Below are 57671 nucleotides of genomic sequence, written 5' to 3'. Positions count from 1 at the left end.
CTCAGCCAGCAGCGTCGACGCCTCCGAGCCCGACAGCGGACCGAGCGTCAGCGGGTAGGCGTCGTCGACGGCGACCAGGCTCGCCAACCCATTGCGGCTGGTAACCACGGTCAGGCATCCCGGAGCACCGGGCAGCAACGGCCGGACCTGCTCACCGTCGCGCGCGTTGTCCAGGATGACGAGCATCCGCCTGCCGGCCACCAGGCTGCGGAACAACGACACCTGACCGTCCACCGTGGTGGGAACCTCGTTCGACGCGACGCCCAACGCCGACAGAAACCCGTCGAGCACCTCCGCCGGACGCAGCGCCGGTCCGGACGGGTCGAAGCCGCGGAGGTTGACGTACAGCTGCCCGTCCGGGAACCGATCGGTGACCCTGTGGGCCCACACGACGGCCAGCGTGGTCTTGCCGACGCCCGCCATCCCGTCGATCACGGCGAGTGTGGCCGTCTCCACAAGGTCCGTGAGCGCGGCGAGTTCGCCGGAGCGTCCCACGAACGTGCGCACCGTCGGCGGTAGCTGACGCGGCGGCACCAACGCCGGGCGTGCGGGCATCCGCCCGGCCACCCGGCCGGCCACCGCGCGGGTACGCCGGAACGCGTGCTCCACCACCGCGTACCGGCCGCGCCAGTACTCCTCCACGCCCGTGCCCGGAGGCAGGCCCGCCGCGGTGCCGCGCTGTTCGGCGTACTCGCAGAAGCTGCGTACCAGTGAGCGGATGACGTCCCAATCGGGTGGGCGACGCACCCGACCACCGAGGATGGCACCGATCTGGCTCTTGCTGAGCAGCGCGCGGGCACCCAGCGCACGCAGGCCCGGCCCACCCGCCTGCTGCCAGACCGACCGCAGGTCGGCGCAGAACTCGCCGAGCAACTGATCCGGCACGTCCACAGCCGTCACGTCGCGTGTCCGCTGCTGTCCAGTGCGCCGGATGCCACTGGCGCCGCCCAGCAGGCGGCACCTTCCCCGGTGTCCGGAGCTGTCCCGCGCGCGACCCGTCCACCGGGCCACGAGCCGAGCCTGGGGACGCCCACCCCGAACCGAACCTGAGCCTTGGAGGTCTTGTGAAGCAAAGAATGTTGAGGACGGCCGCCGGCGCGATACTCGCGGTCGTCATGGTGCTGCCCGGCGCAGCACGGCCCGCGCACGCGATCCCCCCGGCGGCGATCGCGGCGGTCGTCTCGTTCGCCAGCTCGGCCTACTCGTTGATCCAGGGTGTCTTCCGGCCCGGTGCGTCCGCGGACGACCTCAGCGCCGGGGTGCGGCTGATCATCAACGCGATCGAGACGTCGAAGACGGAGATCCTCGCGCGCATCGACGCGATCGCCACCGCCGAGGCGTCGGCCTGCGCGCGGCAGGCGGTCATCGAGTTCGCCGACATCGAGTCGTTCACGCCGCAAACGATGCAACGATGGGCGCAGGATGCGACCGGGTGCGTCACCCTGATCAGCAGCCTCATCGGTACTGTCAGCACCAAGCCGGAGACGGACGAGCTCGGGATCGCGCTCAACACGGCCGGACCGATCGCGATCGCGGCCCGGGCCCGGGCCGGCTTCAGCATCGACTCGCTCAAGACGATCGTGGCGCAGGGAAACCGGTCCCTCGTCACGCTCCTCGAACCGGCATGTTCGTTGACGCCATTGTGGGGCGACCAGCCACCAGGGTCGCGCGAGGTCGAGGTGAACGTCCGGTGCACCGTGTACCCGGGAGTCGTCTCCGTCGGGCACATCATCGTTGCCGGCCAGCGGAACAAACCGTTGCATGTGCCGTTCAGCGCCTACGAGCACATCTTCACCGCGGCATCGAACCAGACCAGCCGGGCGGTGGCACTCGCCGCCCTGCAGATCATGCCGAGCTGACAGTTTCGTGAACCGTGGGCGGATCCGGTCGATCGACCGGATCCGCCCACGCCGTTCGGTGCGGTACACCACACACATTGTTCGTTCCCCGACGGTCACCGGATGACGTCGCGTACTACACAGCGTCAACCGCCGACCCCACCACCGACATGGTCGGGTACGTGCAGGTCCCACTCTGGCTCAGCAAACAGGAGGTGGCCTCGTTGGCCGAACAGGTACGCGAGATGCTGCTGTCCAAGATGGACAACGCACCAGAATCCGAGCGCCAGCTCTACGTGCTCAGCCCCATTTTCTTCCCGATCGACCAGAACTGAACCCGCCGCCCGCCGGCCCACGCACCCTGATCCAGCCACGGTCTCGGCCTGAACGGAACGACCTCGTCAGCATGCCGGGTGACCGACTCGTGGGCGGGCCAGGCGTGGCATTTCACGACCACAATGAACTTAACCTTCGATGGTGGGAGTGGAGGCTTCCAGCCAGATCTCATCGGACGAACTTCGCCAGCTTGGTGGCGGTGTGGAGCAGGTACTCCAGCGGTCCGCGGCGGAAGAAGCGAGACCAGATCCCGGCGAATAGGATGGCCCCGCCGATGAACATCAGCAGCGGCACCCAGGACTCCTGGAAGGGCACCCCGGCGGACGACGACACGACGAAGTGGCCGACGTAGGCCGTCAGGGACATGGTGCCCACGGCGATGACCGGTGTCGCCAGACGGCGCACCCATGACAGGCGGTCCATCGCCACGATCGCGCACAGGATCACGGTGATCGCGACGCCGAGGCTGCCGATGATGTCGAATGTCGTACCGCTGTGCGGCCCGGCCAGCAACAGCGACGAAGCCGACCCATAGGGTTCGAACGACCCGCTGTCGAACGAACCGCTGCCGAACGAACGGCTGCCGGAGGACCCCGACGCGTCTTCCGCGGAGCTCCGCAACGCGTCCGCGCCGGCCAGCAACCTGGACGTGCCGTAGCCGAGCACGATGAGGGCGGGGCCGAACACGGCCAGCCGCCGCCGCACCGAACCGGCGGCCAGGTCGAGGCGGGCCAGTGCCATGCCGGCGACCACGAACGACATCCAGGTGATCGTCGGGTAGAAGCCGGTGAACAGCAGATCCAGTACGCCGACGCCGCAGAGCCGCTCGAGCGGGTCGTAGGCGTTGATGCTCTGCTGGACCGACTCGGTCAGCAGCGAGGACAGGACAAACGCCAGCTGAGGTGCGACAACCGCGAGCACAGCCGCGATGATCGCGAGCGTCCTGGCCCGCAGCCGCACCAAGGGCAGCGCCAACAGGAAGTAGACCCCGTAGAAGTTGAGAATGATCACATCTCCGAAGACCATCGTCAACCCGGTGCCCACCGCCAGCAGGACCACGGCGCGGATCGCGATCCGGGCCTTCGCCTGGCGTCCCGCCAGGCCGGTCTTCGGCTCCCGGCGGCCGGCGAGCAGCGCCAGCGAGAACCCGGCAAGGGTGGCGAACAGGATCGACGAGCGGCCGTCCGCCAGGTACCGGATCCAGCTGGCCACGCCGGACGTGGCCGACAAAGGCGGGCCGATATGCACGACATACATCCCGAACACGGCCAGCGCGCGGGCCAAGTCCACCCCGACCAGCCTCCCCACCGACGGACCAGGATCAACCGGCACGGCTGGCTCGGGCATGGGGCCGAGCGGTGGCGGGGACGGCTCTTGTGCGGGCTTGGTCTGCGTCATGCCAGAGAATGTCGCTAAGCCAGGGACCGGCCGACTATCCGGCAGGTTTCGGCATAATCCCCGCCGACTGGCGGGACCGCCCCCGCCGACCGGTGGAATCCCCCTTCCTCGGCCGTCGCCGGCGTGTTGGTGACCGTGATGGCGACGATCCGACCGCCCGATGACCCGCTGCCCCATCGCGCGTCGATGCGCGCCGTGGCCCGGCACCCGCTCGGTGATCCGCCGGTCATCGAGACCGTGGCCAAATCCGGCACGCGTCTTTCGATCGACTTCGGATACGCGCGGTGGCTGGCGACGCCGTGAGCCGCGGCGTCCGTCCGCGTGGAGGTAAGCCAGTCAGAACAGCACAGTCAGGCATGCAAAGTCCTGTTCCGACGTCAGAGGGCCGTGACCACGGCGGACGACATTGTCGGCACCCGCAGCGTTCAAGGGTTGACCGAGAGCCTCCAGCGGCCAACCGGCAGCGGCGCGACACCATCTGGTGTCGCGCCGCTTGTGGATTCAGCCGCCTGTGGACTCAGGTGGCGGTGCAGGTGAGCGATGGCACGGCGGCGGCGCCACTCCCCGAGCCGATGAAGCCGAACGCCGTGCTGGCACCGGCTCCGAGCGACCCGTTGTAGGAGACGTTCCGCGCGGTCACGCTGGCGCCGCTCGATGTGACGGTGGCGTTCCAGAACTGGCTGACGCTCTGCCCGCTGCTGAACGTCCAGGTGACCGTCCAGCCGCTGATCGACGCGGAGCCGGCCGTGATCCGCACCTCAGCCTGGAAGCCACCGGACCATTGGCTCGTCAGGGAGTACGCCGCCGTACATCCACCCGGCGGCGGTGGCGTCGTGGGTGGCGGAGTCGTGGGTGGCGGAGTTGTGGGCGGTGGCGTCGTAGGCGGCGGAGTTGTGGGTGGCGGCGTCGTAGGCGGTGGCGTCGTGGGAGGTGGAGTGCTGCCGCCGAAGGTGAACGCGTCGAGGTCGAACAGGTAACCCGAACCGCCGGTGAAGACCAGGAACAGGTTCTGTGTACCGGTCGGTGGTGTGACCGTGCCGGTGACGTTGGTCCAGGTCTCCCAGCCACCGGTCGGAGCGACCGTTGCCGTGCCGACCACCGGTCCGCTGGCCGAGCCGGCACGCATGGAGATCGTCCCACCCGAGCCGGCGGAGGCGACCCGCGCGGTGAACGACGTAGCCCCGCTCAGGTTGTAGGGCGTGAACGAGATCCAGTCGCCGTTCTCGATGAACCCGACCGCGCTGCCGCCGTTGGCCGACGGCTTGGTCACGACGGTGGTGCCCTGCTGGCCGTTGTAGTGCTCGGCCTGACGGGTCCGCGGCTGCATGACCACCTGCGGAGAGGTCACCGGCGTGGTCGAGCCGGCCGGCGTGTACTCGGCGGTCAGCACGCCGAAGATGTTCGCGTTGGTGTCGTGCTCACCGTCCTCAGTGGTCTGTATCGTGCCCGAGCACCCGGTGGTGCTGGTTATGTCATGACCGTGGCTGTCGTGCCCAAGGGTGTACTTGACCCTCACGCGGCTACAGTCGACGGTCGGCGCGTTCGCGTCGGTGACCGTTACGTCGAACGGGACGGCGTCACCAGGGCTGAAGAGCCTCCCGTTCCCCGGCAGGTTGAGGACGATTGTCGGCCGGCCCACCCCGATCACCAAGCTCGCCGTCGAACTGCGACCGGTGCTGTCCCGCACCATGAGCGTCGTCGTGAACTCGCCATTGCTGTTGAAGGTGAACGACGGGTTGGCGGCGGTCGAGTCGGTGGTGCCGTCCGTGGTGAAGTCCCACGCGTACGTGATGGCGTCACCGTCCGGGTCGCTGGAGCCGGCCGAGCTGAACTGCACGGTCAGCGGCGCATTCCCGCTCGTCGGGTTCGCGGACGCGGACGCGATCGGCGACCGGCCACCGGAGTTGTACTCGATCCGGTACACCGCCGAGCTGGCGTCACCGCTCCCCCAACCGGTGCCGTAATCGAGCACGTAGAGCGCGCCGTCCGGGCCGAACTCCATGTCCATCACCTGCGTGCCGGTGTAGGCCGGGAACGCGTCGATCGCGCCCACCCCACCAGAGCTCGTCACGGTGGCCGCCTTGATCCACCGCCGCCCGAACTCCCCGAGGAAGATCTTGCCGTTCATCGACGCGGGGAACTTCGCGTCGGACGCGAGCGAAGCGTTGTAGTTGTACACCACCCCGCCCATCGGCGACAGGCCGCCACTACCGAGCGCCGGCGGATTCTGCTCACCGCCGTACGGCAGCCAGCCCCGTTGCGACGGGGGCAGCTGGGTGATCCCGGTGTTGTTGGGCGAGTTGTTGACAGGTCCGCCGGTGCAGTTGAACGCGGCACCTGATGGACCGGACGGGAAGGTGTAGTCGATATACGGCGTGTTGTAGCTCGAGCAGTACGGCCAGCCGTAGAAACCCGGCTGGGTGATCCGCTCGAACGCGACGTGGTTCGCCGGCCCACGGGTCGGGCTGGAGGTGCCGGCATCCGGCCCGTACTCACCGAGGTACACGACGCCAGTCGCCTTGTCCACGGACATCCGGAACGGGTTGCGGAAGCCCATCGCGTAAATCTCGGGCTTCGTGTTCGCCGTACCCTGCGCGAACATGTTGCCGGCCGGGATCGTGTACCCACCACCGGCACTCGGCCGGATCCGCAACACCTTGCCGCGCAGGTCGTTGCTGTTACCGGCTGTGCGCTGGGCATCGTAGGCCGGGTTGCGGTTCGACCGCTCGTCGATCGGCGTGTAGCCGCTGGAGTCGAACGGGTTGGTGTCGTCCCCTGTGGACAGGTAGAGGTTGCCGGCCGCGTCGAAGTCGATGTCACCACCCACGTGGCAGCACATGCCGCGGCTGGTCGGCACCTCCAGGACCGTCACCTCCGACGACGCGCTCAGCGTGAAGTCGGCGTTCACCGTGAAGCGGGACAGGCGGTTGACGCCGTTGAACGGCGCGAACTGCGCCGCCGTACCGGTCGACGGCGCGTCGCCGGACGGGGTGGACAGCCGCGGCGAGTAGTACACGTACACCCACCGGTTGGTGGCGAAGTTGGGGTCTGCCTTGATGCTCTGCAAACCCTCCTCGTCGTGCGTGTACACCGGGATGGTCAGCGCCACCTTGGTGTTGCCGGCCGCGTCCGTGTACCGGACCGTGCCGTCGCGGGAGGTGTGCAGCACGCCGCGGTTGGGCAGCACGGTCAAACCCATCGGCTCGCCCACCTCGGCCACGCCCTTGGCCAGGTTCACCTGGTTGTACCCAGCCTGCGGCGGCTGGCCGGTCGAGCAGTTGCCGGTCCCCTGCGCCGCGTACCGAATACCACCCAGCAGGTGCGTACGGAAGTTCGCCTCGCTGTAGCTCTCGTTCGTGTGACCCATCCCGGTGTACCAGGAGCGGCCGCCATCGTAGCCTCGGCACCACGCGATCGGGTGGTCCCCACCCATCGAACCACCGGTGTACGTGCTCTCGTCCAAAGTGGCCAGAACGTGGGTCTGCGCGCGCGGGTTGGTGCGGTAGTTGTACCACTCGTCGAACCGATTCCACGCGGTCGGCAGCCCTGCGGTCGATGGGTGGGCCGTGTCCTCGATCCGCACCGTGGCGTTCTGGTTCGCCGGGTGGCTGGCGAAGTATGCGCCGACCAGGTTGCCGTACCACGGCCAGTCGTACTCGGTGTCGGACGCCGCATGGATGCCGGCGTAGCCGCCGCCGGCTCGGACATACTGCTCGAACGCCGCCTGCTGGCTGGCGTTGAGCACGTCCCCGGTGGTGGAGAGCCAGATGACCGCCCGGAAGCGGGCCAGGTTGGTGGCGTTGAACTGGGCGGCGTCCTCCGTGGCCTCCACGGTGAAGTTGTTCGCGGCGCCCAACTGCTGGATCGCGGTAATACCCGCTGGGATCGAGTCGTGCCGGAACCCGGCCGTCTTACTGAAGACCAGAACGCTGAAATCTGCTGCGGCGTGGGCCGGGACCGCGGTGAAGCTCACCGCGGCCAAGACCATGGCAATGCAGAGGGCCAATCTTCGAAACATGATCGGTGGTCTCGCTTCCTTTCGTACGAATCAATGCCAAACCGGCCGGCGAGCCCCGACTGGCAGCCGACGGAAGCCGCCGGGGTTGCCGTTCTGCATCACATCCCCAGGGCCACGACCAGCACCGCCGCGGCCGCGACAGGCCCAGCGATGAAGCGCGGCTCAACATCGTGGTTTGCCCTTCCGAGGGTTAAGGGCTAGACCGCCGGGCAGCCTGCACTGACAGTTCCGGCCTGGACCGATCCTGTATCGATTGGCAGACTAAGAGTGCTAATCATCGATGTGTGGGAACGCTCCCCATCGATGCTTGAAAGATTGCCAGATTGTTTTGGATCCTTCAAGAGGGAACCGCCAAACGCATACGCGGAACGCAGGTTTTCTATAGGCGACGTTTGAAAGCTTTCGCGGATAACACTTTTTTCGCGAGAGCGTTATTCAGAACGCGGTTATCGCCAGGTTCAGTAGATCTCCAGTCCGGTGACGGTGCGTAGGACTTCGGGTCCACGGGAACCGCGGGGTCAGGAGTGTCGGGTCCGGTCCCCGATCCAGGCAGCTTCGAGGATCGCGGTCAGGCTGGCGGTGTCGGTCGGGCCTGGATGGTTCTGGATCAAGCGGGTGATGCCGCTGGCCATCTCCGCGAAGCGCGGGAGGTCGGCGCGTGCCACGCCGATGTCCGCCAAGCTGGCAGGGATGCCGATGTCGGCAAGGAGCCCGTCGAGCCAGGTGAGGAACGTATCTGCGGCCTCGGCTTCCGAGGCGTCGGTCACGTCGAGCCCGCACACCCGGGCGAGGATGGTCAACCGGTCGCCGATGGCGTCCCTGGCCGCGTCCAGCGCGTAGGGCAGCAGCAGCCCGACGCCCAGGCCGTGCGGCGTGTGAGTGGCTGCGCCGATGAGGTACTGGAGGGCGTGCGGGGCCGCGTTGCCCGCGTGGGAAAACGCGAGCCCGGCGAGCATGGACCCATAGGACATGTCCGCGCGCGCGTCAGTGTCGCCTCCGTCCCGGACGGCACGGCGCAAGCTGCGGGAGATCCGCTCCGCGGCCAGGAGCGCGTAGTGATCGGTGATCGGGTTGCGGCCGAGGAAGACCCGCTCCACCGGGTCGCGCGGTCCGTGGGTCCGGGGTCGGGCGGTGTAGCTCTCCACCGCGTGACAAAACGCGTCGATGCCGGAGTGGGCGGTGACGGTCGCAGGGCAGGTGTAGGTGAGCTCGGGGTCGACGATGGCGAAGTCGGGCACGATGTAGACGCTGGAGACCCCCACCTTCAGCTCGCGGTCCGGGTCGGTCAACACCGAGACCGGCGTGAGCTCGGAGCCGGTGCCTGACGTCGTCGGGACCGCGACGAGAGGAATCGTCGGCCCCGGCACCTTCGACTCGCCGTAGAAGTCGTGCGGCGCCCCACCGTGGCGCTGGATGACGCCGACGATTTTGGCGAGGTCGATCACGGTGCCACCCCCGATGGCGAGGATCATGTCGGCGTCCACCTCCGTGGCGGCCGAGGCGGCCAGGGCGACATCGGCGAGTGGCACCTCCGGAGTCGCATCGGCGAACACCTCGACGACCTCGACCTTTTCCCGCACGGCGGCCACGATCTCGGCCACGCGAGGCTGCCCTAGAAGAACCCTGTCGGTCACGACGAGGACTCGCGAGCCACACTCTGCCACCACTCGTGGGATGTTCTGCGCGACCCCTTCGCCCACTATCAGCTGGCGTGGTCCGCGGACGGTCTCAAGCATGTCGGTGCCTCTCTGGAACGTCGGCGGCGATCTGCTGGGCGGATGTCCAGGTAGCCTGCGAGACCGGGACGGCGCCGCGTCTGTGGTGAGGCCCGGGTCCCGCCCCACGGGTGGAGGCCGGTCACGGTAGGTCGATCGCCGCGTAGGTGAGGTCGAGGTACTCGAGGATGCCCTCGTGCGACCCCTCCTTGCCGATCCCGGACTGCTTCACGCCTCCGAACGGAGCTGACGGGTCCGAGATCAGGCCACGGTTGATGCCGAGCATCCCCGTCTGTAGCCCCTCAGTGAACCGGAGCGCCCGCTGGAGGTCGCGGGTGAAGATGTAGCCGACCAGGCCATACTCGGTGTCGTTGGCCTTCGCCATCACCTCGTCGTCGGATGTGAACGAGATGATCGGCGCGACCGGGCCGAAGATCTCCGCCTCCAGCATCCGCGCGTCTTCGGGCACGTCGACGAGGACCGTGGGCGGGTAGAAGTGGCCCGGCCCATCCGGACGCTCGCCGCCCACCAAGACACGGGCGCCGCGATCGACCGCGTCGGCGACGAGCTCCTCGATCGTGGTGGCTGAGGCCTCGTCGATCAACGCCCCGACGTCCACGCCGTCGTCGAGACCATGGCCCACTGAAAGCGCGCCCATCCGCTCGGCGAAGCGCGCCGTGAACTCCTCGCGCACCGGCTCCTCGACGTAGATCCGGTTGGCCGCGATGCAGGACTGCCCGATGTTGCGCATCTTGGCCACCATGGCACCGTCGAGCGCGACGTCCATGTCGGCGTCGGCACACACGATCAAGGCCGCGTTGCCGCCCAGTTCCATGGAGGTGCGCAGCACGTTGTCCGCCGCCTGTCGGAGCAGCACGCGCCCGACCTCGGTCGACCCGGTGAACGAGAGCTTGCGGGTCCGGCGGTCGGCGAGCAGGGCTGAGACCACCTCGCCGGCACGCTTCGTTGTCACCACGTTGACCACGCCCGGGGGAACGCCGACCTCCTCCATGACGCGGGCCAGCAACAGCATGGTGAGTGGCGTCTGACCTGCTGGCTTGGTGATCGTCGTGCAGCCCGCCGCCAGCGCAGGAGCGATCTTGCGGGCGCCCATGGCCAACGGAAAGTTCCAGGGCGTCACGAAGACGCACGGTCCGACCGGCTTCGGCGCCGTGAGGATGCGATATCCACCAGCGGGGGCGGTGTTGTAGCGCCCCTCGACGCGCACCGCCTCCTCGGCGAACCAACGGAAGAACTCGGCGCCGTAGGCGACCTCTCCCCGAGCCTCGGCGAGCGGCTTGCCCATCTCGAGCGTTATCAGCCGGGCGACCTCCTCGGATCGCTCGGTCAGCGCCCGGTACGTCGCGGTCAACAACTCCGACCGTTTTCGCGGCGGGGTGGCCGCCCACTGCGCCATCGCCTTGCTCGCCACGTCCAGAGCGGCGAGCCCGTCAACGACGTCGGCGTCCGCCACCTCGGCGATGGTCTTGCCGGTGGCCGGGTCCTCGACGGCAAAGGTGGCTCCGCTGGCGGCGTCGCGCCAGGCGTCGCCAATCCGGAGCCGCCGGTGCTCGGGCGCTAAGACGTTCATCGGGTCACTCATCGCGTCGCTTACCTCCCGGCCTCGGACAGCGCCAGCCCGGTGTCCGCATCGAACAGGTGCGCACGGTCCAGATCGACCGTGACAAGCAGCCGCTCGCCCGGCGTACCGGTGACGGTGGGTCGTGCCTTGACCTTGAGGATCTTCGTCCCCACTCGGACGTCGACCACCGTTCGGTCACCGAGCGGCTCAAGCCCGTAGAGCTCACCCGACAACGACGCGTTCCCACGCTGCTCGACGGAGAGGTCCTCGGCGCGCACGCCGAGCAGCAGCGGACGACCGTCCTCAACCGTGGTCCAACGGGGCCGCGGCAGCGTCCAGCCTTCCGCCCCGACCAGGCGATCTCCCTCGACGTGGCAGGCGAGCAGGCTGATCCGCGGGCTCCCGACGAAGCCCGCGACCCACTGGTTGGCTGGACGCTCGTACACCTCGGTCGGCGTTCCGACCTGTTGCACCTTCCCCTCCTTGAGGACCGCGACCTGGTCGGCCATGGACAGGGCCTCGACCTGGTCGTTGGTCACGTAGACGAAGGTGCCCCCGAGACTCCGGTGGATGCGGGTGAGCTCGGTGCGCATCTCGACGCGGAGCTTGAGATCGAGGTTCGTCAGCGGCTCGTCCATGAGAAACGCGCGCGGGCGACGGACCAGCGCCCGGGCCAGGGCGACACGCTGCATCTCACCGCCCGACAACTGCGCGGGACGACGCTGGAGCAAACGTTCGATGTGCAGCAGGCTCGACACCTGCTCGACGGCGGCGGCGACCTCGCTCGAAGAACAGCGCCGTGCCCGCAGCGGCGAAGCGATGTTCTCGTACGCCGTGTGTCGCGGGTAGAGGGCGTAGCTCTGGAAGACCATGGCCAGGTCGCGTGCGGCCGGGGTGTCACCGGTCGCGTCTCGCTCGTCCAGATGCACCGACCCGGCGTCAAGCTTCTCCAGGCCGGCGATCGCTCGCAGGGTCGTGGTCTTGCCTGCCCCGGAGGGCCCGAGCACGACGAAGAACGCGCCGTCCGGCACGTCCAGCGTCACCCCGTCCAGGGCCTGGACTTCACCGAAGGACTTGCACAGCCCGTGCACTGACACGGTTCCCATCAGGCCACCAGGTCTTCCGTGTGAACGTCGTAGACCGCCGGGGTCCCGCCGCTGTGCCGCAGCCCGACCGATGCGTCAGTGGCGAAACGGACGGTCGGTGGCATCCGGACCCGTACGTCGCGCTGGCCGCCGTGGTCGACCACGTAGATGACCTCGTCGCCCAGCCCCTCCGCTGAGACCACGCGGGCCGGGACTGAACCTTCCGCCCCTGGTTCTGTGACTTCCAGCGCCTCCGGCCGGACGCCCGCCACCAGGGAACGGTCGCGCGGCAGGCCAGGCGGGGGCGTGAGGACCAGTCCGCCCTTGCTGTGCAGCTTCCCGTCGACCACCTCTACCTCGATCAGGTTCATCGGCGGGGAGCCGATGAACTCGGCGCAGAAAAGGCTCGCCGGACGGTCGTAGACCTCCAGCGGCGTGCCGATCTGCTCGACGCGGCCCTTGTTGAGGATGGCGATTCTGTGACCGAGCGACATCGCCTCGACCTGGTCGTGGGTCACGTAGACCATCGTGGTCCCCAACTGCCCCTGCAGGTGCTTGATCTCCGTGCGCATGTCGGCCCTCAGCTCCGCGTCCAGATTGGTCAGAGGTTCGTCCATGAGGAATGCGCGCGGTCGCCGCACCAGGGCGCGAGCAAGCGCGACGCGCTGCTGCTCCCCGCCGGACAGCCGGCGCGGTCGCCGGTCCATGAGCGGACCAAGCCGCATCAGCCGGGCGGCCTCCTCGACCCGCTTGTGCACCTCCGACTTGGGCAGTCCCTCCGCCCGCAGTGGGAACGCCAGGTTGTCGCGGGTCCGCAGATGCGGGTAGAGAGCGTAGAACTGGAACACCATGGCGATGTCGCGCTCGGCGGGCGGCAGGTCGTTGACCAGCGTATCGCCGATACGGATGTCGCCCGTCGTCTGCCTCTCCAGGCCGGCGATGGCCCGCAGCGTGGTCGTCTTGCCGCAACCCGAAGGGCCGAGCATCACGAACAGTTCGCCATCGCCGATGGACAGATCCACATGATCAACCGCGACCGTACCGTCCGGGTAGCGCTTGTGCAGGGCGGTCACCTCGATGCCCGCCATCAGCGTCGCACCGCCCCGAGCGTCACACCGGCGACGAGGTGCCTGCGCACCAGGTAGGCGAAGACGAGCACCGGTACGGCGAACACCACGGAGGAGGCGGCCACGAGACCCCAGTCCACAGTGGTGCCGCCGATGAGGCCGGCGATAGCGGGTGGGGCCGTCCGCACATCGTCGCTGGAGGTGAGGAAGATGGCGAACACGAACTCGTTCCACGAGAAGATGAGTGCGAAGACCGCCGTCGCGGCGATGCCAGGTACGAGCAGGGGAAGGGTGAATTTCCAGAACGCCTGCAAGCGGGTGTAGCCGTCGAGCATGGCGGCATCCTCGTACTCCGCGGGCACCTCGTCGACGAACCCCTTCATCATCCAGATCGTGAACGGGACGTTGAACGCGGTGTAGATGAGGATCAGACCGAGCTGGGTGTCGATGAGCCCGACCTGGCGGTACATGAGGAAGATCGGGATCACGACCACCACGGGCGGCATGAAGCGGGTGGACAGGATGAAGAACAGTTGGTCCTTCTTGGCCTTCAGCGCGAAGCGTGAGTAGGCCCAGGCCGCCGGGACCCCCAGCACGGTGGCCAGCACTGTGGAGACCCCGGCGACCACGACGGAGTTGAGGAACGAGACGGACAAGCCCGAGCGACCACCGCTGGAGGACACGAACACGTCCTTGAAATGGTCCACAGTGACCTTGAAGTCGAAGAACTTGGCCGGGATGGCGTAGACGTCCCGGTTCTCCTTGATGGATGTCTCGACCATCCACAGCACCGGAAAGAGCATGACGACGGCCAGCACCGTCAGCAGCGCGACCTCCAGCACGGCGCGGCCCCGGCCACCAAAGCGGCGCGCGGGTGGCGTGTGATCCCGGACCGGACCGGCGGACACGGCGTCGTCGACGGAAACCGCCATTAGTCCTCCTTGAGCTTGTTCAAGTAGCGCAGGTAGAGCTGCGTGAGGATGATGACGACAAGGACCATGAGGATCCCGTACGCCGAGGCGGTTCCGGTGTTGAAGCCCAGGAACGCGACCTTGTAGACATGGAACGACAACGTCTCTGTGGACACCCCCGGACCTCCGCTGGTGAGGATGTAGACGAGGTCGAACAGCCGGAATGCCTCGATGGCCCGGAACAGTACGGCGATGAGGAGCAGCGGCCACACCAGCGGAAGAGTGATGGTGCGGAACCGGAACCACTCCGACGCCCGGTCGATCGAGGCGGCCTCGTACAGGTACTTGGGGACCGCGGTAAGGCCCGCGAGTGCGATGAGCATGATGAACGGCGTCCATTGCCAGGTGTCGACCACGACCAGGGAAAGCAATGCCGTTCGCCGCTGGGTGAGCCACTCCACCTGCCCCAGGCCGAGCGAGCCGAGCATGCTGTTGACCACGCCGAATTGCGCGTCGAGCATGAATCGCCAGAACAGCCCGACCACGACCGGCGACAGCATCATCGGCACCAGGAACAGAGTGGTCAGCAGCCCTCGCCCGTGCGTGCGCCGTGAGATCAGGTAGGCGATGGTGAAACCCAGCACGGTCTGCAGGGCGACCGCACCGACCACGTAGATCAACGTTGTCAAGGCTCTCTGGTGGACCTGCGACGAGGTCAGGACGGCGGTGTAGTTTCCGAACCCGATCCAACGGGCGGGTCCACCGCGTGTGGCCGAGTAGTCGGTGAAAGACAGGTACAACGCCCACAGCAACGGGAACACCGACATTGACAGCAACAGCAGCATCGCGGGAGAGATGAAGCCCACGGCGAGCCAGCGGTCGCTCACGCGGCGGGACCGACCCGGTGCGGGCGGCGCCACGGGGTCACTCACAGCCCGCCGCCGCCCTTGCGGCCGCTGGAGTCGAGCACCTTCTGCTGCTCCTTGGCGATGTCGTCGAGCGCGTCCTTCGGACTCTTCGCGCCGTTGAGAGCCGCGTTCACGTTGGTGTTCTCGATGTCGACGAGGCGCGCGTACTCGGGCACGTTCCACATGTCCCGCATCCGCGGAACCGAGTCGGCGTACACCTTGTTGAACGGCTGGGCGTTGAGGAACTCGGGCGACTGCAGGGCGTCCGTGCGCGATGGCACGCCGCCGGCCGCGGCCCACTTCTTCTGGATGTCAGCCTGCTCGAACCACTTCAGGAAATTCAGGGCCTCCGCCTGGTTCGCCTCGGCGGCGTAGGCCGATATGTGCATCCCCATGCCGCCGAGAGGCACCAGGTTCGTCTTCTGGCTCGGCAGGGTGGCAAAACCCAGCTTGTCGAGAATCTGCTCCCGCGAGGTGCCGAGCGTCGACTGCTTCGGGTCGAGCAGGCCGCCGCTCGCGGCGATCCATTGGAACGCGATGCATGCCTTGCCTTGGGCGACCGCCGCGTTCACCTCGTCGATGAACCAGTTGCCGGAGCCCTTGGCGGTCAGCGGCTTCATCTTGTTGACCAGGACGTCCATCGCCTCCTGCCCCGCCTGGTCGTTGAGGACGCCGTCGATCTTGCGATCCTTGGAGTTCCAGAGATTGCCGCCGTAGACGCCGTTGACCGTGTTGTAGGTAACGGCCGCGGCGTCAGAGCCGTTGGCCTGGTGGAAAGCCAGCCCGCTGACGCCAGGGTTGTCGGCCTGGCACTTCTCGGCGACCGAAATCATCTCGTCCCAGGTCTGCGGCGGCTTGTCGCCGATCAGATCCTTGCGGTAGATCATCGTCCAGGTGTCGCCGAGCAGCGGCAGGCCGTACAGGCTGGCGTTTTCGTCGCGCTGCCCGGTCTCCGCCTGGGGGAACTGGCCGTAGGCCGCCAGGAGGTACGGGTTGTAGGCCTTGACGTCGATGTTCTGCTTGACGAAGTCGGTGATGTCGAGGATGTTGCCGTTCGTCACGGCCTCGCCGATGTGTTGCGAGTCCAGGATCGCGATGTCGAAGTCGGTCTTGCGCGCGGCGAACTGGGTGAACATCGCGTCGTGCCAGTTCGCGTTCGGCACGGTGTTGACCTTGATGGTGACGTTCGGCCGCTGCTTTTTGTACTCCGCGTTCGCGAAGGCTTCCAGCGCCTGGGCGGGGGGCCACTCGAACCAGATGAAGCTGAGAGTCAGCGGGTCCTGGGTGAGCGTCGGGATGGTCGCCGGCGCCTTGGGGGCGCTCGCCTCCGCGCCGTCGTCCTCGCCGCCGCCGCACGCCGCCACGGTCGCGGCCACCAGCATGGCCGCCGCTAGCCGCACCTTTCGACCGAAAACGGGCAGTCGTCCTATTCGCTGCGCATACCGCATCTTCAAGCCTGCTTTCTGCGTAGGGACTCGGGGGCCTTGCCGCGTGCTTCGCCGAGTGCTGGGTTGTCTCAGGCGTGTTTGCCGGGCTGTCGCGGGAGGCGTCCCGCGACGTCGAGACGTCCTTCGGTCCTCGCGCGGCCTGGTGGCGAACCGAGCAGGACGTCGAGCATGCTCAGGGGGAGCGTTAGGTGATCGAGGTAGGCGCTGGAGGACTGTTCCGCGATGGTTCAGGACGGCTAGCGTCCGTCACGTTTCCTATACGATTCGATTGGGCGTCAGCATGCAGCAGCGTCGCGATCGATGTCAACAGGTTCGCGAAGACGCTAGAAGGGACCTCACCTCACGATGGACGACGAAGCGACGATCGCGCCGGGCCATGGGGCCATGACGGGCGGGATGCCGCCCGGAAGATCTCGCGGCCGGCTCGCCGACGAGGTGTACGACACGCTGCTCGGACAGCTGATGTCGCTACGGATCGAGCCTGGCTCCCGCGTCACGATCGACGTCCTGGCGCGAGAGCTGGGGGTCTCACAGACGCCGATCCGAGACGCTCTGAACCGTATGGAGGCCGAGGGCCTGGTCGTGCGTGTGCCCCATGCTGGTTACCGCATTCCCCCCCAAATCACCCGTCGCCGATTCGAGGACATGCTCGAGGTCCGCCTGCTCCTCGAGCCCGCGGCGGCGCGCAGATCCGCCGAACGCGCAACCTCGGAGCAGGTGGCCGGTCTGCAACGAATGCTGGAGGAGATGGCGGAGCTGGAGGGGGGCACCGGGCTCGTGGCCTATGGCGCCTTCGGGCTACGCGACGCCGCCTTTCACGATCTCATCGCCTTGAGCGCGGAGAACCAGGTCATTCGCGAAGCGCTCGCTCGCCTGCACGCGCACGTACACCTGTTCCGGCTTCTCCACGACACCCAGGTCACCCACTTGGCCATGGCCGAGCACGAGGAGGTTCTGGCCGCGATCGCCGCACGTGACCCCGACGCCGCCGCCTACGCCATGCGTCGGCACATCCTGCTGTCCGGCGAGCGGTTCCGGCGATTGTTCGACGAGGTCAAGGACGCGGATGGAATGCCGGTGAAGGCTTGACGGGCGGCCTGGGCCGAGGAATGCTAACTCAAAATCGGATCGGATCGGATTGGATCAACATCACCCGGCCCTCAGATGCGAGGAGAAGCAGGTGCCCAGAGCGCTGCTCCTGACCGGCGACGCCGCCGAGGAGCTCGACACGATGTACCCCTACTATCGCGTGCAGGAGGGCGGCTGGGACGTTGACGTCTCGTCACGGACGATGCGTGACGTGCAGTTGGTCATCCACGAGTTCGACCCCAACTCCGACGCCTACGTGGAGAAGAACGGCCGAAAGTTGCCGGTCGACGTGACCTGGGCCGAGGTCGAGGTCGAGCGCTATGACGCCCTCATCATCCCCGGAGGACGTGCCCCCGAGTGGATCCGGGTCGACGCCGACGTCAGGCGCATCACCGAGCACTTCTTCGCGCGCGACCTCCCGATCGCGCTGGTGTGCCACGGCGCGCAGGTGCCCGCGGTGTACGGGCTGCTGAAGGGTCGAAAGACGGCGTGCTTCCCCCCGATCACCGGCGACATGGAGAACGCGGGCGCGACGGTCATCGACGCCCCCGACGTCGTCGACGGCAACCTCGTCTCCTGTAGGGGGTGGCCAGACATGCCGCAGTTCGGCAGGGCGATGATGGAGCTCTTCTCGAAGTCGGTCAACTCCGCATCGGCATGAGCACCCCTGACAGGCCCCGGTGACGGCACTTCGGACCCTCACGGTCGACGGCTCCCCCGTACACGTCCTGGAGAGCGGCACCGGGCCCGCGGTGCTGATGCTGCACGGCTCTGGACCCGGCACGACCGGGTCCGGCGCCTGGGCGGCGACGGCGCAGGCGCTGGGCTCGTCCTGGCACATGGTGGCCCCTGACCAGGCGGGGTTCGGCCGTACACCGATCCCGGAGGGCTCCAGGGGTGGGCTCCGGCTGTGGACGGAGCAGGCCGCGGGCCTGATGGATGCTCTCGGTGTCGAGCACTACGCCGTGGTGGGCCACTCCATGGGCGGTGCCGTGGCGCTGGCGTTGGCGGCGGCGCGTCCCCAAAAGGTCACCCGTGTCGTGGCGGTCTCGACGATGGGCGCCCCCGGAGCGCCGCTGTCCGCTGAGCTCGACGCGGTCTGGGCCGCACCCGCCGGCCCGCTCGGGGCACGAGACATGTTGAGTCGCCTCGTCTACGACCAAGCGCTCGTGACCGAGTCGGCCGTCGATGCTCGTGCGACTGCGATGCGAGCGGGCGCGGCCGCATTCGCGTCATTGTTCCCTCCTCCTAGGGCGCGTTGGGCCGACGAGCTCGCCCTCTCGCCGCAAACGCTGGCAGAAGTCCGCGCTCCCGTGTTGCTCGTCCACGGTGCCGAGGATCGAGTCACCCCGATCGGGACGGCAGCCCTGCCCATGCTCGAACACCTGGCCGATGTCCGTCTGTATGCGCTCGGCCGATGCGGGCACGTGCCGGCGATCGAGCACCCGCACGAATTCAGGCGACTCCTGTCGTGCTTCCTGCGCCGGGGACGAGGTTACTGATCGCTGCGGCGGGGACGCCGACAACCAGCTCGCCCTCGTCCACCCGAACCGGATACACCGTCAGTGGCGGCTGCCCGGTCTGGGAGCAGCCGGTCGCCAGATCGAAGGCGTGCTGGTGCAGGGGGCAGATGACCACCTCGGCGTCGGCGATACCGTCGGCGATCGGCCCGCCGGCGTGTGGGCAGATGGCCGAGACCGCCCGCAGTGAGCCGTCGCGCAGCCGGAAGACCGCCACCGTGTCGGCGCCGACCGCGTACGCGCGAGCCTCGCCCACGGGCAGCTCCGCCACGGCGCCGACGCGGTACTCCACCAGGTTCGCTGTCACGCCTGCCCTCCCTCGCGCACGGGTACCCGGGGAAGTGGCAGTAGCGGGAGGGCGGTGCGGAACTGGCCGGGCGTCGCCGGATCCGCACCTTCCTTCCACGGGTCCTTGTAGGCGGCCACCGCCGCGGTCATCCGCTCCTCAAGGCCGGTCGCCAGTCCCTCGCTGTCGTCGACGAGCAACGCGCGAAGCCGGCCGATGCCCACCCGGGGAACGAAGGAGTAGGTGCGCTCCAGCCAGTTGGCGTTCTCGCGGTAGTACTGGAGGAAGCGACCGGTGAGCGTTATCACCTCGTCCGGACTGTCCACCGTGGCCAGTAGGTCGCCCTTGCGGACGTGGGCGCCGGCCGCGCCACCGACATAGATCTCCCACCGCCCGCCGTCGACCGCCACCACACCGAGGTCCTTGACGTACGCCTCGGCGCAGTTGCGGGGGCAGCCGGTCACCGCGAGCTTCATCTTGCCCGGGCTCTCCAGCCCTTGGAACCGGGACTCGATGGCGATGCCGAGCGCGGTGGAGTCGCCGACGCCGAAGCGGCAGAACTCGCTGCCGACGCAGGTTTTCACCGTGCGCATGCTCTTTCCGTACGCGTACCCGGAGGGCATGTCGAGGTCGGCCCACACCTTCGGCAGGTCCTCCTTGCGGATGCCGAGCAGGTCGATGCGCTGCCCGCCGGTGAGCTTGACCATCGGCACCTGGTACTTGTCGGCGACGTCGGCGATCCGGCGCAGCTGGGCGGGTGTGGTGACACCACCCTTCATCTGCGGCACCACCGAGAAGGTCCCGTCGCGCTGGATGTTGGCGTGCACGCGGTCGTTGATGAACCGGGCGCCACGCTCGTCCTGGTACTCCTCGCCCCACATCATCCGCAGCAGCGAGACCAGACCCATCTTGCTCTTGGCATCCTCTCGGCCACCGGCCAACGCGTCGAAGACCGCGGACACGCTCTTGAGGCCCTTCGCGCGGATCGCGGCCATCAGCGCCGGCTTGTCCATGGGTACGCCGGGGACGTACCAGGTGGCGGAGGGATCCTCCTCGACGGCGCCGCCAGCCGCCCACTCCACGATCTGCGCGACGAGGGACTTGCACGAGCCGCAGCCCTTGCCAGCGCGGGTGGCGTCCATCACACCACCGAGCGTCTTGACACCACTGTGGACGGTGGAGACGAGCGCGCCCTTGCTGACACCGTTGCAGTTGCACACCTGTGCGCCGTCGTCGAGTTCGGCGGCAGACTCCTCGGCCGCCGGCCCGCCGAGGTCGAAGAGGAGCCGCACCCGCTCCTCCGGCAGGGGCAGGCCCCGGTCGAACGCCTGCATCAGAAAGCCCACCTTGCTGACGTCACCGAGCAGCGTCGCGCCGATCAGCCGGTCGTCGCGGATGATGACGCTCTTGTAGACGCCGCGCCGCGGCTCGGCGAAGACCACGAACTCGTCGTCGTCGTGCTCCGGGGTCGTGAGGCCCATCGCGGCCACGTCGACACCGGCCACCTTGAGCTTCGTGGCCGTCCGGGAGCCGTGGTACGCCGCGGTGCGGTCGCGCCCGGTGACCTGGTCGGCGAGTACCTTGGCCTGTTCCCACAGCGGGGCAACGAGGCCGTACGTCTGGCCGCGGTGCTGTACGCACTCGCCGACCGCGTAGATGTGCGGTTCGTCGAGCACCCGCATGTGGTCGTCGACGAGGATCGCCCGCTCGACCGGCAGCCCGCTCAGCGCGGCGACCTCCACGTTGGGGCGGATGCCGGCGGCCACCACGACCATGTCGCAGGGGATGGCGCGACCGTCGGCCAGCCGTACCCCCTCGACCCGGTCCTTGCCCACGACGGCGGCGGTGCGCGCGCCGACTTCGACGGTGATGCCGAGGTGTTCGACGCTGCGCCGCAGGATCGTGCCGGCCTGCGCGTCGAGCTGGGCGTTCATCAGCGTGGCCGCCGAGTGCAGGAGGGTGACCTGGACGCCGTACTGCTGCAGCCCGCGCGCCGCCTCCAAGCCGAGCAGGCCGCCGCCGATGACGACCACACGCTCGTGGTCGCGGGCGTAGCGGATCATCGCGCGGGTGTCGTCGATCGTGCGGAACGTGAACACGCCCTGGTGATAGCCGCGCCGGGGATGGTGCATCCCTTCGATGGGTGGCACGTACGGCCGGCTGCCGGTGGCGATGACGAGCGTGTCGTACGGGGTGATCGAGCCGTCGTCGGCGCGCACGACGCGGGCGAACCGGTCGATCCGCTCCACCCGCACGCCGGCCCGGAGCGCGATGCCGTTCTCCTCGTACCAGGGCAGGCTGTTGAGGAAGATGCCGGCCTCGTCCTCCACACCGGACAGCACATTGGACAGCAGGATGCGGTTGTAGTTGCCGTAGGGCTCCTCGCCAAACATCGTGATGGTGAACCGATCCCGGCCACCCCGCTCCAGGATCTCCTCTACGGCACGGGCGCCGGCCATGCCGTTGCCGATGACCACCAGTCGCTCCACTCAGACCTCCACGAGCCCGAGGTCGACCACGACCGCGCCGCTGACGCCGTCCGGCGCGGCCAGGTGCAACTCGACGACGGTGCCGCTGTCGAGGTCCTCGACGACCCGCAGTGGCACGTGCACGTCGCTCTTCGCGCCGATGGGGAAGTACCGCATCGGGGCGCCGTCGCGCATCAGCACGGCGTAGATCAGCTCGCCGGTGGTGTTGCCGCCGCGGAAGTAGACCGGTTGGGTGACCACGCCGTCAGGCACGGTGTACGACAGGGTCGCGTCGATCGGGAAGGGTGACTCGATCCCCTTGCCTTGGAAGGGGAAGACCCCCTGCAGAAACCTCGATGTGGACTGCATGTCAACTGTCCCTTCTGGACGGAGATAGGTGTGTGGGCGGTGGCGTGGCCGGCGAACGGTCGTCGGGCCCGCCGATCCGGCGCATCGCGACGGCGCAGCACTTGAACGCGGGCATCTTCGAGTGGCGGTCGAGCGTCGGGTCGGTCAACGCGTTCGCGCTGGCCGGTCCGCCCCAGTGGAAGGGCACGAAGACCGTGTCCGGCCGGATCGTGTCGGTCAGGTGGGCGCGGAAGACGGCCGTGCCGCGGCGGGTGCGCAGCTCGACCAGGTCCGCGGCGCCGATGCCGAGCCGGCGGGCCAGGTCGGGGTGGATCTCCGCCCTCGGGTCGTCCGCGGTCAGCCGCAGCGAGCGGGACCGGCGGGTCTGGTTGCCGCTCTGGTACTGCTGCATGATGCGGCCGGTGGTGAGCACGTACGGGTACTCCTGGTCCGGCGATTCGGCCGGCTCGTGGTGGTCCACCCGGACGAAGCGAGCCCGACCGTCAGCGGTGGCGAACCGGTCGGTGAAGAGCCGCGGCGTGCCCGGATGGTCGGCTGCCGGGCAGGGCCAGAAGACGCCCCGCTCCGCCTCGATCCGCTCGTACGAGATGCCCGCGTAGTCGGCGATGCCGCCGGCGCTGGCCCGGCGCAGCTCGTCGAAGACGGTGCGCGGGTCGGCGGAGAACCGGCCGGGGGCTTCCAGCCGTTCGGCGAGCGCGGCCAGCAGCGCCAGGTCGTCGAGCACCCCGTCCGGCGGTGCCAGCGCCCGGCGGCGCCGGATCACCCGCCCCTCCAGGTTGGTCATCGTGCCGTCCTCCTCGGCCCACTGCGCGGTGGGCAGCACGACGTCGGCCAGCGCCGCCGTGTCGGACAGGAACATGTCGGAGACGGCCAGGAAGTCCAAAGCGGACAGTCGTGCGACTACCCGGTCGCGATCCGGAGCTGAGACGGCGATGTTGGAGGCGAGCACCAGCAGCGCGCGCACCCCACCAGGGGTGCCGAGCCGGTCGAGCATCTCCACGGCCGAGACGCCCGGGCCGGGCAGGTCTGCCGGATCCACCCCCCAGACGGCCGCGACGTGCGCCCGGGCGGCCGTGTCGTCGATGCGCCGGTAGCCGGGCAGCTGGTCGGCCTTCTGGCCGTGCTCCCGCCCGCCTTGCCCGTTGCCCTGGCCGGTGATCGTCCCGTAGCCGGAGTGCGGCCGTCCCGGCAGCCCCAGCGCGAGGGCCAGGTTGATGTACGCCTGGGCGGTGTCGGTGCCGTTGCTGTGCTGCTCAGCACCGCGCGCGGTGAGAATCATCGCGGACGTCGCCGTCCCCAACAGCTGGACGGTACGGCGCAGCTGCGCTTCTCCCACCCCGGTGACCCGCTCCACCCGGTCGGGCCACCACGCGGCCACCGCCGCGCCCACCGTGTCGAAGCCGCTGGTGCGGCCGTCCACATAGGTCTTGTCCACATAGCCTTCGCGGATCGCGATGTGCAGCAGCCCGTTGGCCAGCGCGAGGTCGGTGCCGGGCGTCGGCTGCAGGTGCACAGTGCCGCCCCGCGCGGTCGCGGTACGGCGCGGGTCCACCACGATGTGCGCCGCTCCACGGGCCCGCCCGGCGTCGAAGTACTGCATCGCCGGCGGCAGCGTGTCGGCCGGGTTGCTGCCCACCAGCAACACCACGTCGGCCTCGGCGATGTCGGCCAGCGGGAAGGGAAGTCCCCGGTCGATGCCGAAAGCCCGGTTGGCCGCCGTCGCCGCCGAGGACATGCAGAACCGGCCGTTGTAGTCAATATGTGGCGTCCGCAGCGCCACCCGCGCGAACTTGCCCAGCTGGTACGCCTTCTCGTTGGTCAGCCCGCCGCCGCCGAAGCAGCCCACCGCCGCCGCCCCGTACTCCCGCTGCGCCCGCCGGATCGCGGCGACGACGCGGTCGAGCGCCTCATCCCAACTCGCCGGTCGCAGCGGGCCGGACCGATCGTCGCGGACCAGGGGCGTGGTCAGGCGGTCCGGGTGGTCCAGCAGCTCCGGCGCGCTCCAACCCTTGGCGCACAGGCCACCCCGGTTGGTCGGAAACTCGGTCGGCTCGATGACCGGAGCGCGCGACGGCTCGACCCGCATCCGCACGCCACACTGCAGCGAGCAGTACGGGCAATGGGTCTCGATCGTCGCGCCCACATCGTGACGATCGCGACCGCACGTTACCCCCGTGTGCCGCCGTCGTTACACCACAGTCGCCAAGTGCTACCAAAGGGTCGGTTCATAGGGAAGCGTGCCTGTCTCCTGATGACGGGCCAGACCGGAGAGGCCACGCCCGCCTCGGCCATGGCGAGGCCGCAGGCCAGTGTGCCTGCGGCCCCGCTCGGGTGTAGGGGTCAGGACGGGTCGCCGTACTGCAGGCCGCGTCCGTTCGTGCCGATGTAGACGCGGCCGTAGGTGTCGGGGTCGCCGGTGATGACGCCGGAGCCGCTGATGCTGCCCCATTGGTGGGCGTCGTCGTTGACGCGGAGCCAGGTGGCGCCCTTGTCGGTGGAGCGGAAGACGCCGGTGGCGTCTTTTACGGTGCCGATCAGGTACAGGGCTTGATAGGAGGCGCCTGGTGCGGCTTTGCCGAAGCCGAGGGCGGAGGCGGTCTGCACGGTGGTGAGTGTGGTGAAGGTGCGGCCGCCGTCGGTGGAGTGCAGCAGTCCCCTGGCGCTGCCGGCGATCCACAGGTCCCCGGCGATGCCGGGAACGGCGGTGAGCCGGCCGGTCGGCAGGTTGGTGGCGCGGGCGGTGAAGCTCGCGCCGCCGTCGGTACTGGCGTAGAGGGTGCCGCCGGCCAGTGAGTAGAAGGTGTTGGCCGTGGAGCGGTCGGCGACGACCACGGCGTCGGTGCCCAGCCCGCTGACCTTTGACCAGCTTGCTCCCTTGTCGGTGGAGCGATGCGGGGCCTGACCGGTTTGGGTCCAGACGATGGTGGAGCCGTCCGCCGCGAGCGCGACCTGGCCGGTGTCGGCGCTGGCCACGGGTTCTGCTGTGAAGCCGTGCCAGCTGGTGCCGCCGTCGGTGGAGTAGGCGCCGTCCTGCGCGCCGCCACGGCCGACGCGGACCATCGTCGCGGGGTTGGACTGGGCGAAGTCGATGCTGGTGCTGTTGCCCATCACCGGGTTCCGCAGATGTTGGGCGGGCAGGTCGGTCAGGGAGTCGTGCCGGAAACCGCCCTGGTCGCCCATGGCGGTGATGACGTGGGCGCCGCCGGGAGGGGCGATCACGTCCAGCAGCGCGGTCTCCTCCAGCCCGCGGGCGCCGACGGTCCAGTGGCTGGTGCCGCCGGTGTCGGTGGCGGCGGCGTCTTTGCTGCGCCAGATGCCGTTGCCGGTTCCGTACAACACGTGGCCGGAGTCGAAAGGATCGATGGCCAGGACGGTCATCCAGTGCCCGGTTCCGGTGCCGACGTAGGGAGCGATGGCGGCGTCCCGCACCGATTTCGCGGCCAGCGCCTTCCAGGTCGTGCCTCCGTCGGTGGTCCGGTAGATCTCGTCCTCGGGCCACCAGCGGTCGAGGGTGGTGACCATCACCGTGGACGGCTTCCGCGGGTCGACGGCCAGACCGGAGAACCCGTAGCTGCCCTGGGACGGGGAGATGTTCTTCCACGCCCCGCCGGCCGGCGTGTACTTCCACACCGAACCCGCCGTCACGCCGTTGGGTCCGACGACGTTGGTGTACGTCAGGTACAGCGAGCCGTCACCGGAGAGCACGCCGTGCTGCGGCATCTGGCCGCTGGGCTGCCCGGAGACGGCCTGCCAGGTGCTGCCGCCGTCGGTGGAGCGGTACAGGGAGGTGGACGTGTCGGCGACGCCGACATAAACCGTCTTGCTCCCGGCCGGACCGTACGTGACGAAGGAGATGCCCGCGCCGCTGCTGGCCCCGTCCTTGACAGGGAACGAGGAGACCTGGCTCCATGTCGCGCCGTAGTCGGTGCTGCGCCACAGGCCGTTCTTGCGGGTGCCCAGCAGCAGGGTGCCGTGGGTCGCGGGGTTGATCGCCAGCCGTTCACCCGCCCCGCGGCCGTCCTCGTTGGCGCCCAGCTTGAAGGGCAGATTGGTGCGCTGGAAGGTGCGGCCCCGGTCGGTGGAGCGCAGGATCGCGCCGTTGCCGGCCCACTCGTTGGTGTAGGTGCCCGCCCCGAGGTAGAGCCGGTTGGGCTCGACGGGGTCGGTGGCCACCGAATCGATGCCCAACAGGTTCCAGTCCTTCTCGCCGGCCCAGTCGGTCAGCGGGATCCACTGCTCGGCCGCGACGTCCCAGCGGTAGGCGCCGCCCATGTCGGTGCGCGCGTACAGCAGGCTCTTCTCCCCCGGGTTGAACACCAGCCCGGTGACGTAACCGCCGCCCACCACCTGGGCGTTGTTCCACACATACGGTCCGGTCGGGGTCTTGGGCTCCGTCGTGCCGGTCCCGGCCGTCGGGGCGGCGGTCGTCGGGGTGGCGGCCGTCGGTGTCTGGGCCGTTGGTGTCTGGGCCAGTTTCACCAGCTTCCACCGCTGGTTGGTGCCGCCGTGGCTGGGCCACTGGATGACTGCCACGCCGTCGGCCGTGGAGTCTCCGTACACGTCCAGGACCTGGCCGCTCCTGCGGGAGGTGAAGGTGACGGCGTCGGAACCGCGCGCATCGTCGATCCGCCACTGCTGGGAGGTGGAGGAGTTGTCGGTCTGCTGCTCGGCGGCGGCCGCCTGGGCGGTCGAGTCGCCCGCTATACCCAGCACCTTGCCGCTGTTGCGGCTCACCAACTCGAAGTAGCCGTCCCCCGTGGATCGCAGCTTCCACTGCTGGTTGGCGGTGTTCTGGTCGGTCCACTGCTGGATACGGGCACCGTCGGCGGTGGAGAAGGCGTTGACGTCCAGCGCCTTGCCGCTGCGCACGGAAATCAACCGGTAGTAGGCACCGCCGTCGATCGTCGCGGCCTGCGAGTCGTCCTTAACGAACAGGACATACGGCACGACGAGGGCGGGTAGGCCGAGCAGCAGACCGGTAGCGATCCAACGACGGCGGTGACGCCCGCGGCGCCCGCCGGCCGTGGGCTTCGTCTTGGCACGGTGTTCCCGGTGCATCCCGTTCATTCACCAGCCTCCGCTGTGGCGAACTGTTCCCCTGAGTACATCTGTATCGACCTTTCACGCCACTACCTCGGCATCTCGATGCCCTCTGATGTAGGAGATGCACCCGGGCAGGCAACATCGCAGAAACTCCACAAAATGATGTTGAGGATCTTCCCGTGGTGTTCGGTTGGTCGAGGGCCGAGCGTGAGCGACGACCCTGTCGACCTACGGGTCAGTCCTCCCAGGACGACCGCGTCGTGCGGGCCGGCACGTCGGTTCGAGCCGTCGACGGAGCCACCGACGTCGAGGCCGAAAGTGGGGACCTCGATGGGCAGGGGCGTTGGTCATGTAGTTCTCCAGGGGAGAACCGTTCGCGGTTTCCGCGATCAGGGCTGCTGGAAGTTGCGAGTGGTCCATATCCGCTGGGCCAGGTAGTCCTTGACCCGGTTGATGTACCCCTCGGCGGCGTCGGTGTGCCAGCGCCCGGAGAAGTGCACGCCCATGCAGCCCCACGCATCCCCCGCCTTGTACTGGGATCCGCGCTCGACCGTGTTGAGCCAGGTCATCTTGCCCTCGAAGCAGCTGCGCCAGACGGCGTACCCGTAATCGAGGTTCATGGCCGTGGACTTCTCGACGCCCGGGAACGCCGACGTGTTGTAGGGGTAGCGGACCTGCATCATCCCGAAGCTTTCCGGGCACTTGCCCGGGGTGCCGTCCACCCCGAGACCGTGGTCGGCCGGACAGCGCGAGGCGTCGGTGCCCCAGTCGCCCTTGTTGCTCATATGCCACCAGCTCTCGATAGCGGCCTGCGCCTTGACCATGTCCTCGTCGACACCCCACTTGCAGGCCGTCCAGCGCAGGATCTGTTCGGTGGTGCCGGTGAACCTGCCGTCGACGCGGGTCAGCGGGGCGCTGGCGCCCGGCACGGTGTGCCCCATGGTCTTGTTGGCCGTGGCGTTGGCCGCCTTGTTCTCGCGGATAGCTTTGGCTCGCACCACGGTGGCGCACTGTGCACCCGATGGCAGCTTGGCGCCGGGCGGCAGCAACCGGAACCGGCCGGAAGGCAACGCCGTCGGCGACGCGGTGGGTTTCGGGCTGGCCGGCGAGGAGGATGGCGACGTGGCCGCGCTCGGGCTGGCGGTCGGTCGCGCCGACCCCGGAACCGCAGACGCCGTCGGCACGGTGAACGACGTCGATGCCGTGGCCGCCGGCGGCGCCTCGAACGCCCCGGCCCCGTACGCCGCGGCCGTGCCACCGCCGAGCACCACCGTGGCGGCCACCGCAGCCACCGCCGGCTTCGCGGACAGCGCCGATCCGAGCTTGGCCAACCAACCAGACAAATGGCCGCTACCGGCATGAGTCAACGCCTCGGTGGCAGCCTGCAACGCGGGCAGGCTGAACACTACCGGCAGCGGGACCAGGGACAACCCGACCAGCAGCCGGTCGGCCGGCACGAGATCGGTCCAACCATCGGCACAGCTGTCGCACTCGCGGGTATGACGGGCGAACCGCTTGCGCCACAACGTCGAGGGCAGGCCGTCCCATCCGCGAGCCAGATGGGCAAGCTGTCCGCACCGCGGCGATGCGCGCAGCGCCCGCACGATCGCGCGGGCCGCGTCCAACTGCTGCCTCATCCGCTGTACCCGCACGGTCGCCTGGTGTGGTGTCAGTTCCAGTGCGACCGCCAGCTCCGTGCGGGTCAGCTCACCGACGGCCTCCAGCCACCACAGGGACAGCAGGTGACGGTCGTCGTCGTCGAGCCACCGGGTCGCCTCGGCGACCTCCCGGCGCTGGCCCTGCAGGCCGAGCTTGGCGATGGTCAGGTCCACGAAGTCGGCCCCGGGGTCGGTGACGTCCACGTCCAGATTGGCGCGCGGCACCGAACGGCTGTTGGTCCGCCAACGCCCGCGCATCTGCTGGATCGCGATCGTCACCAGCCATGGCCGGAACCGTTGCGGGTCGCGCAGGCTGGGCAGCCCGCGCACCGCCTGCAGCATGGTCTCCTGCACGACATCGTCGACATCCGGGTGCCCGCTCATCGCGCGGCCGACGATGTTGTAAACCAACGGCAGACATCCCGCTACAAGGTCATCTAAGACCCGCTGGTCCCCGGCGATTGCCGCGTCCACGATCGCCGGATCGAACCTGACCTCTTGGTACATCTGTATCAACCTTTCGCGCCGGCGCCGTCGGCATCTCGTTGCTCCCTGACATAGGAGATGCATCCGGGCGGGCAGCATCGCAGAAATTCCGCTGGAAGGTCAGCGGATCATGCGGGTGGTCTACGCGGAGCCAGACCGTAGCAGGTAATCCCATGTCTCGAAAACCCCTGCGACCTGGGCGAGAGCCGACCAGCAGCCGTCGTCAAGGAAACGCCTTGTGAAAGGCATGTTTCCCGGCCGCGTCTAGACGCGGGCTGCTGGACCGACCATAAAGACATCCCATGACGCGACGGCGGACCGCAACGGCGTCGCGTGGCCGGGGCGCGTTATTCAGGCGCTGCGGTAGGCAGCGGCCGAGCGGGTACGGGCGTGGAGACCACGATGGAGGTGGTGGTCTGTCCGAGGAGGAGGAACCGGTCGAGGATTTCTTCGAGTTCGCCGATGGACGGTGCGTGAATCTTGAGGAGGAAGCAGTCCTCTCCGGTGATCCGATAGCACTCGACGACCTGCGCCGTTTCGCGTGCGGCCCGAGCGATCGCGGGAAGCTGGCCGGGGCCTGGCCGGATGCGTAGCAGAGCGGCTACCGGCATGTTGAGCGCGGCGGGGTCGATGTCCATCCGATACCCGACGATCACGCCTGTGGTCTCCAGCCGCTGTACCCGTTCCGTGACCGCCGGCGCGGACATGCCGACGCGGCGGGCCAGCTCCGACATCGACATGCGCGGATTGGCCTGCAACTCGGACAACACACGCATGTTGACGGCGTCCAGGAGCCTCGCCCGGCCGTCCAAGGAATTTGCACCTTCTGGCCTTGACTCTCTAGGCAAATCACGCCTCCAGCCTTCAGTTTGCCCTTCACGGTCCGCTCCCCGCTTTGGAAGATACTCGGGTGAAAGAACCGGCGGCGGCAGGCGGGCGAAGCTCGTCGGCGAGCCCGTCCGGCTTTCCGGCCGGGCTGGCGGCGCCGGCGTTCATCGCGGTCAGTGCCGTCTTCCACTACCTCGGCCCGGCGTGCGCCGTGCTGCTGTTCGCCCGGCTGGATGTGTTCGGGGTTACCTGGCTCAGGATCACCAGCGCAGCCCTGGTGTTCGCGGTGTGGCGCCGCCCATGGCGCCTGCTGCGACGGTTGACCGCCACGCAACACCGGGTCCTACTGGCGCTGGGCGTGGTGCTGGCGGCGATGAACACGACGTTCTACCTGGCGATCGCCCGGCTACCACTGGCCACGGTCGGCTCGATCGAGTTCCTCGGTGTCATCGTCCTGGCCGCCGCCGGGCTCAGAAGCGCGCGTAACACACTCGCGCTTGGGCTCGCGGTGGCCGGCGTGTTTACGCTCACCGACATCCGGCTGGCGGGCGCGCCACTCGGGTTCGGGTTCGCCTTCGCGAACTGCGCGCTGTTCATGCTCTACGTGACCCTCGGCCACCGGGTCGCCAACACCGGACCGCGCGACGGCTCCCGGTGGGACGGCGTCGACCAGCTCGGTGTTGCCATGCTGATAGCGGCGATCGTGACCACGCCGCTATGCCTGTCCGGCGCGGCGCCCGCCTTCGACCACCCCGACTGGCTGCTGGCCGGTGTCGCGGTAGGCGTCTGCTCCTCGGTCATCCCGTACGTGACCGACCAACTCGCCATGGCCCGGCTGCGCCGCGCGACATTCGCGTTGATGCTGAGCATCCTGCCGGCCTCCGCCACGGTCATCGGCCTGCTCCTACTCGCCCAACCGCCGACGGTCCATGACCTGCTCGGCGTGGCTCTGGTTACCGCCGCGGTCGCGATCCACCAACAGCCGTCCATCAACACCGATCGAGAGGAAACACAATGCGGTACGTCCGGCTCGGCTCGTCCGGTCTGAAGGTGTCACGCATAGGCCTGGGCATGATGAGCTTCGGCAATCCAGCCGCCGAGCCGTGGTTTCTGTCCGAAGACGCCGCCGAACCGATCGTCCGGCACGCCGTCGACGCCGGCGTGACCTTCTTCGACACCGCCGACATGTACTCCGGCGGCGTGAGCGAACAGGTCACCGGGCGGTTGCTCGACAAACTGTTCGCCCGGCGCAGCGACTACGTGCTCGCGACCAAACTCTTCTTCCCGATGGGGCCGGGTCCCAACGACCGCGGCCTGTCCCGCAAACACATCATGGACTCCGTCGACGCCTCGCTACGGCGGCTGGGCACCGACTACATCGACCTTTACCAGATCCACCGGTGGGATCCCGAGACACCGATCGAGGAGACCATGGCGGCACTGCACGACGTCGTCCGGGCGGGAAAGGTGCGCTACCTCGGCGCGTCACTGATGTATACCTGGCAGTTCGCGAAGGCCCAGTACACCGCACAAGCGGGCGGCTGGACCCGATTCGCCTCGATGCAGACCCACTACAACCTCGCCTACCGCGAGGAGGAGAGGGAGATGATCCCCTTCTGCGCCGACCAGGGCGTCGGCGTCCTGCCGTACAGCCCCCTGGCCCGAGGGCTGCTCGCCGGCGGTCCACGCGACACACCTCGCGCGATCGCCGAACGGGCCGACGGATCGCAGCGCGTCGACGACAACGACACCGACATCATCGACGCGTTGCGCACGGTCGCCGCCAGACACACCAGGCCGCCCGCCCAGATCGCGCTGGCCTGGCTGCTGGGCAAGACACCGGTGAGCGCGCCCATCATCGGCGTGACCAGACCCCACCACCTCGACGACGCCCTCGCCGCCGTCGACCTGACCCTCAGCAACGAGGACACAGCTACGCTGGAAGCCTCGTATCGCCCTCGCGCACCGTACGGCCACTCACAGCCCACCACGACGACGCGGCGAGATCCTCGCTCTGACAGAACTCGATCATGAAGCGACGGGAGAGCCACCCTCATTATGTGGCCTGCCGCCGAGCGAGTTCCCTTGTGGACAGTCCCGCCGCGAGGAAGAGCGCGGCGAGCACGACCCACCCGACCCGGCCGTGCTCGATGGCGGTGGCGGTGACGACCAGCGGCGCGAGCATCGACCCAAGGGCTGCGCCGGTCTGGCTGACCCCCTGGTATGCGCCGGCGTTGTCCGGGTCGGCGAGCTCGAAGGCCAGCGTCCAGCTGCCGGCCTCGGAGACGACCTCGGCGAGGCTGTGCGCCACGGTCGCGAGCGCCAGCACCACCACGACCATCGCGACGCCGCCGTAGGTGGCCGCCGCGTACAACCCGCAGGCGACGGCCAGCAACGCACCGGCTCCGGCCACGGACCGCCCGGCCGCCGGGAGGTCGCGGGCGCCACGCGCCGCCCAGACCTGGAGCAGAGACACGATCACGGTGTTGAGGGCCAGCAGAACCGCGACGGTGACCGCCGGCGCCGTCGTCCATCCGGCGATCCACAAGGGTACGCCCACCGTCAGCATGCCGAACTGCATGGTCATCACCGCGTTCAGCGCGGTGGCGGCGAGATAGGTGCGGTCGCTCAGCGGGGAGCGGCGTCGATGCGTCACCCGCGGCGGGCCGGACGGGCCGGGCGTGGTGACCCGGCGCACGGACAGCGCCGAGACGAACAGCAGCGCCGCCGTCGACGCCATCGCCAGCAGGTACGCCGGCCTCGTGCCGATCGCCAGAACCACCGCCGCCAGGGCCGTACCGGCGCCGATGAAGCAGTTCATGACCACGCGGAGGCGGGCGCGCACCTCGACCCGTTCCGGTCCGGTGAAGCTCTGGGCGATCATCGTGTTCAGCGCCGTACGCTGCATGGCCTGCTGGCCCACCGCCGCGCACGCGACACCGACGAAGGTGGTCGGTGAGCTCACGACGAGGTACGCGAGCAGCGCCAGCCCTTGCCCGGCGGTGCTGAACAGCAGGACCCGCCGGGCGCCGACCAGGCCGGCCAGGTAGCCCGCGCCCAGCGACGCGGCGACCGCCGCGGCGCCGGCGATCGTGAGCCCGAAACCGACAGTGGTCGGGGTGAGCCCGGCGACCCGGGTGAAGAACAGCACGCTGACGCTGAAGAACACACCCCTGGACAGGGCGGATGACATGGTCGACCAGGTCAGCGCCCGGGCAACCGGGTCGTCCGGCAGCAGCGTGCGCCGCACGGTGGAACGGCTCGCGACAATAAGCACGCCCACAGTTCTCGCAGGAGACCGCGCCAGGCCACCAACGATGTAGCGTTACTCTTCATGGTCCGGTACGAGCTGGTCGGCATGGACCTGGCCGACGTGCGGTTCGCGGTATCCCCGCTCAACGAACTCGTGCTGTCACTGCGCGCCTGGCGCGACCCCGGCCGCTTTCCGCTGCACCTGCGCTGGCTGCACGCCCTGGACGAGACGCGCGCCGACCTCGACGAGGCCACGCTCTCCGCGCTGACCAACGACCGGCTGTGGACCCCCGACTTCCTCAACCCACGCCCGTACTCGCCGCTGACCCGCATCGACGACGAGCTGGCCCGGCTGGCCCGGACCGAGCCGGCGACCGTGCGCGGCGACCTGCGCGCCGTACACGGCGCCGGCCCGCTCCCCCGGCCACTGCGCGGATCCGCACCCCGGGTGCTCACCCGCGTCGTCGACGCGCTCACCGGCTACTGGCAGCGCTGCTTCGAGCCGCACTGGCCACGGATGCGGGCGCTACTCGAAGGCGACGTCACGTACCGCGGACGGCAAATCGCCCAGCGCGGGCTCGCGGCGATGTTCGCCGACCTGTCACCCACGGTGCGGCTGGTCGACAACGTGGTCGAGGTGCGCCTGCGCTCCAAACTGGACTACGCCCGCCCGACCACCGGCGGGCTGACCCTCGTGCCCACCCTGTGGACCACCAACGCGTCGACGCCCATCTCGGCCGCCGAGCCACCGATGATCCTGTACGCCGCCCGCGGCCTCGCCACCCTGTGGGAACCCCAGCCGCTGCCCGCGCCCGACGCCCTCGCCGCGATCATCGGCGCCACGCGCGCCGGCCTACTCGTCCACCTCGAGACACCCGCCTCCTCCACCGAACTGGCCGCACGCCTCGGCGTCACCACCACGGCCGTCAACCAACACCTGCGCGCCCTACGCGACGGCGGACTCCTGGTCAGCGCCCGACACGGCCGCTCGGTGCTCTACCGCCGCTCCGCCCTCGCCGACCAACTGGTGGCCCCCAGACCAGGCCAACCGAGACGAGGTCGGTGATCGCGCCCTCGTCTGCTGGGCGGCAAGACGCCGGCCGTACCCGCGGTGCGACGATGGCCGAATGCGGGTCGTGTCGCTGGTGCCGTCGCTGACCGAGGCGGTAGCCGCCAGTGTGCCGGAGGTGCTGGTCGGGGCGACCGACTACTGCACGCATCCGGCCGGACTGGACGTGGCACGGGTGGGCGGGAGCAAGTACCCCGATCTCGATCGGGTGCGGGCGCTGCGGCCCGATCTGGTGCTGCTGAACATGGAGGAGAACCGGGTCGAGGACGCGGACGCGCTGCGGGCGGCGGGGATCGGTGTGCACGTCACCTTTCCGCGGACCGTCGAGGAGGCGATGACCGAGCTGGCGCACATGCTGGCCGTGCTTGGCGCGGCCGGCGAACCGGGCTGGCTGACCGAGGCCCGGCGTGCGTGGGCCGCCGTCAGGCCCGGCCCGCCGCGCCGGGCGGTGGTGCCGGTGTGGCGCAAGCCGTGGGTGGTGGTCGGCGGCGGCACGTTCGCGACCGACATGCTGCGGCGGCTCGGCGTGACCAACCTGTACGCCGACCACCCCGACCGATACCCGCGGCCCACCCTCCATGAAATCCGCGACCGGCGGCCGGAGCTGGTGGTGCTGCCCGACGAGCCCTACCTTTTCACCGCGGACGACGGCCCGGAATCGTTCCCGGGCATACCCTGCGCGCTTGTCTCTGGACGGCACCTCACCTGGTACGGCCCTTCGCTGGCCGAGGCCCCCGCGCTGCTGACCGCCCAGCTGAAGGTCTAAGCACCTGGCCGGAAGTTTCGTCCGTAACTCGCCGGAGTTGATCTAAGTCCACATAGGAAGACCTCGTCGGGGTTGGATCGAGTTACCACACAACAACCCAGCCCGACGAGGTCTTCGCCAGTATGCGCCCCGCGCACGTATACAGCCCCACGAGGCTCGCCACCGGGCGGTCGGTGGCTATGTCCACGGCGACCAGGAAGTCGTCCCTCGTCATGCCTTTGTCTCCGAGCGCCCCGGTGTGATGGCAAGGGCGGCGACAGCGGTGACGGCGGCAACGATCGCGCCGGTGGTGAAGCCGCGGGTGAAGCCCTCGGCGCTGGTGCCGGCGATGCTGACGGCGGCCATGCTCGACACGACGGCTGCGCCCAGTGAGGCGCCGAACTCGTGGAAGGTGCTGACGATTCCGGAGGCCAGGCCGGCCTCGTGCGCCGCCACCTGCCCGAGCGCGGTGGCGGACGCCACCACGAACAGCGCCCCGGTACCGGCCGCACCGACGGTCATACCGATGACCATGGCAGCGGCTCCGTCCCAGAGTGCCGGAACGGCCAGGCCGGCGCCGGCGATGACGAGCCCGATCACTGCCAGCGTCCGCGGTCCGGTGCGTCCGATGAGGCGCCCAGCGGTGTTGGCGCCGAGCATGGTGGACAGCGCGATCGGAAGGAAGAGCAGCCCGGTGGTCAGCGCACCGTAGCCGTGATGCTCCTGTAGCGCGAACGTGCCGAGGAAGAACATCATGATCATGAGTGCGGTGGCGACCAGGATCAGCAGGGTGCCGGCCGCCACGGGCCTGCGGGTCAGCAGTCGTACATTCATCAGCGGGCTCACGGCGAGGCGCTGACGCGCCACGAAGGCGACGTAGAGCAGGGCCGATACCAGCAGCAGCCCGGCGGTGGTCCCGGTGACCCATCCGTGATCACCGGCCCGGATCAGCGCGTAGATCAGGGTCGCGGTCGCGGTGGTCACCAGCGCGGCGCCGGGAACGTCGAGGCGTGCTCCGGTCGTGGTTGCCGGTTGCGCCGGCAGGTATGAGCGGAGCGCCAACAGCAGGGCAAGACCGACCGGGACGTTGATGTAGAAGATCCATGCCCAGCCAGGTCCGGCGGTCAGGAGCCCGCCGAGCAGGACGCCGAGGGCGGCGCCGCTGCCGCCCAGCGCTGACCAGATGCCGAGCGCACGGTTGCGTTCGTCGCCGTCGAAGATCGTGACGATCAGCGACAGCGCCGCCGGGGACAACATCGCGGCAGCCGTCCCCTGGACCACCCGACCGGCGAGCAACATGGATCCGGAGGTGCTCAAGCCAGCGGTCAGCGACGCCGCTGCGAACAGCAGCAGGCCGGCCAGGACGAGCCGGCGGGCACCGAACAGGTCGGCGGCGCGGCCACCGAGCAGCAGCAGTCCGCCGAACGCGAGGGTGTATCCGCTGACCACCCAGGTGAGGGTTTCCCGTCGCAGGTCGAGGTCTGCGCCCATGTGTGGCAAGGCGATCGCGACGACGGTGACGTCGAGGATGAGCATGAGTTGCGCGACGCCGACCAGCCCCAGGATTCGCCAGCGTCGTGGATCGGGGGTGTTGGTCGAGGTGGATGCGGTCATGGACTCGGACACGATGGTCGCCTCCTGAGTTAAGTCGTACAGGGTGAGTACAAGTTATGCTCGGGTACTGTAACTCGTACAGGACCTGCTTGACTTAAGGACGTCGCATGGCTCACACCGCAGCGAAGCCGGCCCGCAGGGCGGACGCGCGGCACAACGCAGAAAAGATCGTGCAGGCGGCCGTCGCCTGCCTCGGCCGGAACGCCGAGGCGAGCATGAACGACATCGCGCGCGAGGCGGGCGTCGGCAGGATGACCCTGTACGGGCACTTCCCATCCCGCGAAGCCCTCGTCGAAGCCGCGTTGATCCGGCTCCTGGCCCAGGGCGACGAGGTTCTGGAAGCCGTCGACCTGAGCGGCGATCCGCGCGACGTGCTGCGGGCCCTCATGGAGTCCGGCTGGCTGTTGATCGCCCAGGCGGCCTCGGTCCTGCAGGCGGCGCAGGCGGCCCTGCCACCCAACCGGGTGCAGGAGTTGCACGCCAAACCGGAGCAGCGCGTTCATGACCTGATCCGGCGCGGCCAGGTCGACGGCGTCTTCCGCGCCGACATTCCGGCCGACCTCATGGCCAGCGTCCTGCACCACATCCTGCACGGCGTAGCAGGCGACGTCGCGACCGGACGCCTCGACCCGACCGACGCGCCGCGCTTCGTCGCCCAGATGGCCTTGGCCGTTTGCGCGATACCGCCGACCCACGCCGGGCTGCCGGCCGCCCAGTGAGCTGGTCGACGCCACTGCTCGGCTTCGCGGCCGGCGCGCTCATCTCCACCGCCACCACCCCGGTCGGTGTATCGGGGGCGGTGTTCCTGCTGCCGGTGCAGCTATCCGTGCTGGCCGTTCCCAGCCCGGCGGTCACCCCCACCAACCTGTTGTTCAACGTCGTCGCCGGACCCGGCGCGCTGCTGCGCTACCGCCGCCACGGCACCCTCGCTGGACCGCTGACCAGGCTGCTGCTGGCCGGCACCCTGCCTGGCGTCGTGGCCGGCGCCGCCATCCGGGTGTTCGCCGTACCCGGGCCACGAGCGTTCCGTCTCATCGTCGCCGCACTCCTTCTCCCGCTGGGCGTCTGGCTGTGCTTGCGGGCGTTACGGCCAGCACGGCGCGCCAGGCAGGTCGGCAACCGCGACTGGCCGTCGTCGTTCGGAGGTCCGGCCGGGCCGTCCCCGCGTGCCGTCACCGGCCTTGCCCTGCTCGTCGGCGTCATCGGCGGCATCTATGGCATTGGTGGCGGGTCGATCCTCGGCCCCATCCTGGTCGGCCTTGGCATGTCGGTCGCCCGCGTCGCCCCGGCCGCGCTGGCCTCGACGTTCGTCACCTCCATCGCCGGCGCCCTCACCTACTGGCTTCTCGCGCTTGCCGTGCCGGGCTCCGTCGCACCGACCTGGACGGTCGGCCTCGCCTGCGGACTCGGCGGACTGCTCGGCGGGTACGCCGGTGCCCGCCTCCAGCCGCACCTGCCCGAGCGGGGCCTGCGGCTGCTTCTCGGCGCGCTTGCCAGCGCCCTGGCCGTGTTCTACCTGCACCAGGCCACTGCCTAGCCAAGAAGATCATCCGCGTGCATCTAGTATGGTTGTATAGTCGAACTATCCGGTTGTATGGTCGAACCATGCAGAGCGGTGAACTGGACGCGGCGCAGGAAGCCCTGATGCGGTTCGTGCGCAACTTCGGCCTCCATCAACCCGACCGCACCCCGTGTGGGCAGCCGCTGCCGGTCTCCGAGGCACATGCCATGGTGGAGATTGCCCGGGATGGGCAGATCCGTCAGGTAGAACTGGCCCGTCGGTTGCGGTTGGAGAAGAGCACCGTCAGCCGCCTGGTCACCAACCTGGTCAGCCGGGGCTGGGTACACCGGGAGGCCGCCGACGGAGATGGCCGCGGCGTCCTGCTGGTGCTCACCGAAGCCGGCACCACCGCGGCAGCCCGGCAGGCCGAAGCCCGCCGCGACCGGCTCACCCACCTCCTTGACCGCATCCCAGCCGACCAACGCGGCGCCGTGGTAAGCGCGCTGCAGACCCTTGCGGAGGCCGCAGTTGAACCGTCCTGACCGCCCTTATACCGGTCGAGTCCTCCTTCTGCTGGCCGCCGCTGCCGCCGCCCTCAGCAGCTGCACCAACGACGCCTCGACGGCGACTCCGCCGAGCTCCAGCCGACAGGCCGAAGTCGCCGAACGGGGCGCGTCCGTCATGCCGTTCGACCTAGACCGCACCACCCACCAGTTCACCAAGACCGACACCGGCGGCGTGCAGACCGTCGTCGCCGACAACCCACAGGACACTGCTCAGATCACCCTCATCCGGCAACACCTGACCGCTGAGGTCGACCGCTTCCGGAAAGGCGACTTCACCGACCCCGCCCGCATCCACGGCAACCAGATGCCCGGCCTGGAAGCGCTCCGTACACACGGGGGCCGAATCACCATCGACTACGAAAACACCCCCGAGGGCGCACGCGTCACCTACACCACCACCGACCCCGAACTCCGCAACGCCCTGCACCACTGGTTCGACGCCCAAGTCAGCGACCACGGCTCGCACGCCACGCGCTAAACACCGGCCCACGATGGCGATCAGCGGACTTGGCGCTACCGCTCTCCGACCACGGGCCGGGCACCTACGAGGCCACGTTCGTCGCGTCGGACGCCGGGATCTACACCGCCCGAGTTCGGGCTGAGGGCGTCAGAACCTACGGCTCGTACTTCACCCGAGAGCCATCCGCACGGCCGGGCCATGCACTATCAAGGGCAGGTGTCCCTGGAGATCGTCTCATGACTCCCGGGACACCCGTGTCAAGGATCAGCCGAGCGTGGCGAGCAGTTCCCGGCACGCCTGCTCGCAACGCCGGCACGCCTCCGCGCATACCCGGCAGTGATCGTGCATCGAGGCGTGGCGCGCGCACTCGTCGCCGCACGACTTGCACGCCGTCGCACACGCCTCCAGCACTACGCGGGTAAGGGCCGCATCGTAGCCGGTGTGCCTCGACAGCACTCGCCCTGTGGCGTCGCAGACGTCCGCACAGTCGAGGTTCTCCCGCACGCACTTGACCAGCTCCGCCACATTGCTTTCGCTCAGGCAAGCGTCCGCACAGGCCGTGCACGCCTGCGAACACGTGAAGCACTCTTCGATACAGCGGGCGAGCGCCTGCTTGTCCACGCGCCCGAGGTCCGCCGGGTAGGTCTCCAACATCGCGGTTGCCTGTGTCATCACGACCTCCTCGCACCAATAAGAGTTCAACCGTCGGCAAACCCCGCTGGTTGGGTGCTACGCACACGCCGAGACACGACGATTGACGCATACCCCTGGGGGGTATAGGCTCGGGAGTTAAGGAGGCGATTGAGATGGATCACGGCCACCGTGAGCACGCTACGGCCCCGGCCGTCAACCCACAGCACGACCACGAGGGGCAGCACGACCACCCGCAGGCCGCGGCCCACGGCGGGCACGACAAGCACGCCGGCCATGACCCCGAGATGTTCCGGCGCAAGTTCTGGCTGAGCCTGGTTCTGACCGTGCCGGTCGTGATCACGAGCCACATGGTGATGGACTGGTTCGGGTACACGTTGGACTTCCCCGGCATCGACTGGGTAGGCCCGGTCCTGGGCTCCGTGGTGTTCTTTTACGGCGGCTGGCCGTTCCTGGTCGGCGGCGTCCGCGAGGTGCGCGACCGCGCGCCCGGCATGATGCTGCTGATCTCGATGGCGATCACCGTCGCCTACGTCGCGTCCCTGGCCACCGCGCTGGACCTGTTCGACCTGGACTTCTGGTGGGAGCTGGCGGCGCTGGTCACCATCATGCTGCTGGGCCACTGGCAGGAGATGAAGGCCATCGGCCAGGCACAGGGCGCCCTCGCGGCACTCGCCGCGTTGCTACCCGACGACGCCGAACGCGTCACCGACGGCGGAGTCGAGCGCGTACAGGTCACCGACCTCGGCGTCGGCGACACCGTCCTGGTCCGCCCCGGCGGGCGCGTCCCGGCCGACGGACGCATCGTGGACGGCAGCGCCGAACTCGACGAATCCATGATCACCGGCGAGTCGCGGCCGGTGCCGCGCGGCACCGGTGACAAGGTCGTCGCCGGTACGGTCGCCACCGACTCGGCGATCCGGGTACGCATCGAAGCCATCGGTGAGGACACCGCGCTTGCCGGCATCCAACGCCTGGTCGCGCAGGCTCAGGCGTCCGGCAGTCGGGCGCAGGTGCTCGCCGATCGGTTCGCGGCGCTGCTGTTCTACGTCGCGCTCGGGGCCGCGTTGGTGACGTTCGGCGCCTGGTGGGCGGCCGGCAACCTCGACGACTCCGTCGTCCGCACCGTCACCGTGCTGGTGATCGCCTGCCCGCACGCCCTCGGCCTCGCCATTCCACTGGTGATCGCGATCTCCACCGCGGTCTCGGCGAAAGCCGGCATCCTGGTCAAGGACCGCCTCGCTCTGGAGCGGATGCGCACCGTCGACGCGGTGCTGTTCGACAAGACCGGCACCCTGACAAAGGGAAAGCACACCGTAACCGGGATCGCCGCTGCCAACGGCGGCAACGACGAGGACGTGCTTTCGCTGGCGGCCGGGGTCGAGGCCGACAGCGAGCATCCTCTGGCCCGCGCGATCGTCGCGGCGGCGGACAAGCCGGCCCAGGCGAAGGATTTCCGGTCGCTGACCGGTCGCGGGGTGCAGGCCACGATCAACGGCAGCGAGTACGCCGTCGGCGGTCCAACCCTGCTGCGCGAGCTCGGGGTGGAGCCGCCGGCTGAACTGCGGACGGCGGCCGACGACTGGGCCAAGCGCGGCGCGGCCGTGCTGCACCTGATCCGTCTCGACGGCGATCGTCCGGCGGTGCTCGGCGCCTTCGCGCTGGAAGACGAAGTACGCCCGGAGGCCCGCCAGGCGATCGAAGAGCTGCGCCGCAACGGGGTACGCACCATCGCCATGATCACCGGCGACTCCCGAGCGGTGGCCGACGCGGTCGCCGCCGACCTGGGCATCGACGAGGTGTTCGCCGAGGTACTGCCCGCCGACAAGGACCAGAAGGTGGCCGAACTACAGTCTCGTGGGCTGCGGGTGGCGATGGTCGGCGACGGCGTCAACGACGCCCCCGCACTGGCCCGCGCCGACGTCGGCATCGCCATCGGGGCCGGCACGGACGTGGCCATCGAATCCGCCGGCGTGGTGCTCGCCTCGTCGGACCCCCGCGCGGTCACCGGCGTGATCCGGCTGTCCAAAGCGGCATACCGCAAAATGATCCAGAACCTGGGCTGGGCGGCCGGCTACAACGTGATCGCGATCCCGCTCGCGGCGGGCGTGCTGGCGTGGGCCGGGTTCACCCTCAGCCCCGCCATCGGCGCGGTACTGATGTCGGCCTCCACCATCGTGGTCGCCCTCAACGCTCAGCTGCTGCGGAGGGTCAACCTGGCCGCGCCACCGCAGTAAGACTCTGGCGCACTCAAGGTATTACGGCTTCGACCGACCAAAAGACAGCAGATGCACGGGCGCCCTGAGCCAGCATGGCTCAGGGCGTCTGGAGCACGCAGGCTCAGGATGCCGCCGGGACCACAGTGGACGATGCGTCGGAACTCTCCACGGTCGGGACGGCCGGTCCCTGAAATGAAGTCCAACCCACCTCACGGGCACCGGCCGCCAGTTGCTCCGGCGTCAGCTCGCCACCGTTCGAGCGCGCCGAATGCACATGGCAGTCACCCCGATACCAGCCACGCCCCCGACCGACGACCCGCCTCGCCCTGCCGTCATCCGTATCCACCCCGGCAGCGTATCCACCAGCGCGGACGACGGCTCACAAGATCCAAACAAGACAGACCCAAGAAGCCGGGCGGCGGGCGCTGGCCCGCCGCCCGGTCAGGACCGCGCTACAGGCGGTCGACGACGCCTTGCAGCTTGGCGACCTCGTCCGTCTGGGTCTTCTCGATGGTGGCCGCGAGCGACTTCGCCTCGATGTTGGCGCCGTTCTTCTGCTCGTCCTTGGCCATCTGGATCGCGCCGTCGTGGTGGGCGATCATCATCTGCGCGAACATCCGGTCGAACTCGGTGCCCTTGGCCGCCTCGAGCTTGGCCATGTCGTCGTCCAACATCATGCCCGGCATCGAACTCATGCCCGGCATGTCGTGCCCACCGTCGGGCGCCGCGGTCGACTGACCCCATGCGGTCAGCCAGCCGGTCATGGTCTTGATCTCCGGATCCTGCGCGGCCTTGACCTGCGTGGCCAACTGCTTGACCTCCGGGTCGGCGGCACGCGTCTCGGCGAGCGTCGCCATCTCCACTGCCTGCTGGTGGTGCGGGATCATCATCTGGGCGAACTGCACGTCGGCGTCGTTGAACGTCCCGTTCGACGTTGCGGCGGCGGTCGGCGAGCTGGCGCCGCCGTGGTTCATGCCGCCCGGGTCATCTCCGTCGCCACCGCACCCGGCGGCGAGCGCGATGGTTGCGAGCGACGCGGCACTGGTCAGCAGGAGCCGGCGCAGCGTGATAACGCGTGTCATGTGTGTGTGGTGCCTTCCTGGTCGGTTCACGGCGGAAAGGACGTGCGACAGGGGCCGGTGACGGCCACAGGGGGCGTCACCGGTTGTCGTCCTATACGCGAAGCACCGACAGGTGGGCGATGACGAGTCCGACCGGCGAGGTGCGCGGCGGCCCTCGACCGCTCGATCGGAGCGCCGCGACCGCGAGGCGCGGCGCGCGGCTGGTCCGGCGGGCACGCCGGGCGAGGGCGGCGATCAGCGCGGCGAGCGCGAGCCCGGCCAGGATCGCCATGCAGACCGATGACGGGTCGAGGCCGACGTCGGCGCCGCGAAGCGCCATCTGGCCAGCGGTGAGGGCCGCCATAGCGGCATGACTCGCGAGGCGGAGCGGCGGCGCCTGCACGGCTTCGCCGTGCGTCTGGCGGGTTGTGTCGGCGGGCGCGTGACCGCCGTGGCCACCGCTCGGGTGGCCGAGCGTGTGCATGCCGGCGATGCCGACAGCGAGCATGACGACCAGCAGCAGCCGCTGCACCGCACGCTGTGTCGCCATGTCACTCACCGCCTCTCGCCGAAAGACCGGCGCCTACGACCTCACTCTACTATGGGCGATAGGAGACGCGCGTTCACTGATGAACCCGGCGGAGCCGGGTGGTCACCACAGCGGCGGCCCGGCGGCAAGCACCGGCACGACGGGGGCGCTGAGAAGGATCGCGAGTGGCAGTACCGGCAGCGCCATCAACGCCGCCGCGGCGGCCAGCTGGGTATACCGCGGCAGCGGTGGTGGTGGGTCCATCAGCCGGCGCATGCGCTGCAGGGCATCTCCGCCGTCGGCGGCGAGGGCGCCGGGCGCGGCTGCTGGTGTGGCAAGGGCGACCAGCGCCCGAGCGAGGGCCAGGCGGGAATGATGCCGGCAGGCGTCGTCGTCGGCGCAGATCTCCACCAGGCGACGGACCTGTCGGTCTGCCTGTGCGAACACGGTGACCTTCGGGAAGGCGTCGTGCAGCAGACCCGAGAAGGTCAAGATGAGATGATGCCGGCCACGTGCGTGGGCGCGCTCATGGGCGAGTACCGCCGCCAACCCGTCTTGATCGAGCCGCGACAGCGCGCCGGTGGTGACCACGATCTGTTCGCCTCGGCCCGGGACCAGGTAGACGGCCGGGTCCGGGTGCTCGATCACGGTGGCGTCCATGTCAGGGCGGTGCTTGCCCGCCAACCGGATCTGGCGGCTATGGCGGCGGCGCAGCCCGACGACCCGCACCAGCCGCGCGCCAGCCCACGTCATCCGTGCCAACGCGGCGACGAGCACGGTGAGGCCGATCCAACTCATCAGCTGCGCAGCTCGACCATGCGCGCCGCTGAGTGCGTCGAGGCAGAGTCGCCAGACCATGCACACCGCATCGTTGGCCTCGTGCCACGGCATCGTCATGGCCAGCGCGGCGCCGAAGGCGCTCAGCACGAGCGTCGCCGCGGCCGCTTCCCAGGCCAGTACGCCCAGCCGAGGCGCCCGCACCGCCCAGGTGGCGCGGGCCAGGACCGCCGGCACTACGGCGGCCACCGCAGCCGATAGGCCGAGCAGTAACAGCAGCGTCATCGACCGCTGATCCTGCGCTCGAACTCGCTCAACGCGGCACGCAACGCGACCGCCTCCTCCAGCGACATCTTCCCTACGAAGGCCAGCAGAGCCTGCTGCCGGTCGCCGCTGACATCCAGCGCCTCGCGCATGAGCATCGCCCCGTACTGCTCACGGCTCGCTACCGGCTCGTACCGATGCGCCCGGCCAGCGGGCTCCCGCCGCAGCCACCCCTTCTTGAACAGGTTATCCGTGACCGTCAGCACGGTCGTGTAGGCGAGCTGCCGCTGCTTGGCCAGGTCTGTGTGCACCTCGCGGACCGTCGCGGGCTCGCCATGCTCCCACAGCCAATCCATGACGCTCGACTCGAGCTCGCCGAACCCGCGCACCGCGCCCTCCCTGGCCACCCTCGCTCCTATCGGTGATCGTACTCACGGTGGGCCAGCCCGGGTAACCGTGCTTGCAACAACGGGCCGTAGTACGAGCAGCCGCGTCCACCTACTATCGTGCTTAGGTGTGGAAGCGATCGCGCTTCTGTCAAGGAGGTCGCATGGACGTCCAGCCCCTCGCGACTCGCCCGCGGGCCGGGGACGGGCCGCTATCGCGGCCAAGCGGTATGCGCCGCTACAGCCCGCTTGCGGCCGTGTTCAGGGCGGCGGGCGGAGCGCCGCGGTGACGGTGGCCGCCACGGTGTGACCGGCCTCGCGGGGGTCGAGCCGGCCGGCGTTGACCTCCTCGGCGGCGGCGTGCAGCAACGCGTAGTACGTGGTGATGAGCCAGTCGGCGGGAAGGTCGGTGCGGATGTCGCCGTCGGCCCGGCCACGCGCCAGCAACGCCCGGACCCGGTCCAATGCCTGGTCGTGGTGGGCGCGCATGCGTTCGGTGCCGAGGTGGCGCATCCCGGCGGCCATGAGCTGCCGGTGCTGGTTGAGGATCTGCCACGACGAGGTCGCCAGTCGCGCGAGGGCCTGCGGCGCCGGACCGCTTTCCAGATCGACCGCGTCCAGCGCGCGGCTGGTGTGCGCGATGGCATGCGCCACGGTTGCGTCGACCAACGCCTCCCTGGTCGGGAAGTGCCCGTACAGCGTGACCCTCCCGACCCCCGCAGCGCGAGCGATCTCGGCCACGTTGACCTCGGGGCTGGTGCTCAGGCTCGCGAGGGCCGCGTCGAGGATGGCGGCGATGCTGCGGCGGGCGTCCGCCCGCCGCCGCGTGGCGGCCGGTCCTGCCGCCACCGCCTGGTGTCGCTCTGGTGCCATGACCGTCAGGGTACGGCGCGTCAGTGGGCGAAGACCGGACCCTCGGCCGCTGGTGGCCTGCCAGCGGGCAGCAACGCCGCGAGCGCGACCCCGGCGGCGCCGGAGGCGGCGGCGCAGGCCCAGAACGCGTCGGTGAACCCGCCGATCGCCCCGGAGGCGCCACCGTCGATGCTGGCACCGGCGATGGCGGAGACCACCGCCACGCCCAGGGCCGCGCCCAACTCGTGCGCGGTGTTGATCGCACCGGACGCCATGCCCGCGTGATGCGCGTCGACCCGACTCAACGCCGTCGTCGTGGCGGTGACGAACCCGGCACCCAAGCCGACAGCTACCAGCACGAAGCCGGGCAGCACCCCGCCCCACGCCCCGACACGCCCGTCCACCTGCGACAGTAGGACGTACCCGACCGCGGCTACGCCGAAGCCGGCGACGGCTACTGGCCGCGCCCCGACGCGGCCGACGAACCGCCCAGCGAGGTGGGCGCCGATCCCGGTGGCCACCGCGACCGGCAGGAACAGCAGCCCGGTCTCCAGCGCGGTCAAGCCGAGCAGATGCTGCAGCAGCAGGGAGCTGAGGAAGAACCCGGAGATCAGCAGCCCAGAGGCGGTCAACATCGTGACGATCCCGGCCGCCATGGGACGCTGGGCGAGCAGGTCCAGGCGCACCAGCGGCGCCCGCATCCGCCGCTCGGCGACCACAAACAGCACGTACAAGGCCGCGGCGGCCGCGAGCGCGAGCAGCCAGCCGTCCTCGCCCGCGCGGACCAACCCGTAGATGAGGGCCGCGGTGGCGGCGGTGACCAGTACTGCTCCGGGGATGTCCATTCGGCCCGCCTGCCTTGGCGTGGCTGGCACGACGACCGGCACGAGTACGGCCACGACGACTCCGACGGGCACGTTGACGTAGAACACCCACTGCCATCCTGGACCGGAGGTCAGCAGCCCGCCGACGAGGACGCCCGCAGCCGCACCGGCACCGCCCAGCGCCGCCCACACGCCGAGCGCCCGGTGGCGCTCCGCGCCGTGAAAAGTCGTCGTAATGATCGACAGCGCGGCCGGAGACAACAGCGCCGCGCCAACGCCCTGGCCCGCCCGCGCGCCAACGAGGACCGAGGCGTCGCCGGCCAAACCCGCCCCCAGCGAGGCGATTGTGAAGACCAACAATCCGGCGAGGAACATCCGCCGTCGGCCCAGCAGGTCGGCCAGCCGGCCGCCGAACAGCATCAGTCCCCCGAAACACAGCGTGTACGCGGTCACGACCCAGGTCAGCGCGGACCGGTCCAAGCGCAGATCGGCAGCCAAGTCGGGCAGCGCCACGTTCACCACCGTGACGTCCAGGATCACCATGAACTGGGCCAGGCACAGCAGCGCCAGGGCCCGCCAGCGGCGGGCATCCGGTGGCGACATCACGGGTACGGCACGCGTATCAGCCATCATCGTTCCCCCTAATTCGAACATCTCTGTTCGAGTTAAGCTAGCATAACTCGAACAGTCGTGTTCACGTTCTTGGAGGAAGTCATGACCGAGCGCACCGCGATCGTGATCGGCGGCGGCATCGGTGGTCTTAGCGCCGCCCGCGCGCTGCAACGCGGCGGCTGGACGGTGGCCGTCTACGACCAGGCACCAGCTTTCCGGCCCGTCGGCGCCGGCATCGGCATCGCGCCCAACGCGGTCAAGGCGCTGCGCTGGCTCGGTCTGGCCGCGCCGGTACGCGAAAGTGGCATCCGGCAAGCCGGTCTGGAGATCAGGCTCAGCTCAGGACAGCAGGTCGCGCACCTGCCGGCCACCGACATCGAGGGCCGGTTCGGCGACCCGTTCATCACCATGCACCGCGCCGAACTGCATCGGATCCTGCTCGACTCCGTCGACGGCGTCCGGCTGAGCACCCACCACACAGCGGTCGACATCACGACCGACGCCCACGCCGCCACGGTCACCTTCGACACCCCCACCGGGCCACGCACCGCCAGCGCGGACCTGGTGGTCGCCGCCGACGGCATACACAGCCGCCTGCGCGGCGCCCTGTTCCCCGACTACCCCGGCCCCACGTACGCCGGCTACACGGTGTGGCGCGGAATCGTCCCAGCCGAGGCCGCGGCCACTATCGGCGTCGAGCCGACACTCGTCGAATCCTGGGGACGAGCCGCGCGGTTCGGCGTCGCGGTCATCAACGACGGACAGGTGTACTGGTTCGCCTGCGAAAGCATGGCCGAACACGCCGCGCCGAACCACGACCTCGACGAGCTGACCACCCGTTTCGGCCAATGGCACACCCCGATACCGCAACTGCTGGCCGCCACACCGCCCGACACGCTGCTCCGGCACGACGTCTACTACCTCCAGACACCGCTGCCCAGCTTCACCCACGGCCGGGTCGCGCTGCTCGGCGACGCCGCCCACGCCGTCACCCCCGACATCGGCCAAGGCGCCTGCCTCGCCATCGAAGACGCCGTGGTACTGGCCACCGCCCTTGCCAGCAGCGGTATCGGGAAGGCGCTGCACACCTACGACACCACACGCCGACCCCGCACCCAAGGATTCGCGCGGACCTCCGGCAAGCTCGCACGGGTCCTACAAACCAGCAACCCCGCGGCGGTCCGCCTGCGCGACCTGATGACCCGCGCGCTACCCACACCGCTGTTCGCCCGGTTCGCCGCCAGCGCCTTCTCCTGGACCCCTCCCCCACCGGCATGACGACGTCGGCGCCTCGATACTCGCGGGCCTGTTGCGGCGCACCGAGCAACGCGTAGGCCCACGCCTCGTTCGCGTGCGGGACAGCAACCGATACCCGGCAGCCACCATCCTGCGCGCCAGCGCCCGCGCGGTGAACTCCGCCTCGCGGCGGATCTCACGAAGACGGGCACCTAGCGCCTCCTGGGCCCCTGCCGGGCCGCGCTAGAGACCTTTTTGGGTCAAGTTCAGGATCCGGTTTTGAGCTACCGCGATGCCCGTCGCGGTCCATGCCCGTTGCTCCCGCGGCCTCACCCTCCGCGACTACACAACCAGTTCAACGGCCCGGCACAGCCGCCGACTGTGGATCGTGGCGATGATCGAAGCCGATCATGAGTAATGTCCGGCGGCGGGGGCCGTGTAGCCGGCTGACTGTAACGAGAAGAGATCTGCGTACAAACCGCCTGCGGCCACGAGCTGGCCGTGGGTGCCGGACTCTACGAGGGCGCCCTTTTCCAGGACGTAGATGCGGTCGGCGTGCACGACGTTGGCCAGCCGGTGGGTGATCAGGATGGTGGTCTGCCGGCCCTGGCGGCCGCGGATGGCTTGGAAGAGTGTGTCTTCTGCGCGTGGGTCGAGGGCAGAGGACGGCTCGTCCATGATGAGCAGTTCAGCGTCGCTGTAGAAGCCTCGAGCGGCGGTGATCCGCTGCCATTGGCCGCCGGACAGGTCTTGACCGTCTTTGAATGTGCGGTCGAGCAGCGTGTCGTACCCCTGAGGCAGTTCGTGGATCATGTCGTGGGCAGCGGCCAGGCTGGCGGCGGCCTCGATCCGCCCGCGGTCGGGTTCGGCGTCGATCTCGCCGGTGGCGATGTTGGTGGCCGCGGTGAACGGCCACTTGTGGTGTTCCTGCAGCACCACGGCGATCTTCCGGTGCAGTGCGTCGCGATCCCACTCCCGCAGTGGACGGCCGTTCCACCAGATGCTGCCGCCTGTGGGGGTACGCAACCCGGCGATGATCGCCGCAAGGGTGGACTTGCCGGAGCCGTTTTCGCCGACAAGCGCCACCGTTTCGCCGGCGCGGATGGTCAGGGTGACGTCGTGCACCGCGGGGGTGTCCCGATCCGGGTAACTCAGGCTGACCTCGCGAACTGACAGTTCCCGGAGCTCGTCGGGGCGCGCCGTGCCGGCTTGGTCGGCTGGGGGGAGGTAGGTGTCGGCGCGGTGCAGGAAGTTGACGTACTCGTTGAAGAACTGGCCGTTGGCGAAGACCCGGTCGACCTGGAAGGTCACCAGCGTGAGCGAGCGCTGCGCGGCCTGCACCGCGACCACGCAGGTCGCCGCCGCGGCAAGAGGGATCTGTCCTTTCAACAGCAGCGCCCCGAGCAGCGCGTACACCCCAGCGAGGGCGGCCCCGCTGACCAGCGCGCCGAGGCTGGTGGTCGTGGTGACCCGCCGGGCGAGGCGCAGCTCGATCTTGGTGTGCGCGTCCATCACCCGGTCGTACTGGTCCAGCAGGAAGCCGCGCAGCCGGTAGGAGCGCAACTCCGGCGCCGAGATCCGCTCGGCCATCAGGCGCTGAAGCACCCACAGCCGGCGGCGGCGCGCCGACCCGGCGAGGTAGGTCTTGAACTTCTCGTGCCCGGCCCGCAGCGCCGCGTACGCGTTGGGCACCGTGGCCACCAGCAGCGCGACCAACAGCAGCGGATGGATCACCACCACGGCGACGGTGACCGCGAGCAGGCTCACCACCCCGGCCAGCAGGTTGAACACCTCCTGCACGAGCACGATCGCCGATTCGGTACCTCGGGAGGCGCGCTCCATGTCATCGGCGAAGGCGTCCTCGTCGAACGCCTCCAGCCGCACCGCCGACGTGGTCTCGAACAGGCGGCGCTCGACGTCCCGGTTCACCTGCGGGGTCAGGCCGTTCAACGCGTAGCCGGTGACGATGCCCAACCCGCCGCGCACAGCGGTTGCCGCGGCCAGCAGGGCCAGCGCTGGCAACGCCGCGCGTACCCGATCAGGTGTCGGGCCACCGGCGAACAACTCGACCAGCACCCGCTGGGTGGCCAGCAACCCGAACGTCGCCATCGCCCCCGCCACCAGCGTCGAGACCGCAACGGTCGCAGTACGCGCACGGTCGGCACGCCAACCGATCCGGACCGCCTCAACCACCAGGCGAGGCAGCTGCGCGAACACCCCCAACAAGCCGGCGTCGACGCGGACCCGCATGCCGTGCTCCCACCACATCGGCCGCAGCTCGGGCAACGCCGGCTGTGACGCGGCGCCGTCCGCCCGCTGCGGGATGCTGCCGTGTTGACGGGTTTCCTCGGTAGCGCTGCTCACCCGATCGGTCCCTTCTACCCGGCGGCATTGTCATCATGGTCGGTGACACGGATTCGGCGGTCCAGCCCGGCAAGCACCGAACACCCGACAGCCGACTATGCCCATGCCGCATGCGTCGGCGCACGGGACGTCAGCCGTTCGGGTATCGCCGGACGTTCACCGACCGGGCGGGTCCACGATGGACCCCAGCCGTCACCTGCGGCGACATCCAGCTGGATTTGCCGCAACAGGCTGATCACTCCCACTGGTATCGCCGCCACAGAAGCAAAGAAAGACGCGAGCTACCGCGACGTTCGCCGCGCTCCATGCGCACGGCGAACGCCGCGGTCCCTTCGGCGGGTCGTGACCCTCCACAAAGGAGCTACGACCGTCAGGTGCGGTGGCCGAGCTGTGCCCACAGTCGACGCTCCTCGGGCGTCGGCGGCACGTGCCGGGCCAGCCGCTCCGGTGACGCGGGCGGCGGCTCGTCGACGCGCCGCGGAGGCAGTTCGTGGCAGACGCCGAGGTGGGCCGCGCCGACATACGAGCAGCCGACGAAGAACGCCCGCGCGATCATCCGTAACCACCGCATCCCCATACCGTGCCGTCCGGTTCTCGCGTGGCGCTTGAGCGCCGCTGAAGTCACCGGGAGCCGCTCGACCGGCTTTCGAGGCACCGGCGGGATCATCGCTGGCGTCGTGGCACGTACTCGCGGGAGGTCCTCATGGCGCCAGAGCACACCGCGCTGATCACCGGAGCCAACCGGGGGCTCGGCCGCGCCGTCGCGGCGGAGCTGCTCGGCCGGGGCGTGCGCGTGGTGGTCACGGCCCGCTGCGGCGACGACGCCGCCCGCACCGCCGGCGAGCTGGGCGGCGGTACGCGGGCGCACGCCCTGGACGTCACGGATCCGGAGAGCGTGCGGGCGGCGCTGGAGTCCGTCGGACCGGTGGACATCCTGGTCTCCAACGCCGGCGTCCTGCTCGACGCGGGAAGCGACCCGCTCTCGGTGCCGCTCGACCTCGTCGAGGCGACGTTCGCGGTGAACCTGATCGGCTCCTGGCGGGTCGCTCAGGCGTTCCTGCCGGGCATGATGCGCCAGGGTTGGGGCCGGGTCGTCTTCGTCTCCAGCGCCACCGGATCGTTCCGGGTCGGCCTGTACGCCGGCACGCCGGGGTACTCGGCGTCGAAGACCGCGCTGAACGGCCTCACCACGATGCTGGCGGCGCAGGCCCGCGGCACCGGCGTGCTGGTGAACGCGGTCAACCCCGGTCTGACCAGGACCCGGATGATGCCCTCGGCGCCGCGCTCCGCCGAGGAGTCCGCCGTGGACGTGGCGGACGCCGCGACGCTGCCCGACAACGGCCCGACCGGGGCGTTCCTGCGCGGCGACCGCACGCTGGACTGGTGACCCCGCCGTTCTGGTGACACGGCTGTTCTGGTGAGACGGCTGTGGGCCCCACCGTTTCGGCGGGGCCCACAGGGCGCGTTCAGGCGATGGCACCGTCGACGTGGATCGTCGCGCCGGTGACGTAGCGGGACAGGTCGCTGGCCAGCCACAGGACCGCCCCGGCGACGTCGTCGGGCGTACCGAGCCGGCCCAACGCCGTCTTGCCGATGTACCGCTGGCGCATCTCGGCGGCCCGCTCCGGCGGCATCGCGTCCCAGGCCTCGGTTTCGATCATGCCGAGGGCGAGCACGTTGAAGCGGATGCCTCGACCGCCGATCTCGCGGGCCAGCGACCGGTTCAGCCCGATCAGCCCGGCCTTGGTCGCCGTGTAGTGCGCGCGCAGCGGGATGCCGACGTCCACCGAGGCGGAGCCGATGCTCACCACCGAGCCGCCATCGCACAGCAGGTCCAACGCGCGCTGGATGACCAGGAACGCGCCCGTGAGGTTGGTGTCCAGCACCCGCCGCCACTCGTCGTACGCCAGTTCGGCTGCCGGGACGTGACTGATCGCGGCCGCGTTGTTGACCACCAGGTCGAGCCGGCCGAACCGGGTCCGTACCTCCTCGAAGAGGCCGTCGACCTGGGCCGGGTCGGCGAGGTCGGCCCGCATCACGTGGTGGTTGCCGCCGATCTCCTTCAGCTCCCGCTCCAGGGAGGCGACGAAGTCGCTCTCCTGCCGGTAGCAGGTCATCACCTCGACACCCGCCTCGGCCAGCCGCCGGACGATCCCCCGTCCGACGCCTCGGACTCCCCCGGTCACCAGCGCCTTCTTGCCGACCAGACCCAGATCCATCGCCGCTCCTCCTCGGGCTCGCGGAACGCGCTCAGCCTCAGCCGGCGGGCTCGAGGACCACTCGACCGGTCCTGAACGGTGCACCGGCCGATAGTCCTACTATGATTAACCGCCCACCGGGAACGGCACCGACGCGGAAAGGCGGTCCCGCACGATGGCGACTGCGCCGCCACGTCCACCACGTCGATCGCCACTGGCGATGGCCGTACTGCTGCTGCTCACCCAGGAGCCTTTGCACCCGTACGGGCTGCGCCAGCGCATCCGGGACTGGGACAAGGACCGCGTCATCAACGTCAGCCAGCAAAACGCGATCTACCAGACGATCGACCGGCTGGAGCGCAGCGGCCTGATCCGGCTGCGGGGCACCACCCGCCAAGCCAACCGGCCGGACCGCACGGTCTACGAGGCCACCGACGAGGGCGCCGCCACCGCACGCCGCTGGCTGGCCGAGATGCTCGCCGCGCCCACGCCCGAGTACCCGGAGTTTCCGGCCGCCCTCGCCTTCCTGACCTCGCTGCCGCGCGAGGACGGGCTGGCGGCGCTGCGTGCCCGGGTGACGGCTCTGGACGCGAACCTCGACCGGCTCGCGGCCGAGGTGGCCGATAAGGTGGCACAGGTCCCGGGCGGGGTCGACCGCGTCTACCTCCTGGAGGTCGAGCACCAGCGCACCATGTGGCAGGCGGAGCGGGCGTGGGTCAGGGGCGTCGTGCGTGACCTCGAAGCCGGCCGGCTCGCGATCGACGCCTGAGCACGCCTCGACACCACGCTAGGACGGCTCGAACTCCACCTGGATCGCGCGGGTCGGGCAACCTCGTGCCGCGCGCCAGACGGCCTCGTGGTGCTCCACCGGCGGACGCGGGTCGAGCAGCGTCACGTGCCCGTCGTCGTCCTGGTCGAACACCGCCGGCGCGCGGTAGACGCAGAGACTGCTCACCACGCATCTGCCGGCGTCGGCGGTGACCCGGATGCCGGTGCTCACCAGTCCACCGGCACCGCGGAGAAGGCCGCGAGGAAGCCACCCGCCGGGCGGGCCAGCTCTTCCTTGGGCACGGCGAGCCGCAGCTTCGGGTACCGGCGCAGCAGGCCCTCAGTGGACACCTGTAGCTCCATCCGGGCCAGGGCGGCCCCGGCGCAGTAGTGGATGCCCGACCCGAACGTCATGTGATGGTTCTCGGTGCGCCGGATGTCCAGCTCGAACGGGTTCTCGAACACCGTGTCGTCCATGTTGGACTCCACGGACAGCATGACCGTCGAGCCGGCCGGCACCACCGCCCCGTCAGACAGCTCGATGTCGGCCAGCGCGTAGCGCAGCGACCCGAGCGAGGCGCCCATGAGCTGGAACCGCAGCAACTCCTCGACCGCGCCGGGAACCAGCGAGAAGTCCTGGCGGAGCTCCTCGACGATGTGCGGCTGGTTGAGCAGCACGGCCATGCTCGTGCCGATCTGCGAGGCGGTCGTGACATAGCCGGCGATGAGCAGCGTACGAACCCAGTGCTGGAGCTGGTAGTCCGACAGCGCGTTCGGGTCGGTGGTGTTGACCCTGATCAGCTCGCTGATCAGATCATCGCCCGGCGCGGCACGGTGTGCCTCGATCAGCTCGTCCAGGTAGCTCCACAACCCGGCGCGGCACCGCTCGACATCCTCGGCGGACATCTTCGTCACCGACATGAAACCGTCCACGAGCGCGCGGAACCGGTCGTTGTCGCCGGGGGGCACGCCGAGCATGTGGCAGATGATCCGGATCGGCAGCGGGAACGCGAACGCCTCCATCAGGTCCGCCGGGCGTGGCCCCGCGTCCATCGCGTCCATCAGCTCACCGGCCACCTGCCACACCAGCGGGCGCAGCGCCTCCAGGCGGCGGGCGCTGAAGGCGCGGGTCACGATCGCGCGCTCGTCGAGGTACCGCGGCGGGTCGCTGTCGATCTCAGGGTCGCCGAACAGGTCGTTGTTCGGCGAGATCCGGGACGTCGGGTACCGGGCGGTGTTGCGGCTGAGCCTGCGGTCGGAGAACAGTGCCCGCACGTCGCGGTAGCGGGTGACCAGCAGGGCCGTATCACCGCTGGGCAGCTGCACCTCGACCAGCGACCGGTCGCGCAGGTCGCGCCACCGGTCTGGGACGGCCAGCGGCGGGTCCCACGCGAATGGATAGCTGACGGGTGTGGACGAGCTCGACATCGCACCTCTCCCAGGGTCGGCCGGCGCAGGTCGGCCCCATCGTGCGGACCACCGCTGGGGATGGGCTCGAGGCCGGGTGGATCGCCCGGCCCCGTACTCATACCGATGTCGAGACTCATGCCGTTGTCGAGGCCGTCTCCACCGCGCCGCCGCACGCTAGCGGGCGATCCATCGCGACGGGAGGCGGACATGACCCATTCCGTGGACACGGCCGAGGGAATCCTGCGGCTGGGCCACCGCTTCCGCGAGGCGAAGCTGCTGCTGGCCGCCGTGCGGCTGGACGTGTTCTCGGCGCTGCACGAGGCGCCGGCCAGCTACGACGAGGTGGGCCGGCGGGTGGGCCTGTCCGGGCGCGGGCTGCCCGACTTCCTGCGCGCCCTGGCGGTGCTGGGCCTGGTCGAGGAGGACGGCGGCCGGTACCGCAACGCTCCGGGCGCCACCCGGCACCTGGTGCGCGGCGCACCGGAGTACATCGGAGGATTTCTCGCCGGTGCGGACGCGAGCCTCTATCCGGCGTACGGTCGGCTGGCCGAAGCCCTGCGCACCGGGCGGCCGCAGGCCGACGGTGACTTCACCGCGATGCTGGACGACCCGGCGGCGCTGGCGGCCTTCGCGCGGATGATGGACGGGCTCACCGAGACGCTCGGGCCGGAGCTGGTGCGGGGGTACGACTGGTCCGGCCACCGCCGGGTACTCGATGTGGGCGGCTGCCGGGGCAACCTGGTCGCCCGGCTCGTCGAGGCACACCCGCACCTGACCGGTCAGGTGTTCGACCTTCCCCAGTTGGAGCCGCTGTTCGCCGCCTACACCGGCGCGCGAGGGCTGGCCGAGCGGGTGAGCTTCCAGGCTGGCGACTTCTTCGCCGACCCGCTGCCGGCCGCCGACGCCATCGTCTACGGCCACATCCTGCACGACTGGAGTCCGGCACAACGCGCCCACCTCGTCGCTCTGGCGTACGCGGCGCTGGAACCGGGCGGCACCCTGCTCATCTACGACAGGATGCTGAACGCCGCCCGCGACAGCACGACCAACCTCGTCGCCAGCCTCACCATGCTGCTGATGACCGACGAGGGCGGTGAGTACACGGTGACGGAGGTCGAACACCTCGCCCGCGCCGCGGGTTTCGCCAAGGTGAGCTTCCAACCTCTCGGCGAGTACGAGACTCTAGCGGTCTGCCACAAACGCTGACCGGCGCGCCGCGAGCCGCCGCAGCGCGCCGACCACCTCGGCCGGTGCCGGCTGCGCGCGCATCTCCGCCTGGAGCCGCCGGGCCGCGGCGCGGTGCGGGCCGTCGGTGACCAGCCGGCCGACCTCGGCGACCACCCGCTCGGGTGTGGCCTCGTCCCGGGTCAGCACCTCGCCGGCGCCGGCGGCCAGCAGCCGGCCGGCGTGACCGGCGTGGTCGGGCAGCTGCGGCACGAGCAGCGACGGCAGGCCCGCCCGCAGCGTGGTGAGCAGCGTGCCGGCTCCGCCGTGGGCGACCACCGCGTCGCAGTGGGGCACCACCTGACGCAGTGGCGCGTCCACCACGATCCGCACCCCGTCCGGTACGTCGCCGACCAGCCCCCGCTGCGCGGCGGCAACGGCCGCCACCACCTGGATGCCAGCGCCGGCCAGCGCGGCCGCGATCCCGCCGACCAGGAAGTGCTCGGGCGCCAGCCGGGCCATCGTGTGGCCCCAGGTGACGCACACCCGCGGCCGGTCGGCGGCCGGCAACGGGGCAGCGCTCGCGCCGGGGCCGTTGAAGGGGTCGTACCGCATCGGAAGCCGCTCATAGTCCCCCGGCACCTGAAGGCTCGCCGGCGTCGGGTCTATCGTGGACACGCCGAAGGCGTCCGGCGGCGCGACACCCAGCCGGGCGGCCAGCGGCGCGACCAGCTCGGGCAGCAGCGGCCGGGCCCGCAGCAGCAGGTCGGTGCCGTAGAGGTGGCGCACAGCGGGCACACCGACCGCCGCGGCCGCGATCGGACCGGCCAGCGCGGTCGGCTCGAAGACCAGCACGTCGGGCCGCCAGCGCGCCGCCAGCTCCGCCAGCTCGTCCACCATGGACTCGGCGTTGGCGAGCAGCATCTGCAGCGCGCGCGGACCGCGCCCCGCACGGGGCTGCGCACCGGCGCTGGAAAGGACGTAGCCGCGCACCATCCCCACCGCGTCGACGTCGGTGCCCACCACCGCGGCCGGCAGGCCGCAGTGTCCAATCTCGACGCGCAGCGCCGGCTGACTCGCGACCAGGACCTCGTGC

General features: G+C 69.6%; 52 protein-coding genes (2 of these 52 cut by a window edge). 19 read left to right on the top strand and 33 right to left on the bottom strand.

From position 1 onward, the window contains the following. Positions 1 to 900, bottom strand: the 5' portion of a protein-coding gene (locus QMG73_RS19340; RefSeq protein ID WP_281897576.1) for an ATP-binding protein. Its footprint begins 1491 nt before the window's first position; the window shows 900 of its 2391 coding nt (coding positions 1–900); it begins with the start codon at positions 898 to 900; the stop codon falls past the left edge of the window. 176 nt (positions 901 to 1076) lie between these two features. Here QMG73_RS19340 and QMG73_RS19335 point away from each other — a divergent pair, with 176 nt between their 5' ends. Beyond that, entirely contained in the window at positions 1077 to 1859 is a 783-nt protein-coding gene (locus QMG73_RS19335; protein WP_281897574.1) for a hypothetical protein, read from the top strand. Positions 1860 to 1936: 77 nt separating this feature from the next. Then, positions 1937 to 2173: a hypothetical protein gene (locus tag QMG73_RS19330; RefSeq protein WP_281897572.1), complete on the top strand. Its 237-nt coding sequence runs from the start codon at positions 1937 to 1939 to the stop codon at positions 2171 to 2173. Positions 2174 to 2342: 169 nt separating this feature from the next. On the opposite strand, the gene QMG73_RS19325 is transcribed toward QMG73_RS19330, so the two are convergent. Next, positions 2343 to 3572 (bottom strand): DUF418 domain-containing protein, encoded by a 1230-nt coding sequence (locus tag QMG73_RS19325; RefSeq protein ID WP_281897570.1) that lies wholly within the window; start codon positions 3570 to 3572, stop codon positions 2343 to 2345. Between the two features lie 129 nt (positions 3573 to 3701). Here QMG73_RS19325 and QMG73_RS19320 point away from each other — a divergent pair, with 129 nt between their 5' ends. After that, positions 3702 to 3875 (top strand): hypothetical protein, encoded by a 174-nt coding sequence (locus tag QMG73_RS19320; RefSeq protein WP_281897567.1) that lies wholly within the window; start codon positions 3702 to 3704, stop codon positions 3873 to 3875. A 214-nt stretch (positions 3876 to 4089) separates the two neighbouring features. Here QMG73_RS19320 and QMG73_RS19315 read toward each other — a convergent pair whose 3' ends face one another. The 8 genes from QMG73_RS19315 to QMG73_RS19280 all read right to left on the bottom strand — a co-directional run bounded on the left by QMG73_RS19315 (position 4090) and on the right by QMG73_RS19280 (position 16258). Next, positions 4090 to 7545 (bottom strand): ThuA domain-containing protein, encoded by a 3456-nt coding sequence (locus QMG73_RS19315; protein ID WP_309299497.1) that lies wholly within the window; start codon positions 7543 to 7545, stop codon positions 4090 to 4092. Between the two features lie 563 nt (positions 7546 to 8108). After that, positions 8109 to 9326 carry an iron-containing alcohol dehydrogenase gene (locus QMG73_RS19310; RefSeq protein WP_281897563.1) on the bottom strand — a complete coding sequence of 406 codons (1218 nt, stop codon included), beginning with the start codon at positions 9324 to 9326 and terminating at the stop codon, positions 8109 to 8111. 121 nt (positions 9327 to 9447) lie between these two features. Next, entirely contained in the window at positions 9448 to 10908 is a 1461-nt protein-coding gene (locus QMG73_RS19305; protein ID WP_281897561.1) for an NAD-dependent succinate-semialdehyde dehydrogenase, read from the bottom strand. Positions 10909 to 10916: 8 nt separating this feature from the next. Further along, complete coding sequence (locus QMG73_RS19300) at positions 10917 to 11993, bottom strand: ABC transporter ATP-binding protein (RefSeq protein WP_281897559.1); 1077 nt, start codon at positions 11991 to 11993, stop codon at positions 10917 to 10919. Then, positions 11993 to 13060, bottom strand: a complete 1068-nt coding sequence (locus QMG73_RS19295) for an ABC transporter ATP-binding protein (RefSeq protein WP_281897557.1) — start codon at positions 13058 to 13060, stop codon at positions 11993 to 11995. The genes QMG73_RS19300 and QMG73_RS19295 overlap by 1 nt, the downstream gene beginning before the upstream one ends. Then, the gene (locus tag QMG73_RS19290; protein WP_281897555.1) at positions 13060 to 13971 is read right to left on the bottom strand and encodes a carbohydrate ABC transporter permease; all 912 of its coding nucleotides are present in this window, start codon (positions 13969 to 13971) and stop codon (positions 13060 to 13062) included. Before QMG73_RS19290 ends, QMG73_RS19295 begins: the two co-directional genes overlap by 1 nt. Beyond that, positions 13971 to 14837, bottom strand: a complete 867-nt coding sequence (locus tag QMG73_RS19285) for a carbohydrate ABC transporter permease (RefSeq protein WP_281897553.1) — start codon at positions 14835 to 14837, stop codon at positions 13971 to 13973. Before QMG73_RS19285 ends, QMG73_RS19290 begins: the two co-directional genes overlap by 1 nt. A gap of 41 nt (positions 14838 to 14878) precedes the next feature. Beyond that, on the bottom strand, positions 14879 to 16258 hold the full coding sequence (locus QMG73_RS19280; RefSeq protein ID WP_281897552.1) for an ABC transporter substrate-binding protein: 1380 nt from the start codon (positions 16256 to 16258) through the stop codon (positions 14879 to 14881). Between the two features lie 393 nt (positions 16259 to 16651). On the opposite strand from QMG73_RS19280, the gene QMG73_RS19275 reads away from it, so the two are divergent. The 3 genes from QMG73_RS19275 (at position 16652) to QMG73_RS19265 (ending at position 18897) form a co-directional block, all read left to right on the top strand. After that, positions 16652 to 17395 (top strand): GntR family transcriptional regulator, encoded by a 744-nt coding sequence (locus tag QMG73_RS19275; RefSeq protein ID WP_281897550.1) that lies wholly within the window; start codon positions 16652 to 16654, stop codon positions 17393 to 17395. Positions 17396 to 17486: 91 nt separating this feature from the next. Next, complete coding sequence (locus QMG73_RS19270; protein ID WP_281897547.1) at positions 17487 to 18056, top strand: DJ-1/PfpI family protein; 570 nt, start codon at positions 17487 to 17489, stop codon at positions 18054 to 18056. 19 nt (positions 18057 to 18075) lie between these two features. Beyond that, positions 18076 to 18897, top strand: a complete 822-nt coding sequence (locus tag QMG73_RS19265; RefSeq protein WP_281897545.1) for an alpha/beta fold hydrolase — start codon at positions 18076 to 18078, stop codon at positions 18895 to 18897. On the opposite strand, the gene QMG73_RS19260 is transcribed toward QMG73_RS19265, so the two are convergent. The 7 genes from QMG73_RS19260 to QMG73_RS19230 form a co-directional block, all read right to left on the bottom strand. After that, positions 18851 to 19222 (bottom strand): Rieske (2Fe-2S) protein, encoded by a 372-nt coding sequence (locus QMG73_RS19260; protein ID WP_281897543.1) that lies wholly within the window; start codon positions 19220 to 19222, stop codon positions 18851 to 18853. The genes QMG73_RS19265 and QMG73_RS19260 overlap by 47 nt on opposite strands. Continuing rightward, a complete protein-coding gene (gene nirB, locus QMG73_RS19255) occupies positions 19219 to 21690 on the bottom strand; it encodes a nitrite reductase large subunit NirB (protein ID WP_281897541.1) in 2472 nt (823 codons plus the stop codon). The genes QMG73_RS19260 and nirB overlap by 4 nt, the downstream gene beginning before the upstream one ends. Then, a complete protein-coding gene (locus QMG73_RS19250) occupies positions 21691 to 22038 on the bottom strand; it encodes a molybdopterin oxidoreductase (RefSeq protein WP_281897540.1) in 348 nt (115 codons plus the stop codon). It abuts the gene before it with no gap. Position 22039: 1 nt separating this feature from the next. Then, positions 22040 to 24181 (bottom strand): molybdopterin oxidoreductase family protein, encoded by a 2142-nt coding sequence (locus QMG73_RS19245; RefSeq protein ID WP_281897536.1) that lies wholly within the window; start codon positions 24179 to 24181, stop codon positions 22040 to 22042. A gap of 197 nt (positions 24182 to 24378) precedes the next feature. Next, the gene (locus tag QMG73_RS19240; protein ID WP_281897534.1) at positions 24379 to 27105 is read right to left on the bottom strand and encodes an RICIN domain-containing protein; all 2727 of its coding nucleotides are present in this window, start codon (positions 27103 to 27105) and stop codon (positions 24379 to 24381) included. Positions 27106 to 27470: 365 nt separating this feature from the next. Then, positions 27471 to 29246, bottom strand: coding sequence for an RNA polymerase sigma factor (locus QMG73_RS19235; RefSeq protein WP_281897533.1), 1776 nt, complete (start codon positions 29244 to 29246; stop codon positions 27471 to 27473). A gap of 326 nt (positions 29247 to 29572) precedes the next feature. Continuing rightward, positions 29573 to 30037: an Lrp/AsnC family transcriptional regulator gene (locus QMG73_RS19230; protein ID WP_281897531.1), complete on the bottom strand. Its 465-nt coding sequence runs from the start codon at positions 30035 to 30037 to the stop codon at positions 29573 to 29575. A gap of 98 nt (positions 30038 to 30135) precedes the next feature. Between QMG73_RS19230 and QMG73_RS19225 the strand changes: the two genes are divergently transcribed. Further along, complete coding sequence (locus QMG73_RS19225) at positions 30136 to 31101, top strand: EamA family transporter (RefSeq protein WP_407676824.1); 966 nt, start codon at positions 30136 to 30138, stop codon at positions 31099 to 31101. After that, the gene (locus QMG73_RS19220; protein WP_281897529.1) at positions 31068 to 32087 is read left to right on the top strand and encodes an aldo/keto reductase; all 1020 of its coding nucleotides are present in this window, start codon (positions 31068 to 31070) and stop codon (positions 32085 to 32087) included. The genes QMG73_RS19225 and QMG73_RS19220 overlap by 34 nt, the downstream gene beginning before the upstream one ends. Positions 32088 to 32109: 22 nt before the next feature. Here the strand turns inward: QMG73_RS19220 and QMG73_RS19215 are convergent, their stop codons facing one another. Continuing rightward, positions 32110 to 33330 (bottom strand): MFS transporter, encoded by a 1221-nt coding sequence (locus QMG73_RS19215; RefSeq protein WP_281897527.1) that lies wholly within the window; start codon positions 33328 to 33330, stop codon positions 32110 to 32112. A 57-nt stretch (positions 33331 to 33387) separates the two neighbouring features. Between QMG73_RS19215 and QMG73_RS19210 the strand changes: the two genes are divergently transcribed. Together QMG73_RS19210 and QMG73_RS19205 are read left to right on the top strand one after the other, a co-directional pair. Then, a complete protein-coding gene (locus QMG73_RS19210; RefSeq protein ID WP_281897525.1) occupies positions 33388 to 34371 on the top strand; it encodes an ArsR/SmtB family transcription factor in 984 nt (327 codons plus the stop codon). Positions 34372 to 34432: 61 nt separating this feature from the next. Next, complete coding sequence (locus tag QMG73_RS19205) at positions 34433 to 35140, top strand: helical backbone metal receptor (RefSeq protein WP_281897522.1); 708 nt, start codon at positions 34433 to 34435, stop codon at positions 35138 to 35140. 82 nt (positions 35141 to 35222) lie between these two features. On the opposite strand, the gene QMG73_RS19200 is transcribed toward QMG73_RS19205, so the two are convergent. Continuing rightward, positions 35223 to 35354, bottom strand: coding sequence for a hypothetical protein (locus tag QMG73_RS19200; RefSeq protein WP_281897520.1), 132 nt, complete (start codon positions 35352 to 35354; stop codon positions 35223 to 35225). Then, on the bottom strand, positions 35351 to 36745 hold the full coding sequence (locus QMG73_RS19195) for an MFS transporter (RefSeq protein WP_281897519.1): 1395 nt from the start codon (positions 36743 to 36745) through the stop codon (positions 35351 to 35353). The genes QMG73_RS19200 and QMG73_RS19195 overlap by 4 nt, the downstream gene beginning before the upstream one ends. Positions 36746 to 36840: 95 nt before the next feature. On the opposite strand from QMG73_RS19195, the gene QMG73_RS19190 reads away from it, so the two are divergent. The 4 genes from QMG73_RS19190 to QMG73_RS19175 all read left to right on the top strand — a co-directional run bounded on the left by QMG73_RS19190 (position 36841) and on the right by QMG73_RS19175 (position 39278). Then, positions 36841 to 37452: a TetR/AcrR family transcriptional regulator gene (locus tag QMG73_RS19190; RefSeq protein WP_281897518.1), complete on the top strand. Its 612-nt coding sequence runs from the start codon at positions 36841 to 36843 to the stop codon at positions 37450 to 37452. Next, a complete protein-coding gene (locus QMG73_RS19185) occupies positions 37449 to 38270 on the top strand; it encodes a sulfite exporter TauE/SafE family protein (protein WP_281897516.1) in 822 nt (273 codons plus the stop codon). The genes QMG73_RS19190 and QMG73_RS19185 overlap by 4 nt, the downstream gene beginning before the upstream one ends. Before the next feature lie 68 nt (positions 38271 to 38338). After that, positions 38339 to 38776 (top strand): MarR family winged helix-turn-helix transcriptional regulator, encoded by a 438-nt coding sequence (locus QMG73_RS19180; protein WP_281897515.1) that lies wholly within the window; start codon positions 38339 to 38341, stop codon positions 38774 to 38776. Further along, complete coding sequence (locus QMG73_RS19175; RefSeq protein WP_281897514.1) at positions 38763 to 39278, top strand: hypothetical protein; 516 nt, start codon at positions 38763 to 38765, stop codon at positions 39276 to 39278. The genes QMG73_RS19180 and QMG73_RS19175 overlap by 14 nt, the downstream gene beginning before the upstream one ends. A gap of 246 nt (positions 39279 to 39524) precedes the next feature. Here QMG73_RS19175 and QMG73_RS19170 read toward each other — a convergent pair whose 3' ends face one another. Then, positions 39525 to 39932 (bottom strand): four-helix bundle copper-binding protein, encoded by a 408-nt coding sequence (locus tag QMG73_RS19170; protein WP_281897512.1) that lies wholly within the window; start codon positions 39930 to 39932, stop codon positions 39525 to 39527. 134 nt (positions 39933 to 40066) lie between these two features. On the opposite strand from QMG73_RS19170, the gene QMG73_RS19165 reads away from it, so the two are divergent. Continuing rightward, on the top strand, positions 40067 to 42148 hold the full coding sequence (locus tag QMG73_RS19165) for a copper-translocating P-type ATPase (RefSeq protein ID WP_281897511.1): 2082 nt from the start codon (positions 40067 to 40069) through the stop codon (positions 42146 to 42148). A 434-nt stretch (positions 42149 to 42582) separates the two neighbouring features. Here QMG73_RS19165 and QMG73_RS19160 read toward each other — a convergent pair whose 3' ends face one another. The 6 genes from QMG73_RS19160 to QMG73_RS19135 form a co-directional block, all read right to left on the bottom strand. Then, positions 42583 to 43212 carry a DUF305 domain-containing protein gene (locus QMG73_RS19160; protein WP_281897509.1) on the bottom strand — a complete coding sequence of 210 codons (630 nt, stop codon included), beginning with the start codon at positions 43210 to 43212 and terminating at the stop codon, positions 42583 to 42585. Between the two features lie 91 nt (positions 43213 to 43303). Then, a complete protein-coding gene (locus QMG73_RS19155; protein WP_281897508.1) occupies positions 43304 to 43741 on the bottom strand; it encodes a hypothetical protein in 438 nt (145 codons plus the stop codon). 102 nt (positions 43742 to 43843) lie between these two features. After that, the gene (locus QMG73_RS19150) at positions 43844 to 44782 is read right to left on the bottom strand and encodes a M56 family metallopeptidase (RefSeq protein ID WP_281897506.1); all 939 of its coding nucleotides are present in this window, start codon (positions 44780 to 44782) and stop codon (positions 43844 to 43846) included. Next, complete coding sequence (locus tag QMG73_RS19145) at positions 44779 to 45168, bottom strand: BlaI/MecI/CopY family transcriptional regulator (RefSeq protein ID WP_281897504.1); 390 nt, start codon at positions 45166 to 45168, stop codon at positions 44779 to 44781. Before QMG73_RS19145 ends, QMG73_RS19150 begins: the two co-directional genes overlap by 4 nt. Positions 45169 to 45408: 240 nt before the next feature. Beyond that, on the bottom strand, positions 45409 to 46020 hold the full coding sequence (locus tag QMG73_RS19140; protein ID WP_281897503.1) for a TetR/AcrR family transcriptional regulator: 612 nt from the start codon (positions 46018 to 46020) through the stop codon (positions 45409 to 45411). A gap of 20 nt (positions 46021 to 46040) precedes the next feature. After that, positions 46041 to 47456, bottom strand: coding sequence for an MFS transporter (locus tag QMG73_RS19135; RefSeq protein WP_281897501.1), 1416 nt, complete (start codon positions 47454 to 47456; stop codon positions 46041 to 46043). Positions 47457 to 47537: 81 nt separating this feature from the next. Between QMG73_RS19135 and QMG73_RS19130 the strand changes: the two genes are divergently transcribed. After that, positions 47538 to 48713, top strand: a complete 1176-nt coding sequence (locus tag QMG73_RS19130; protein ID WP_281897499.1) for an FAD-dependent monooxygenase — start codon at positions 47538 to 47540, stop codon at positions 48711 to 48713. Positions 48714 to 49079: 366 nt separating this feature from the next. Here the strand turns inward: QMG73_RS19130 and QMG73_RS19125 are convergent, their stop codons facing one another. Together QMG73_RS19125 and QMG73_RS19120 are read right to left on the bottom strand one after the other, a co-directional pair. Next, complete coding sequence (locus QMG73_RS19125; protein ID WP_281897794.1) at positions 49080 to 50939, bottom strand: ABC transporter ATP-binding protein; 1860 nt, start codon at positions 50937 to 50939, stop codon at positions 49080 to 49082. A gap of 466 nt (positions 50940 to 51405) precedes the next feature. Continuing rightward, entirely contained in the window at positions 51406 to 51606 is a 201-nt protein-coding gene (locus QMG73_RS19120; RefSeq protein WP_281897497.1) for a DUF6059 family protein, read from the bottom strand. Between the two features lie 132 nt (positions 51607 to 51738). Here QMG73_RS19120 and QMG73_RS19115 point away from each other — a divergent pair, with 132 nt between their 5' ends. After that, complete coding sequence (locus QMG73_RS19115; protein ID WP_281897495.1) at positions 51739 to 52422, top strand: SDR family NAD(P)-dependent oxidoreductase; 684 nt, start codon at positions 51739 to 51741, stop codon at positions 52420 to 52422. A 79-nt stretch (positions 52423 to 52501) separates the two neighbouring features. Here QMG73_RS19115 and QMG73_RS19110 read toward each other — a convergent pair whose 3' ends face one another. Then, a complete protein-coding gene (locus tag QMG73_RS19110) occupies positions 52502 to 53254 on the bottom strand; it encodes an SDR family NAD(P)-dependent oxidoreductase (RefSeq protein ID WP_281897493.1) in 753 nt (250 codons plus the stop codon). 199 nt (positions 53255 to 53453) lie between these two features. Between QMG73_RS19110 and QMG73_RS19105 the strand changes: the two genes are divergently transcribed. Further along, positions 53454 to 54002, top strand: a complete 549-nt coding sequence (locus QMG73_RS19105; protein WP_281897492.1) for a PadR family transcriptional regulator — start codon at positions 53454 to 53456, stop codon at positions 54000 to 54002. An 18-nt stretch (positions 54003 to 54020) separates the two neighbouring features. Here QMG73_RS19105 and QMG73_RS19100 read toward each other — a convergent pair whose 3' ends face one another. After that, on the bottom strand, positions 54021 to 54233 hold the full coding sequence (locus QMG73_RS19100) for a ferredoxin (RefSeq protein ID WP_281897490.1): 213 nt from the start codon (positions 54231 to 54233) through the stop codon (positions 54021 to 54023). Next, positions 54230 to 55429 (bottom strand): cytochrome P450, encoded by a 1200-nt coding sequence (locus tag QMG73_RS19095; RefSeq protein ID WP_281897488.1) that lies wholly within the window; start codon positions 55427 to 55429, stop codon positions 54230 to 54232. The genes QMG73_RS19100 and QMG73_RS19095 overlap by 4 nt, the downstream gene beginning before the upstream one ends. A 189-nt stretch (positions 55430 to 55618) precedes the next feature. Here QMG73_RS19095 and QMG73_RS19090 point away from each other — a divergent pair, with 189 nt between their 5' ends. Beyond that, positions 55619 to 56617, top strand: coding sequence for a methyltransferase (locus QMG73_RS19090; protein ID WP_281897486.1), 999 nt, complete (start codon positions 55619 to 55621; stop codon positions 56615 to 56617). Here QMG73_RS19090 and QMG73_RS19085 read toward each other — a convergent pair. Continuing rightward, a protein-coding gene (locus QMG73_RS19085; RefSeq protein WP_281897484.1) for a nucleotide disphospho-sugar-binding domain-containing protein crosses the window boundary here: on the bottom strand, positions 56594 to 57671 show its 3' portion. It continues 83 nt past the right edge of the window; the window shows 1078 of its 1161 coding nt (coding positions 84–1161); its start codon lies off the right edge, out of view; the stop codon is at positions 56594 to 56596. The two genes, QMG73_RS19090 and QMG73_RS19085, sit on opposite strands and share 24 nt — an antisense overlap.

Source organism: Phytohabitans aurantiacus (assembly GCF_027923225.1).
Classification (GTDB): domain Bacteria; phylum Actinomycetota; class Actinomycetes; order Mycobacteriales; family Micromonosporaceae; genus Phytohabitans; species Phytohabitans aurantiacus.
Note: the sequence above shows the minus strand (reverse complement) of the source record. Positions and strands in the feature narration are given on the sequence as shown.

Bases quoted from the DNA above. Each gene is read 5' to 3' on its own strand.
- QMG73_RS19335 (WP_281897574.1), top strand. From the start codon at position 1,077: ATGTTGAGGACGGCCGCCGGCGCGATACTCGCGGTCGTCATGGTGCTG.
- QMG73_RS19325 (WP_281897570.1), bottom strand. From the start codon at position 3,572: ATGACGCAGACCAAGCCCGCACAAGAGCCGTCCCCGCCACCGCTCGGC.
- QMG73_RS19310 (WP_281897563.1), bottom strand. From the start codon at position 9,326: ATGCTTGAGACCGTCCGCGGACCACGCCAGCTGATAGTGGGCGAAGGG.
- QMG73_RS19305 (WP_281897561.1), bottom strand. From the start codon at position 10,908: ATGAGTGACCCGATGAACGTCTTAGCGCCCGAGCACCGGCGGCTCCGG.
- QMG73_RS19300 (WP_281897559.1), bottom strand. From the start codon at position 11,993: ATGGGAACCGTGTCAGTGCACGGGCTGTGCAAGTCCTTCGGTGAAGTC.
- QMG73_RS19295 (WP_281897557.1), bottom strand. From the start codon at position 13,060: ATGGCGGGCATCGAGGTGACCGCCCTGCACAAGCGCTACCCGGACGGT.
- QMG73_RS19290 (WP_281897555.1), bottom strand. From the start codon at position 13,971: ATGGCGGTTTCCGTCGACGACGCCGTGTCCGCCGGTCCGGTCCGGGAT.
- QMG73_RS19275 (WP_281897550.1), top strand. From the start codon at position 16,652: ATGGACGACGAAGCGACGATCGCGCCGGGCCATGGGGCCATGACGGGC.
- QMG73_RS19250 (WP_281897540.1), bottom strand. From the start codon at position 22,038: ATGCAGTCCACATCGAGGTTTCTGCAGGGGGTCTTCCCCTTCCAAGGC.
- QMG73_RS19240 (WP_281897534.1), bottom strand. From the start codon at position 27,105: ATGAACGGGATGCACCGGGAACACCGTGCCAAGACGAAGCCCACGGCC.
- QMG73_RS19235 (WP_281897533.1), bottom strand. From the start codon at position 29,246: ATGTACCAAGAGGTCAGGTTCGATCCGGCGATCGTGGACGCGGCAATC.
- QMG73_RS19220 (WP_281897529.1), top strand. From the start codon at position 31,068: ATGCGGTACGTCCGGCTCGGCTCGTCCGGTCTGAAGGTGTCACGCATA.
- QMG73_RS19210 (WP_281897525.1), top strand. From the start codon at position 33,388: ATGGTCCGGTACGAGCTGGTCGGCATGGACCTGGCCGACGTGCGGTTC.
- QMG73_RS19205 (WP_281897522.1), top strand. From the start codon at position 34,433: ATGCGGGTCGTGTCGCTGGTGCCGTCGCTGACCGAGGCGGTAGCCGCC.
- QMG73_RS19200 (WP_281897520.1), bottom strand. From the start codon at position 35,354: ATGACGAGGGACGACTTCCTGGTCGCCGTGGACATAGCCACCGACCGC.
- QMG73_RS19190 (WP_281897518.1), top strand. From the start codon at position 36,841: ATGGCTCACACCGCAGCGAAGCCGGCCCGCAGGGCGGACGCGCGGCAC.
- QMG73_RS19180 (WP_281897515.1), top strand. From the start codon at position 38,339: ATGCAGAGCGGTGAACTGGACGCGGCGCAGGAAGCCCTGATGCGGTTC.
- QMG73_RS19170 (WP_281897512.1), bottom strand. From the start codon at position 39,932: ATGACACAGGCAACCGCGATGTTGGAGACCTACCCGGCGGACCTCGGG.
- QMG73_RS19165 (WP_281897511.1), top strand. From the start codon at position 40,067: ATGGATCACGGCCACCGTGAGCACGCTACGGCCCCGGCCGTCAACCCA.
- QMG73_RS19160 (WP_281897509.1), bottom strand. From the start codon at position 43,212: ATGACACGCGTTATCACGCTGCGCCGGCTCCTGCTGACCAGTGCCGCG.
- QMG73_RS19155 (WP_281897508.1), bottom strand. From the start codon at position 43,741: ATGGCGACACAGCGTGCGGTGCAGCGGCTGCTGCTGGTCGTCATGCTC.
- QMG73_RS19150 (WP_281897506.1), bottom strand. From the start codon at position 44,782: ATGACGCTGCTGTTACTGCTCGGCCTATCGGCTGCGGTGGCCGCCGTA.
- QMG73_RS19140 (WP_281897503.1), bottom strand. From the start codon at position 46,020: ATGGCACCAGAGCGACACCAGGCGGTGGCGGCAGGACCGGCCGCCACG.
- QMG73_RS19135 (WP_281897501.1), bottom strand. From the start codon at position 47,456: ATGATGGCTGATACGCGTGCCGTACCCGTGATGTCGCCACCGGATGCC.
- QMG73_RS19130 (WP_281897499.1), top strand. From the start codon at position 47,538: ATGACCGAGCGCACCGCGATCGTGATCGGCGGCGGCATCGGTGGTCTT.
- QMG73_RS19125 (WP_281897794.1), bottom strand. From the start codon at position 50,939: ATGTGGTGGGAGCACGGCATGCGGGTCCGCGTCGACGCCGGCTTGTTG.
- QMG73_RS19120 (WP_281897497.1), bottom strand. From the start codon at position 51,606: ATGCGGTGGTTACGGATGATCGCGCGGGCGTTCTTCGTCGGCTGCTCG.
- QMG73_RS19115 (WP_281897495.1), top strand. From the start codon at position 51,739: ATGGCGCCAGAGCACACCGCGCTGATCACCGGAGCCAACCGGGGGCTC.
- QMG73_RS19110 (WP_281897493.1), bottom strand. From the start codon at position 53,254: ATGGATCTGGGTCTGGTCGGCAAGAAGGCGCTGGTGACCGGGGGAGTC.
- QMG73_RS19105 (WP_281897492.1), top strand. From the start codon at position 53,454: ATGGCCGTACTGCTGCTGCTCACCCAGGAGCCTTTGCACCCGTACGGG.
- QMG73_RS19095 (WP_281897488.1), bottom strand. From the start codon at position 55,429: ATGTCGAGCTCGTCCACACCCGTCAGCTATCCATTCGCGTGGGACCCG.
- QMG73_RS19090 (WP_281897486.1), top strand. From the start codon at position 55,619: ATGACCCATTCCGTGGACACGGCCGAGGGAATCCTGCGGCTGGGCCAC.